The following is a 43,196-nucleotide window of genomic DNA, read 5'->3' as shown; positions in this document are numbered from 1 at the left end:
TAAATATCAGCCTGAATCAACGACCGCGACGGACACGTACACACCTCACCCTGATTCAGGGCGAACATCGTGAACCCCTCCAACGCCTTATCCTGATACGCGTCGTTGCTCGCCAACACATCGCTGAAGAAAATGTTCGGCGACTTCCCGCCCAGCTCCAGGGTCACCGGGATCAGGTTCTGGCTGGCGTACTGCATGATCAACCGACCCGTGGTCGTCTCCCCGGTGAACGCGATCTTCGCGATCCGATTCGACGACGCCAACGGCTTACCCGCCTCCACCCCGAACCCGTTGACGATGTTGACCACACCGGCGGGCAACAAATCCCCGATGAGCGAGAACAAATACAAGATCGACGCCGGAGTCTGCTCAGCCGGCTTCAACACCACCGCATTACCCGCCGCCAACGCCGGCGCCAACTTCCACACCGCCATCAAAATCGGGAAATTCCACGGAATGATCTGCCCCACCACACCCAACGGCTCATGAAAGTGATACGCCACAGTGTCCTCATCGATCTGCGACAACGACCCCTCCTGCGCGCGCAGCACCCCGGCGAAATACCGGAAATGATCCACCGCCAACGGAATATCGGCATTCAACGTCTCCCGGACCGGCTTACCGTTATCCCAAGACTCCGCCACCGCGATCGACTCCAGATTCTCCTCGATCCGATCAGCGACCTTGTTCAAGATGACCGCCCGCTCCGCCGGGCTGGTCTTACCCCACCCCGGCGCCGCCGCATGCGCGGCATCCAGATTCTCCTCGATCCGATCAGCGACCTTGTTCAAGATGACCGCCCGCTCCGCCGGGCTGGTCTTACCCCACCCCGGCGCCGCCGCATGCGCGGCATCCAACGCCAACTCCACATCAGCCTCATCCGAACGCGGGATCTCACAAAACACCTGCCCCGTCACCGGCGTCGGATTCTCGAAATACCGGCCAGCCACCGGGGCCACCCACTGCCCACCGATGAAATTGCCATAACGGGACTCAAAAGACATCAAAGCGCCTTCAGTACCCGGGCGCGCATAAACGGTCATGGGAATCTCTCCTCCATGGGACAGCGAAGTGTGTCGATCGTCACTAAATGTACGAAGGGCAGGGTTGCACCACCGTTGCACGGGGTGCCGGATACGGGCGGTTCAGCCCAGTTCGAAGTCGAGCCCGGCGAGGTGTCCGCCGGCCTGCGCGCGTCCCACGGGACCGATCGAGGCACTGTTGCGCAGCGCCTCCCAGCCTTCCCGATCGTCGCGTCCCTCCGGAAGGTCCAGCCAGCGCCGCAGCGGGGACATATCGCCGCGCGAACACTCGGCAAGCACCGCACCGCGCATACTCGCCGACAGCTGCATGCGGAGCCGCGCGATCGACGGTGACACCGACTGAGGCAGCAGAGGACCGTGGTAGGCGGCCAGCGCGGACTCGACATCGCCGAGGTCAAGGGCGTCGAACACCTCACCGATATCGGTGGTGATCGGGACCAGCAGGCGATACGGACGGGACTCCAGGTACTCGGCGCCGATGACCTTGCGCAGCCGCGACATCTCGGCCCGCACCGTCACCACGTCCAGGTCCTTGTCGTCGAGAAGGACGGCCAGGTGGTCTGCGGACAGTCCCTCGGGGTGCCTGCTGAGCAGCACCAGGATGTCGGCATGTCGCCCGGTCAGCATCGTTGCGCGCAGGTGGCCGTAGACGTCGGTGGTCACCCAACGCGGGCGGTCTGCGCCCAACACCACCAGGTGCGGCTTGCGCGTCGCCGGTTCCGGGACGCTCCCGGTCAGCCGCAGCAGGGCCAGATGGTTCTCCACAGCCAGCGCGGTGGCCCTGACCAGCGCCAACGTTTGGGCCGACGCGGCCTGGGCACCCCCGGTGAGGTCGATGGCACCGAGCAGTGCCCCCGTATCGGGGTCGTGCAGGGGGGTGGCGGTACAGCTCCACGGCTGCACGACGCGGGAGAAGTGCTCCGAACCCCTGATCTGCAGCTCGCGGTCCAGCGCCAGCGCGGTCCCGGGCGCATTGGTGCCTGCGCTGCGCTCACTCCAATCCGCACCGGGCACGAAGTTCATCTGTTCGGCTCTGCGGCGCGCCCTCGGATCGCCCTCGACCCACAGCAGGGTGCCGTCGGCCGAGGTGACGGCCACGACAACGCCCGCATCCACGGCATCGTCGACGAGTAGCCGGCGGATCACCGGGAGTGCGGGTGCCAGTGGGTGGGAATCACGCAGTTTTGCGATGCCGGAGCCCACCGCGGCGGGCCGGGCCCGATCGAAATCCGGATCCACGCCCTTGGCGAGGCTGCGCTGCCAGCTCTTGGCGACCACCGGCCGCACCGTCGTCGGTTCCAGCTCAGCGACGTCGACCTCGCCTGCGACGAAGAGTTCGTGCACAGCACGAAGCTCCCGAGCACTCGGCCCCTTGGTCGTCCTCACAGATGATCACGCTCCCGATCACGGCCCGACGCCTCACTGCCTCGGCCGCATCCCACACCATAGCCCTTATCTCCGGCCCCGGGGAGGATCCCGACGAGGAGCCGAACAGACCGCCGGACAGAACCTGCCGCATCCGGCCACTCGTGAGTGGCATGTCCGACAGGACATTTGAGTGAGTTTGTCACTTCTGCACGCACCGAGCTGGTCTGACTGCGCGGTCCCGCCGGTCCTCCCCCCGGCGGGACCGCGCAGGTTCATGGCAACGCCGAGGAGTCAGTAACCCCAGGCATTGGCGGCTTGCCGGTCGGTTGTGGCGATCTCGTCAGCGCCGTCGCGGACCGCATTTCCCAGCCGGAACAGGATGTCCTGCAAGGCCGATGCCGACTGGTCCCAGCGCATCTGTTCAATCCGGTAGGCCTCGGCGGCGTGGCGGGTCCAGGTCTGCTGCAGTGGCGTGATCTGTGCCCGCAACTCTTCCAGCGCCGCACTCAGCCGCGCCGAGGTGGTGTGAATCTCCTGACGGACCGTGTACTCGATCTCGTCGAAGTTGTAGGACAGCGTGGCATCCATCGTGACTCCTTACAGGTGGGTGGTAATGGCGGCGATCTGCTGGGAATGGTTGTCGCCGGCCTCGCGCAGGGTGCGCTCGTTGAGCCGGATGGTTTCGGAGATCCGCGCCAAGGCGTTGTGCAATGCCGTCGATTCGGCGTTCCACCGCTCGACGACCTCACGGAAACGCACCGCCGCAGCACCGCCCCACACCGACGGCGGGACGGAACTCATCCGCCCGATGAACGATCCGAGCATTGCCCGGATCTCCTCGTTATGCGTGTCGATCTGTCCCGCCACCACGTGCATGAGATCGAAATCGGTGTTCAGCGAAGTCATCTGAGTCCTCTCGTCGGGTACTACTGAGGTTGGACGCAGCGGGCGGCGTTTCGGTTCCCTTGATCCGGATCTTGCTCACCGCACGCTGTGGGCGGATGCGATGGTCTGGTCACAGATCTCCCGAGCATCCCGGTCGATGGTGCTCTGGCATCCGACGGCGATCCGCACTCCGCCCTCGAGGAAGACCGACCATTCGATCTTCCTGCCTGCCCTGGCCTCGGTGTAACTGATCACGGGCCGGCCGGCGCGCTGTCGGGTGGCCTCGAAATCGGTGAACACCGTGGGGTCTTCCCTGTGCAGCGCGGAGGCGAGAGTCGTTGCCGTCGTGGCCATATCGACTTCGGCCGGTGACTGCACGATGAGCAGCGCACGCTCGCCGCCGGATTCGGTGACCTGGACGCGACGCGACCCCGTTCCGGCGGTGATCCTTTCGACCACCCAGTCTGCGGGAACCCTTGCGGCGACCCGGCCTTCCGTGATCAACACCGTTGCGCGGTCCGATGGTTCGCGTGGTGGGCGATGCAGTGCCACCGCCACGGCGGTGGCCGCAGCCAGCAGACACACGACGACCACCCATGGCCACCGGTGGCGCGGCGGGTCGGCGGGCGACGCGCACATGTCGCCGGCAGTCTGGAGCAACTGATGGTCGCCGACGATGGCGACCTCGCCGCCACGCCGCAGGCCGGCGGCCATCTCGGTGGCGACGGCCCGCGCGCCCGCGACGCCGCCCGGCGCATCGATGAGCACCGACGCGGGCTCGTCGAGGCCGGCCGCCACTGCTGCGGCCACCCCCGTGCGTCTCGGGACGACGAGCACCGTGGTGTCCGCTGTCGCAGCGAGGACGAACTCGTCGGTGATCTCCACGAGGATGTCGGCGCCAGGATGTCGGCGCCGATGTACGTGCGCCCGGGTCACCACGACGGCTTCGGCGCATGCCGCGGTGGCCGCCGCGCGGATACGATCCAGCCGCGCCGACGGCCACCACCCGGGGCAGACGAGCACCAGTCCGTCGACGACCCGGCCGTCGCCCCCCACCACGGTGCCGATGATCTCCCTCAGCACCGAATCCACCGATACCGGCAGATCGTCGACGATCGTGTCCCGGTCGTCGAGGAAATCCAGTCCCGCCCTGACTAATTCGCCGCGCACGGGGCACGGGCCGCGCACCGACGCCGGGCCGAAGAGCACCGCGACCGCCGTCACTGCGGCTCGGTCCACGCGAGCTGAACCCGTTCGGCCGCAGATCCCCGGAGGATGAGGGTGGCCCGGCCCGGCGGCAGCGGCACCGGGCGCACCGAGCCGAGCAATGCCCCCTCCTCCGGCCCCGCACTCATCATCAGGCCGGCGCCACCCAATTCGCGCAGCCGGGCCAGAAGCGGGTCGAACATGGCCCGGGCGGCTCCGCCGGAGCGCCGCGCAACGATGATGTGCAGGCCCACGTCCTTGGCGTGGGGTAGATATTCCAGCAGCGGGCTCAGCGGGTTTCCGCCGTCCGACGGGACCATGTCGTAATCGTCGATCACGACGTATATTTCCGGCCCGGACCACCATGAGCGGTCACGCAACTGTTGCTGCGATACGTCGAGTCCCGGTAGCCGGGAGCGCAGGTGCTCCAGCATGGGCGGCAGTTGGACCGCTACGGCCTCGGCCGATATCGCGTACCCGGCCAGATGTTCCGATTCCACCACGCCGAGCAGGCTGCGCCGGTAGTCCACGATGAGCAACCGGACGGCCTCGGCACCACTGGAACGCGTCAGCCCACGGCACAGGGTGCGCAACGCCGCCGTCTTTCCGCATTCGCTCTCACCGAGCACGATGAGGTGACCGTGCTTGCGGAAGTCGATCGTCACCGGCTGCATCCGGCTCTCCCCTAGGCCGACGGCAACCGTGGTCGAAGCAGAACCTTCGGGTGTCGAGCCGCCGGACCAGCGGACCATGGCAGGCAGCACCTCGATCCGGGGGATCGCGTGCGCGGCGTGCCGGGTACGCAAAACCTGCACCGCCGCAGGCGTATCCAGACCGAACAGGGTCGGGCATGCGATCAACAGGGACAGCCCGTCGCGGTTGAGGCCGGTGCCGGGTCCGCGGTGGGCGAGCAGCCGAGCCCGCTTGCGGTCCATCTCCGACTCGGCGGGATCACCGAGTCGGAGTTCGACGCGGGTACCCAGGTGATCCTTGAGCGCGGGCCGCAGGTCCGCCCAGCGGGACGCGGCGACGACGACGTGGATCCGATGTGCGAGACCCTGCACCGCCAGCGCCGTGATCGCTTCCTCCAAGCCGTCGCATTCCTGCCGCATGGCCGCCCACCCGTCGACGATCAGGAAGATGTCGCCGTGCTCATCGCGCACCCCCGCTTCCCGGCTCCGCAGCACGTCGTGGACATGCGCGACGGCCCGGCGGGCCAGCTCGGCATCTCCGAGTCCGGCGCAGACACCCGTGTGGGGCAATGCGTCCAGCGAGGACAGCGCGCCACCACCGAAATCCAGCAGGTAGCAGCGCACCTCGCCCGGATCATGGGTCGCCGCCAGCGCCAGGATGAGGGAGCACAGCACCGTGGATTTTCCCGATCGGGTGGCACCGATCACCGCGGCGTGCCCGGCAGCGCCGGCGAAGTCCACCATCAGGGGCTCGTGACGTTGCCCGAAAGCGTTGTCCACCAGACCGATCGGTACCCGAAGCCGGCCGGACCCGTGCGCGGCGAGGAGATCGCCGAGCGCCGGCGGTTCGTCCAGCGGCGGGAGCCAGACCCGGTGTGCGGGGACGCCGCGGCCGGTCAGTCGGTCCAGTACGGCATCGAGCATCGTGGGCGCCGCCGATACCTCGGTGTGCATGTCTCTCCCGGCGGGTGCGGCGGTGAACAGGCATGGCGCACCCGAGACGTTCGGGGCCGGCCCGCCCACCGGCCCCGAGACGAACGCGGTGCGGAAGCGGACCGTCTCCCCTGACGGCGTCCTCAGATAAGCGGAGCCGGGTGCGGCCGGTAGATGATAGGCGTCCGGAATTCCCAGTACGGCCCGGGACTCGCTGGTGGAGAACGTCTTCAGGCACACGCGATAGGACAGGTGGGTGTCGAGCCCGCGCATCCTGCCCTCGTCGAAGCGCTGACTCGCCAGCAGCAGATGCATCCCCAGAGAGCGGCCGACCCGTCCGATCGCCACGAAGAGCTCGGCGAAATCCGGTTGCCGGCTGAGCAGTTCGGAGAATTCGTCGACGATGATGAACAACACCGGTAGTGTGGGCAGGTCAGCGCCGGCCGCCCGCGCCTGCCGGTAGTCGTGCACACCGGCCAGGTTTCCTGCCGCCCGAAGTAGTTCCTGTCTGCGGTTCATCTCACCGGTGAGCGCATCCCGCATGCGGTCCACCAGGTGTGCTTCGTCGGCGAGGTTGGTGATGACAGCGGCGACGTGCGCGGCGCGGTCCAGTCCGAGGAACGTCGCACCACCTTTGAAATCGATCAGCGCGAGATTCAGTTCCTCGGGTGGGTGCGTCGCGATCAGCCCGAGGATCAAGGTCCGCAGGAACTCCGACTTCCCGGAGCCCGTCGCACCGATACACAGTCCATGTGGCCCCATACCGCCGTGCGCGGCCTCCTTGATGTCCAGGACGACGGGACCTGCGGCACTGTCGGTGTCTTCGGTGAACCCGATCGGCACCCGGAGCCGCAGCCCGTCCGTGCGTGGACGCCACGCCACGTCCGGATCGAGGGCTCCGGAGGCCCCGATGCCGATCAGTTCGGGCCAACCCGTCACCGCCCCGGCCGATCGGTCGGGCATATGCGGTGCCAGGCGGCGGGCGCAGATCAGCGCCTCGGCCAGACTGATTCCATCCGCGCGGCATCCGGGCGGAAGGCCCGCGGCCCCGGCGTCGGAGATGTCGACCACCGTGACACCGGCACCGACCTCTGTTGCCGGAACATCCACGCCGTCCACCACGATCACCACCTGGACGGCACGCAGCGCCCGGCAGGCTTCCCGTGCTGCATCGAGATCGGGGAACGTGAGCCGGCGTGGACCCGCAGCGTCGACCACCTCGTGGTCGCGGTGGTGCGGCAGCCATTTCAGCCAGTCCCAGTGCCCGTCGCCGACCGGTACCACGGCCGCGATCCTGACATCGCGCGGACTGTGCAGCATGGCCAGTTGACAGACCATGGCGCGCAGCAGGTTCCGCGCCGAAGCAGGGTCCATACCGATCGACACCCGGGGACAATCCGCCAACCGCAGCGTGACCGGCACGTCGTCGAGCAACGTGCAATGGTCCAGGACGTCGTTCAGCGCACCGACGGTCACCGGGTCGGTCTCCTCGTCCGTGCCGGCCGGCGGAGCTATCAAGGGTGTCGACAGCGCCACTGCGCCGAGCCCCACCCTGATCACCCCGAAGTCCGGGGCGCCGGGGCGCCGTTCCCACATGCGCGCCCCACCGGCCATCGTCCACAACGCGGCCGGATCCGGGTGGGTCCAGTGCAGCATCTGATGTTGCCTGCACGCCGTCTCCGTGGCCTCGTCGACCACGGTGTCGAGATACCGGAGATAGCCGCGGCGCCCCGCGTCGACCTCTCCGGTACGGCCGCGGAAGGTGTGCGCCAAGGTACCCATCGCCGACGCCAGCATCATGACGGGAAAGAGCAGGAAGACCGGATTGCGGGCAGCCGACTGCCCCGAGGTCAGGTACACCGCGACCATACCGCCGACGGCCACCAGCATCACCAGCGGAAGCAGGCGCGCCAACGGGTTGACCGGAGGGACGGCAGGCAGGTCCGGTGGGCGCCGCAGCTCCACCGGCCCCGAAGCCGGCGGCGGTGGCTTCACAAGTTCCACACCGGGTTCGACGCATCAGGGTGCCGGTCGGTTCCACCCGATATTGGTGCGTCACCACCGATCTCCGGGTGACTACCGTGGAAGCAGCGTGAGGGGGTTCACTGCGGTGGAGGATTCGCTGTGCCGGGTGTCGGTCGCATGGTCGGGCGAGATGACCGATCTGGTCCTGCCGAGATGTGTACCGCTGGCGGCATTGTTGCCCGAGGTCGTCGATCTCGTGGCCGGTTCCCGTGTACGCACCGAGACCGCCCGCACCTGGCGGCTCCACCGGGTGCCCGACGGGCCGCTCGATGAGTCGATGACCCTGCAGGAGTGCGGTATTCAGGACGGCGACATCCTGACCATGTCAGGTGTCTCCGCGCCGGCGTTCCGGCCCTCCACACGCGGCGATTTCCGCACCGTGATCTCGGCCGGCGCGCCTCGACACGAGGCTCGGGCACCCGAGGCGTGGGCGTGGTGCGTCACGATCGCCGTCGCCACCCTGATGTACACGCTGACGGGGAACGGTCATCCAGCAGCGGCGGCGGCCGTCGCCGCGTTCATCGTCGGCCTGTCCGCCGTGGTCGCCCGTCGCGCACCCGGTGCACGCACCGCAGCGTGCACGGTCGCGGTCGTGTTCAGCGCAGCCGCAGGCCATCTCGCCACCGGAGCGGCGCTGCACGCCCCCGGAGTGCTGTTGGGATCGGCCGCCGCTGCGTTGACCTCGGTCGTACTCGGACGGCTGAGCGCCTGCGGTACCACACTTCTCACCGCGTACGCCACGTACGCGTCCCTGCTCGCGATGGCGACCGCCCTCGCCGTGATCACCCCGGTCGGGGTCATCGTCATTGCCGCCATCCTGGTGCTCACCGCGCTGGCCGGCGTGGGTACCGCGGCCCGGTTGACCATCGCGCTGACGGGTTTGGCGCCGGTGATCCCCGGTCATGGCGATTCGCGCATCACCGATCGACGTGCCGGGTACGCCGGTGAGGTGCTGGCCGGCATCGTGTCAGGTGGCGCCGCCGCAGCCGCGACGGGTTCTGTCCTGATGGCGGTGGGCTGCGCCCGGGCCGGGACGGTACCGACGGCGGGGCCGTTACTGGTCGCCGTGGTGGCCGGCGCACTGTTTCTGCGGTCGCGACTGTACGCCGACAGTTCGTGCCGGATCGCTCTGGTCACAGGTGGATTGATCAGTGCCACAGCGGCTTCCGCGATACTGCTGATGGCGGTTCCGGCTCAGGCCGGTTGGATCGCGGTGACGACGGTAGGGGTGACCGGCGGGTTGTACGCGCAGCGCCACACCTTCGGCCCGGTGTGGCTCCGCGGCGTCGATGTGCTGGAACACGCCCTGTTGGTTGCCGCTGTCCCGTTGGCCGGATGGGCCGCCGGAGTCTTCGGTATCGCGCGGCACCTGGATCTGCCGTGGTGACGCGCGTGACGCGGCCGATTGCCGCGGCAGCGCTTGTCATCGCATCGCTGAGCTCGGCCCCGCCGGCGAACGCGGTCGGTCCGCCGACGGTGGACGGTACGTTGCTGCCTGCCCCGGGCCCGGCAGCAGCCCCCTACCGAACGGAGCAATTCAAGGCATGCGCCACGACCAGCGGGGCCGCCGCGTCCCGTCGAGTCCCGGCCCGGCCCGATCTGCGAGCGGCGTGGGCAGTGACCCGGGGAGCCGGTCAGACGGTGGCCGTCATCGACACCGGGGTTGCGCGCCATCGGCTCCTGCCCCGCCTGATACCCGGCGGCGACTTCGTCTCCACCGGTGACGGGACGCAGGACTGCGACGGGCACGGAACCATCGTCGCCGGCCTCATCGGTTCGGCACCCGACGAGGAGTCCGGGTTCAGCGGGGTCGCGCCCGAAGCGACGATTCTCGGTATCCGGCAGTCCAGCAGCCGATTCCGTGAGGTCGGCGGAGCTGAGGGCGTCGGCGATGTCGACACCCTGGCGGCATCGGTACGTCTGGCGGCGGACCTCGGCGCGACGGTCATCAACATCTCCACGGTGGCCTGTGTCGCGGCTGGTGAGGCCCTCGACGATCGGGCACTCGGGGCCGCCCTGGCCTACGCGGTGGAGGTGAAGAACGCGGTGGTGGTGGCGGCCGCGGGCAACGTGGGCGGACATGGCAGCTGCCCGAAGCAGAATCCGACATCCGGGAGCGTCCCGGACTGGGAGCGCGTGGAGGTCGTGGCAAGCCCGTGCTGGTACGACGAGTACGTGCTGACCGTCGGGTCGGCACGCACCGACGGTATGCCGTCGGAGTTCACGCTGGGCGGCCCATGGGTGGATGTGGCCGTGCCCGCCGAAGCGGTGGTGTCACTGAGCCCGTCCGGCGAAGGCCTGGTGGACCAGGCTCCCGATGACGCTGCACCGCAGACTATTTCCGGAACCAGCTATGCCGCACCGCTCGTCGCGGGGATTGCGGCGCTGCTGCGGTCGGCCATGCCGCACCTGACCGCACGCCAGGTGATGAAGCGGATCGAGGACACCGCGCTCACCCCGGGATCCGGATGGAATCCGCTTGTCGGGCAGGGAATCGTCGATGTGGTGGGCGCACTCGACGGTGCCGCACCCGATATCTCGCGTTCCTCCCCCGCCGTACGCGCAGTACCACCGGCGCTCGAGCACACTTCCTCGGGCACCGGCCGGCGGGCGCTCGCGGGCGCAGCAGTGTGTATGACCGCCGCCGCGGCGTTGATCTCGTCGGCGCGTCTACGCCGGCGGCGTGATCCCGTCACGTTGAACGGACGCGGCGGCACTGCTGAGCGCGGGTCCCCGCGGTAGCGCCGCGAGGATCGGCCACGGCCCGCTGCCAGGTGTGCCGGGCAATCCCAGACTCTGCGCGGTCTCCGGGCTCTCGAGTCCGTACGCCACACCCGCCTGGTCGATGAGGAACAGCGGTCCGGTCGCCGCGCCCGCCCCCGCTGCGCCCGTCGCGTGCACGTACGCGCCGTCCGGGATCGCGACGGCATCGATGTGCGGGCCGTACCCGTCGGCTTGGGCCAAGGCGATCGTCGGAAATTGCATCGGCGGGGACTTGTCGACCGTCACGGTGACATCCGGCGCGGCACCCGTGCCCGAGGGCACCCAGCGCACACACACCTGCGCCGTGAGGTCACGTCCGGCCGGCGTCGCGCCGCTGCGCGGGAGATACCGCAGCGGCAATGCCTCGACCACGGGGATCTCGGCGATCCGATCCGCGGGAACGTCTCGAACCGGCTCGCCTTGTACGACGGCGAATCGGATGAGATCGGCTGCCACCGGCCCGATCCGCTGTATCCCGGATGTGAGTACGACGTAATGGTCGGGTGCGGCGTCGGTGCGGCGCACCTGAAGTACCGAGCCCACCCGGCTGCCGGGCAGGCGCGACGGACCGGGTTCGCCGAGCCCCTCGATGACGGGTACGCCGATGGCGGCGACCTCGGGTACCAGATTCAGCATCGCTCGCGAGATGATCAGTGGCTCAACATGGTCGAGACGCAAGGCCCTCGTCACGGGCCGGTCCCGCAGGTCGACGAGGGCTCGCCGGCCGTCGAAGAGCAGGTAGACGGTGGCCGCGCCCTCACCGGCGGGGCGGACGAGCAGCGGCGGCGCGCTCTCGGCGCCGTGGGCCGCGCCGACGAACACCGTGGTCGCATCGCCACCGTCGCACACCGTCCACGCCACTGCCGCCGAAGGCACGGTAGGCAACGCCGCCGGCGCCCCCGGGATACCCATCAGGGGACCGCGTTTTGCCACCGAGATACTCGCGGCGCTGACAAGTGCCGGCGTCGCGGGCGTGCGAGCGATCAACCGGGCCGACGCCAGATTCATTGCCGGATGGAGCGTGTCGCCCACCCGCACATAGATCGCCCCCGACTCGCGAGCCATGACGATCGGCGCATCGCCGATGGTGCCGCGCGGTCTGATCACTGCCAACCCGACGCACACGCCCATGACCACGACGGTCAGCACCGCACCGGCGGCGAGAGCCAGCGAGTGCGCCCGGATCGGGTCGCCGAGCATGCGGGTGTCGCGGCACGCCAGCGCGTATTCCATACGCCGCGAAAGGAAGCGGTGGCCGCTGGCCTGTAGTTTGGTGGTCGCGTTCCGGTCCATATGTCCCCGGTTTCGAGCCTAAGGGCATTCCGGCGACGGGAAGCACACCAGTTTCGTTGCGTTGTCAACGAACTGTGGTGTGGCGCAGCAACCGATTGCCGGACTGTTCAGCAAATCTCCCGCACGACGGGAACGCGTCAGCGCGAACCCCGGCCGCACGAACCCTCGTCATGATCAACTCTCGAACCGCAGGAAAACGCTAAGCTGTCGCATCGCGACCGCGCAGGCGAATACCGTCGACAGCGCTGGGGAGGAGCCGGCACGAGAATGGAACCGGTTCGGCGGTGACAACCCCGGTGCTTGATTTCGACGGACGGGTGGTCGACCGGCGGCAAGAGATGATCGACCTGCTCACCGCCGTCGAATCCGCCGGGCGAGCCGCCGGCGCATGCATCCTGATCAGCGGTGTTCCCGGAGTCGGTAAGTCGACCCTGGTCCAGGCCTTCGGCGCCGAGATATCCGAGCGCAGCTGCGTCTTCGCCTACGGACGGTGCCGCGATGGGGCGCCCGCCCCGTATGCCGCCCTGGGCGAGGCCCTCAGTGCACTCGTGCGCACCATGGAATCCACCCCCGCCGCGGAACGCCAGCACTGGCGATCCGCTCTGACCAGTGGGACTCAGCCGATCGCGGTGGTGCTCGAGGAACTCGTTCCCGAGTTGGCCCACCTCGATGCGCCGGCTGAGGACGTGACGGTGGTGCATGCGGCCGACGCCCGTCGACGGCTGCACCGAGCCGTCATCCAACTGCTCTCCGAAACCGCCGCGTTCCGGCCGGTCGTCCTCGCGATCGACGACCTGCAGTGGGCGGACCGTGATTCGCTCATGTTCCTGTCCGAGCTGCTGACGGTGTCGTTGCGCAACGTGCTGGTGGTCGGCGCCCATCGCGCCGGCGAGTTCGACCCGGCCGGCGCGGGTCTGACGACACCGACGATCCAGCGTATCGACCTCGAACCGCTCTCCCGGCTCGACGTCGAAGAGTTGCTCGCCGGAGTAAGCGGCCACAGCGTCGAACTCGGTGACGTCGCCGCCGAGTTTCATCACCGGACCGATGGCAACCCGCTTCAGGTCCGCCAACTGCTGTACCGCGCGCAGCAAGCCGGAGCGCTCATTCCCGCCGGCCCGGACGGTCAGCCCAGATGGGATCTTCGCGTTCTGAGTTCCATCGAGATCTCGGCGTCGGCGGCGGAATTCCTCGGCCGCTACCTCGACCAGCTCCGCCCGGCCGACCGTGCGGTGCTGAGGTCGCTGACCTGCATCGGTAGCGAGTTCGACCTCGACGACGCCACCGCGGCCGCGGGTGCACCCGCGGATGTGGTGGCCCACGCCCTCTGGTCGGCGCTCGAACTGCGGTTGATCGAAGCGCTGGACAACCACGGACGACGGATCGCCAACTCCATCAGCCACCAGGCTCGCTACCGTTTCAGCCACGACAGGGTGACCGAGTCGGCGCGTGAGGGTCTCTCGGCCGAGACGCAGCGGCACGTCCATCTGCGCATCGGCCGGCGGTTGGTGGCACTCGGCGACGACCGGCTTTTCGAAGCGGCACGCCACGTCAGCCTGGGCGGCGGGGCGACCGTCGAGACCGCGGAGCGTCTGCACTTCGTCGAGGTGCTGCATCGCGCCGCACGAAAGGCCCGGGCGCAGGCCTCCTTCCCGCTGTGCCTGGACTATTGCCGCAATGCACTCAGCCTCCTGGGTGAGCAACGCTGGTCGTCGGATTTCGACCTGACCCTGGAACTGCAGCTCGACGCGGCTGAGGCGGCCTTACTCATCGGTGACGTGCCGGCACTGCACGCGTTACTGGACGAGGCGGAAGAGGTGCTGCGTGGTCCCGCCGATCGGGCCCGGCTGGCCTACCTGCGCCTCAAAGGCCGCATCGCGCAGAACCGGCTCCAGGACGCATTGGCCATCGGGCTGCGCGCGCTCGAGGAGCTCGGCGAGCCGCTGCCGCCCGACGCCGGCACGCCCCGGATCCTCAATGCGCTGGGCCGGATGAAACTCACGGCGCGCCGGTGGGGTACCGAGCAATTGCTGGAACTACCGGCGTGCGAAGACCGACGGGTCATCGAAGCGCAGCGCATCCTCGCCGAGCTGCGCAGCATGTCCTACATCGCGCGCCCCAATCTGTTCCCGTTGATCATCCGCAAACAACTCACCCTCAGCCTGGCGCACGGTCACACACCGTCGTCTCCACTGGTACTGGTGAGCTACGGGGTGCTGCTCGTGATCTCGGGCGACCGCGCCGGTGCCCAGCGCTTCGGTGAAGTCGCTCTTGCGCTGACCGAACGGGCCGGCTTCCGGGAGGCGCGGCCGGAGACGCTGTTCCTCTATCTGAACTTCATCCGGCACTGGCGCCACCCGGTGCGCGACGGTCTGGTGCAGATCCGCGAGGCGATCACGACGGCCCTCAACCAGGGTGATCAGGAATACGCCGGATTCCTGATCACCGTGCTGCTCTCACAGTCGTTCTGGGCGGGCAGTCCACTGTCCGAGATCGACGCGCTGGCCCGGTCTCTCATCCCACAGATCCGTTCCCAACCCGTACCCAGCACCCTGAGCCAAGCCCTCCATCAACTCTGCCTCAACCTGCTGGGACGCAGCGAGGATCCCATGCTCGTCGCCGGCGAGAGCGGCTATGACGAGCGCGAAATCGTGCCCGCGGCGCGCCGCGAAGGTGACGAGGTGACATTGAGTGTCGCGGCCGACGTCACCCAGGGCCTCCATTTCTGGAGTGGCGATTACGCCGGCGCGGTCAGCGTGACCGATGAGGTGATGCAGCATCTGGCCGGGACCACGGGCACCACCGGACTTCAGCTCGTCCACATGGTGAGCGCCCTGAGCCACATTCATGCCGCACCGAACGACCGTGCCACGAAGAAGGCCGTGCGCGACTCGCTGTCGCTGCACCGGAAATGGGCGGCCGGGGCGCCCGCCAACTACGCCGCGCCGTGCGCGCTCGTCGAAGGGTCATGGGCACGGGCCCGTCGTCGCTACCTCGAGGCAGAGCAGTTCCTGGACAAGGCGATCGAACTCGCCGAAGAACATCAGCTGCCGCTGATCGCCGCGCTCGCGCACGAGGAGGCGGCCACCCTGTATGCCGACACCGGCCGGACCCGGCTCCACGAGCACATGCTGCGGACCGCCTACCAACGATGGCTGGCATTGGGGTTCGTGTTGCGCACCGACCGGCTGGCCCGCCGGCACCCCTGGCTGCTCAGCCGTGAACTCGTGCAGCCCGGCTCGGCCGGAATCGATCCCGTGGGCGCGCACCACCTGGTGCGCACGCTCGCGGCCGCGAGAACTCCGGACAGCCTGGCCAAGCTGGCCCTCGGCGCCGCCGCGGACATGACCGGCGCGGAACGGGTGCTGTGTCTCACCGGTCAACCGGACCAGCTGACCGTCCGCGCGGTCCACCAGGCCGGTGTCACCACCACCATCGAAGGGCCTTGGACCGCGGTGCCCTACGACAGTTCCGTGGTGGCGCGCGTGGTGGAAACCGGCGCTCCGGTGACCCTGGTCTCGGATACGTCGGTCTTCGCCGCTCCGATCCGGTTGCAGGACAGGATCATCGGGGTGCTCTATGCCGAGCGGACCGTCCCGGGGCGGCGTTTCTCAGCCCAGGATGAAGAGGCGATGACCTTCCTCTGCGCGCAGGCGGCGGCACCACTGTGGAACTTTCAGCTCGAAGCTCAACTGCGTGCGGCCGACGAACATCGCCTGTCCCTCATGGACGTTCAGTCCAAGTTCGTCCCCAACGAGCTGTTGCGCATGCTCGATATCGACGATGTCCGCCGGGTACGCAGCGGCTACCGCGTCGAACGGCAGATGACGGTGCTCGTCACCGACATCAGGGGGTACACCACACTGCTGGAAGACATGGACGTATTGGAGGCCAACAACCTGGCCACCGGCTTCCTGCGCGCTGTGGAACTGCCGATCGTGGCCTGTAACGGCATGATCCAGGACATGCGCGGCGACGAGGTCCTCGCCGTGTTCGAGGGTGCGCCCGACAATGCCGTCCGGGCTGGGCTCGGCATGCTGCGTTCACTGCGCGAGCACAACGTCGAGCGCCTGGCACACGGCTCCGAAGAGCTGCGGGTGGGGATCGGGATCAACTCCGGGGTCGTGGGGCTGGGCTTGGTGGGCGGCGTCAACCGCATGGTGCTGAGCACTGTCGGCGATGCGGTCAACCTGGCGGCGCGTATCGAGGGCACCAACAAGCGCTACGACTCGGCCATCCTCATCTCCGACGCCACCTACGCGCAGCTCGCCGATCCGTTCCAGTTCTTGATCCGCAGGATGGAGCGGGTGATGGTGGTGAATCGCCGCCAGCCGGTGACCCTCTACGAGGTCTACAACGAGGATCCGGAAGTCCTTCGCTTTGCCAAGATCTCGGCGCAGCCGGCGTTCGACGAGGCCTTCACCCTGTTCGACGACGGCGACGTGGTGGCCGCACGGGCAGCCTTCGAGCGGTGCCGGCAGTTGTTGCCCGACGACCCCGTCGCCACCCTGCACATCGCGCACTGCGATGCGGTCATGCGAGGAGAACTGTCCCCAGGTCAAGAGGTCGCGCTGCACCAAAAGTACGCCGATTGACGGACACCGACTCGCGTACGGGGGACGTGTGGGTCTGCGATGATTTGAGCCGAACCTGAGGGGGTCGGCATGTACCTGAGTGCAGAGCGCGTCGCCATCGTCAATCGGACGATTCAGGAGACGTTCGAGCAGACCTGCATCGCGTGGCAGGCCATTCCACATTGGGATACCGGTGATCCGGGTCAGACCGAGGTATCCAACGAGAATTATGGCGTGGTGCAAATCCAGGGCGCCCCGCAAGACGTGTCGGCTTCGGTCGCCGAGCTGATCGCGCCGACCCCGGATTCGCTGCTCACGAAGATCAATGCCGCGACCGTCGCCCTTGCGGCATCCGTCGACGATGTCGTGTTTCCGGCGTTGCGCACAGCAGCACTCGGCCCCAACACCTTCAACTTGACCGCGAGTACCACCGACGCCATCCTCAGCGCCGTCATCGACTGCCGTGGGGCGGTGGAGAAGGGCGGCTACCGTTCCCCTTCGTGCGGAATCACCAATACCGATGGGATCAAAGGGCTCTACCAGTTGGTGAACAGCTATACCTCGCCGAGTGACACCATCCTCTACGCCGGCAATATCAACTCCGTTCACCGCGTGGACAAACTGGAGACAGCGGTCGGCACGCCCCCAGCCAGCGCGATCGTTCTCGGCCGCCGCCAGCGGATTGCCCACGGGCAGGCATCGGGGGCCTCGCCGGGTGAGGAACCGGTGGACCTCGCCATCAGCGTCCCGCCCAGCTTCGAGATCGTCGGCGAGTCCGCGGCCAACCTGATCAAGCTGAGGGTGCGCGTACGGTACGCGGTCCGGGTGAAGGTGCCCGCAGGAATAGCCCTCATCACCGGCCCCTAATGACGCCGTCCTCACCCGGGACGCTTTCCCGCCCGGTGGCACCTGATCAACTGGAGCAGTACCTCGCCCACTGCAAGGAGATCTGCGACGCCGAGATCGACCGGCTCTACGGATCGGGTCGGCAGGGGTCCGGCAGCCTGCACGAGCTGATCCTGGACTACCCGCTGCGCGGTGGGAAAGCGCTGCGACCCGCACTGAGCATCGCGATCTGTCTGGGTCTGGGCGGACACCTCGAGGCCGTGCTACCCACCGCCGCCACGTTGGAGCTCTACCACAACGCCTTCCTCATCCACGACGATATCGAGGATGAATCCTGGTGGCGCCGTGGAAAACCCACGCTGCACATCGACCACGGCATCCCGATCGCCGTCAACGTCGGCGACGCGATGCTCTCACTCACCCTGCAGCCGTTGCTGGACAACGTCGAACGCGTGGGACTCGGTCCGGCACTGCGCATCCTGCGCGCCGTCGCCCACATGACCCGGCAGACCGTCGACGGCCAGGCGATCGAACTCGAGTGGGTCAAATCCAACGCCTGGCAACTCGACGACGCGGACTACCTGAAAATGGTCGAGCTCAAGACAAGTTGGTACTCGTTCATCACTCCGCTACAGGCCGGCGCGCTCGCCGCCGGCGCCGACCTCCGCCAACTCCCCGCGCTGGAGGCCCTGGGCCGACACATCGGGGCGGCCTTCCAGATCACCGATGACCTGTTGAATCTGCGGGCCGATCCGGAGGACTACGGCAAAGAGATCGGCGGCGACCTGTGGGAGGGCAAGCGAACACTGATGCTGCTGCACGCTCTTCGATGCGCGACGCCGGAGGAGCGCGACCAGGCCGTCGAGATCCTGGGCAGACGCCGACCCGGCGCAGACGGTGAACTCGGCCTCACCGACCTGCTGGAACGGCTCACCGCACGCGGCGACCTGTCCCACAGCGGGCACACTGATATCGTCACTTTCCTTGCCGGACAGCATCATTCGTCATCGAAGAACCTCGACGACATCCGCTGGCTGTTCGACCTGATGCAGCGCATGGGGTCGCTCAACCATGCCCGAGATATCGCCGCGCGGCATGCCCGGGAAGCTGCCGACGTCCTCGCGGATCTCGATTGGCTGCCCCCGAGCCAGCACCGCGACATGCTCACCAGCCTGGTCGACTACGTGCACGGGCGAACCCGATGAACCCCGAGATGCTGATCGGCATGCTGGCCGAGCTGGAACGCATCAGGGAAGCCACCCTTGATCTCGTCGAGCGCAATGCGCCACAGTTGCTTCCCGCCCCCGCCGATGATGCCGACGGCACCGAACGCGCTGCATTCGACCTGCTACTCGGGGCCCGCCGCGCGGTGCTCGGCAATCCCGTGGCCGCCCGCGGCGTGCACGACATGCTGATCGCGGAAGGCGCGCGCTACGCGCAGACATCCGCCGGGGCCCAGTTGCGTGATGCGCTGGCGGGATCGCCTGCCGTCGAGAATCTCCGCCGCATCTGGGAAACGTTGAGCCTCAACGTGCTCGACGGCCCCGCCGAACCCCACGCGGCCCCGATCGCATGGTCGGAGTTGTTGGCCGACGCCCTCGTCGGCCACGGACTGAACGACTCCATACTGGCCCGGCTACGCCCGGAGGGTTTCGCATGACGATCACCGACCCGCAGCCGGCCCTGGCCGAGCAGAGCAGCTTCATCGGCTACCTAGTGGGCTTGGCCGGACTGGGGCAGCTGGTGCGGTCGTTGGCCGCACCGGGCGGCGCCGGTCCGCACCCTGAGGATGACTTCGTGCACCTGTTACTCGGGCTGGCCAGTATCGGCACTGCCATCGAGGGGCTCGTCGGGTCGGAACCCGACCCACCGCCGACGAGCGGAGCAACTTCTCTTCCGAGCGCCGGGCGGTGGTTGCGATGACAGCGTCATTGGCGGCGAGCGACTTCATGCGGACACCGATGCTCGGTACCGCCGAGCCGGAGGGATTCAAAGAGTGGCACCACTTCGTGGTGCACGCCCGAGGCCTCCGTCTTCTCATCAACTTCAGCCTGAACAGCGAGACGGCCCCGGACGGACGATTCCGGCTGGCACCCCGGGTCATCGTCATCGTGCACGATTCCGAATGGCGTGGCGAGGTGGCGCGATTCGACGCATCGGCGGTGGACATCTCCGCGTGTCTCGGCGATCTGACCATCGGCGGCAATCGCATGCAGGTGCTACCCGACGGTTACCTGGTGACGGTCGACCTTCCGGCCCAGGGCATTCAGGGTGAACTGCAGTTCGTCTCGGTGAGCCGGCCGTTCGTCGTGAACAACCAACCGATCGGGTCGGGCCGGATGAACTGGCTGTTCGTGCCACGACTGCACGCCACCGGCTGGTTGAACATCGGCGGCCACGAGCACCGGTTCGACAACGACGTGTCCTACCACGACCACAACTGGGGCCGGTTCTGGTGGGGAGACGACTTCGGCTGGGAGTGGGGCACGGTTCTTCCGCACGACTCAGGTGACCCGTGGTCATTGGTCTATCTGCGCATGACCGACAAACGGCGGCTGCGTTACCTGTCCCAGGCGCTGTACGTGTGGCACCGAGATGAACCGGCAGCCATCTTCCGGCACGCGTCCGTGCAGGTGCGGACATCCGGGCTCCTCGGCCGGCCCGCCGACTGCACCCTGCCGCCTCCGATGCGATTGCTCCTGGACGGTGAAGTCCCCGGGGTGCCGGCGAGAATCGAGGTCACCGCGGCCCGCTGCGCCGACTCGGTGCGCGCCGAATTCCTCCCGCAGTCCTACGCGCGGCTGGCGCAGCCCAGTGAACTGTCACTGGACGGGACGACCGTCCTGTGCGAGTCCAGCGGGACCGCCCGGATGACAGGCACGATCAACGGCGAGACCATCGACTTCTTCGGCACCGGAGTATTCGAGTTCCTCTATGGCTGAAAAGGTTTCGACGCTGCTACGGACGTCGGTCGCCCACCTCGCCGATGAGGTGCCCGACAGCTATCGCCTGGTTCTTCGCACGCTCGGCCCGCTGGTGGTCGACCTCGACGTGGACGGTGAGCGCTTCGCGCTGCGCGGTGGACGCCGCCTTGAGGTGTCCACCGGGCACGTCGGGAGCGCGGGTGCGCGCGTCGTCACCACCCGGACCGGGATCCTCGACATTCTCGACGCCGCGATCAGCCTCGACCACGCCGTGGAAAGCGGAGTGCTGCGGGTCTGCGGCTCCCTCGAGGACGTCCTGCGCGCACACGACACCATGCGCGCCTACGTCCACGCCGCGGTGCGCGCTCCCTCGCAGCCGGCGCTATTGTCCGCACTCCGGGCGGACGCGTCATGAACACGCCGATCATCCCTCCGGCCGCCTGCCGGCGGCGCCCCACCGTGGCGGTCCTGGGTGCGGGTATCGCGGGGCTCAGCGCGGCACATGAACTGGCCGAGCGTGGTTTCGACGTCACCGTCTACGAGCCACGAATCGACGAGCGAGCCGAACCGGGAAGCGGCCATCCGACTGTCAAGATCGGTGGCCTGGCGGCGTCGCAGTACGCGAAGGCAGGAGCCCACGACGGCACTCATGCCGAACTTCAGCCCTTTCCCGGAAGGCGGGGCCAACCGACGGTTCCCGGTCGGGCCGTCGCCGGGGAGCACGGATTCCGTTTCTTCCCGGCCTATTACCTGCACACATGGGACCTCTTCAACCGCATCCCGATCTATCAGCGCACGGCATCGGCGACCGGCATTCAGCGCTGGACGACGACGTCGCGCACCGTGTTGGACAACGTCCGGCGGGTGGTGACTCAGGGCACGACCGTGAACGGCAAACCGTCGTTGGTGTTCCCGCGCGAAGCGCCCCGCAGCCTCGCCGAATTCATCAGCATCACCGGACAACTCACCGGCTTGGGTTTCACCGCGACCGATGTGCAGACCTTCGTCGGCAGGCTGTTGCGCTACCTGGTCACCAGTCCGCTGCGACGCGCGACCGAACTGGAGAACCTCTCTGCCTACGACTACTTCGTCGGCCGGCAGCCCGACGGCACCCGACGATTCTTCTACACCCCGCGTTTCGACGCCCTCCTGCTCGAGATGCCCAGAGTGCTGGCCGCATTCGATTCGCGCTGGGGTGACGCCCGCACCAACCTCACGACCTACCTACAGCTACAACTGCAGATGGACAGGCGGGACAACAAGGCAGACGGGGTGCTCAACGGGCCGACCACCGAGTCGTGGTTCGACCATTGGTATCGCCATCTGATCCAGATCGGCGTGCGCTTCGTGCGTGCCTCGGCCGAATGCATCGATCCACCGGTGGTGGATACGCGGCAACCGCCGCATCTGCGCCCCCGGGTCCGGATCACGTTCGCCGACGGCACCCGCGTCGCCCCGGACTACACCGTCGTCGCCGTCGATGCCCCGTCCGCCGAGAGGATCACGATGGCGCTGCGCGCGGCCGGTACCGGAGGCACGGTGGCCGATCTCGACGGGTTCGCGACATCTGCCCCGCCGCCGGACGGTCCCTTGCAGCCCAGCGCCACCCGCTCGGGGACACGGCGCGATCCCTACGCGATGGACATGATGGGCCGGCTGCCGTGGGATCGCTTTCAGACACTGTCGGGCGTGCAGTACTACTTCGACACCGAGTTCCAATTGCTGCGGGGACACATGTACTACTCGGGTACCGAATGGGCGCTGTCGTCGATCAACCAGCACGGCATGTGGGAGAAGCGACCCAACCTGGCCGAGGACGGTTACGTGGCGGTGCTTTCGGTCGACATCGGCGATTTCAACACGCCGTCAAGGCATCTGGTGGATGCGGCCGGCCGGGGCAAGGCGGCCCGCGACTGCACGCCCGACGAACTCGCAGCCGAGGTTTGGCGCCAGATCGTGGCCGCTCTGACAAGTGACGCCGGCTGTTCCCCGGAGGAGATCATGCCGTGGCCGGCGTGGTACACGCTGGACCGAGGACTGATCACCGCCCCGGACACCGGACTCATCGTCCGCAACGAGACGCCGTATCTGGTGCCGATCATCGGAGACTGGCCCAACCGTCCCGGCGGCGACCCGTGGAATCCGCATGGGACGTCGTGGACCTACCGGCCCACCCAGGCTCGGTGGCTCGAAGACCTGCACCTGCGCAATGTGTGGCAGGCCCGCCATGGCGGCTATCAGGTGCATGACAATTCGGTGGTGTTCGCGGGCACCTGGACCAAGACGTTCACCAGGATGACGTCGATGGAGGCGGCCTGCGAGTCGGGACGGCATGCCGTCAACGCGATCCTGGATCACTACGTATGGGTGGGATCGGGCGGTACCGACCTGCGGGAGAACACCACGCTCGACTGGCGATTCCCCTACGGCTTTCTGGACCAGGGTTTGTCGAGTCCCATCCGGATGCCCACCCCCGCGGGTGACTACTGCTACGTCTTCGACATCGAGAACCGTGAGCCGGCCGACGCCCGCCCGCTGCGGGTTCTCGATTCCGATTTCGCCGTCGAGTCGCTGCCCCATCCGTTGGACATGCCGACGACACCGTACGAGGGAAGCCAGCTACCGTCTGTCCAGATTACGGAGGCCCACACATGACGGCACCACAGTTCGATCCGAATCTTCTTGCCTACCTGCAGGCTTGGCGGCAATACCTGGAACAGATGGCGGGTGCGACGACGGGCTTCGGCGTACCCCCTACCCCGCAGTGGCCGGTGGCCGCACCGCCGGCGCTGCCGCTGCCCCCGGCGATGCCGCCGATGCCGCCTTCGTTTGCCGGTCCGCCGTCCCACCTGCCCGCTCCGGCAACGGATTACACCCAGCAGCTGCTGGCCGTCCTGCAGGCGTGGCGGCAGTACCTGGAGCAGTCGGCCGCGCTGGCCACAGTGTCCGCAGATGCCTCACCGAGTGCGGCCCAGGAGCAGTACACCAAACCCCGTCCCGATATCGAGCCGGTGCCGCCGCCGAACGGCGGGGGCAGCATGCTGTCTGCGGCGGACCTCGCGAGCTCATCGCTTCGCACCGGTTCGGCGTACGCGAGTGAGTCCGGTTCGGGCGGATACGGTGCCCGCGGTCCGGTCCCGCCACGATCCCTGTACCGCAGCGCCGCCACTGCAGATGCCGGCAATCCCGCTGCCACCACCACGTGGTGGAACCACGGCCGGCCGCCGGCGGGGACCACGTCGACAGACGCCTCGACGACGACACCACGGCCGAATGACTCGGCTCCGATGCCCGGCGGATCTCAGCGGGGTGACGGAGCGAAGATCCCGCCGGATGTCGAGTTGGTCGCTCCGTCGGTCCACGGCTCGTCGATGGCACCGCTGAGGCGGCCGGTTCAGCCGTCCTTGTTGCGTTCCCTGGACCGATAAGCCGCCACGTGCTGCCGGTTCCCGCAATTACCGGTATCGCAGAACATCCGGGACCGGTTGCGTGACACGTCGAACAGCACCGCCTCGCAGTCGGGCGCCGCGCAGATCTTGAGCCGGCGCAGTTCGCCACCTCGGATGAGGTCGGCCAGTGCCATCGCCATCTCGGCACCCATCCGCTGCCACAGCGGGTCATGGATGGACGCCAGGTGCAGATGCCATTCGGGCATCTCCTCATGCCGGGTCAGCCAGGGCGAGGCCTCGGTGTCCGCGAGCAACGCGTTCACCTGACCGACCACGCGCTCCTCGTCATCAGCGACGGTCCAGATCCGTCCGATGCGTTCACGCAGTCGGTGCACCGAATCGAGCTCCGCACCGTCCCGGTCCCGGCGACCGGTCCAGCCGAAGCCATCCAGGTAGGCGTCCAGCGCAGCGGTGTCACCGAGTTGCTCGCCGTCGACCCGATTGCTGTTGACCAGCACACAGGCAGCCCGCAGTGTGAGCTCTGTGTCATGAGTAAAAATCATTTGACGCATGACTCCCATCCACGCTAGCGTCATGACCAATCCACATTTTACTCATTACAGCTCGGGGGTTTCCGATGAGCGCGACGGACACGCGTGCCGATACCGGCCATTTCCGGCTCGGCATGTTGTTCGCCGTGGCATCCGCCTTCACCTTCGGGATGTCCGGCCCCCTGGCCAAGGCGCTGATGGAAGCCGGCTGGTCTCCCACCGCCGCGGTCACCGCGCGACTGGCCGGCGGCGCGCTCGCCATGGCCGCATTCGCCGGCTTCATCAAGCCGGACTGGATCCACGAAGCACTCGCGCACCGCAAGACCGTCATCGCCTACGGCCTGATCCCCATCGCGGGTGCACAACTCTGCTACTACAACGCCGTCGCCCATCTGTCCGTCGGCGTGGCGCTGCTGCTCGAGTACACCGCGCCGATACTCGTCGTCGGCTGGCTGTGGGCGACCACCAAACGGGCACCCGGCAGGCTGACGCTCGCCGGTGTGGCGCTGGCCATCGCCGGGATCATGTTGGTGCTCGATGTGTTTGCCGGGGCGCGCATCAACTCGGTCGGCGTCAGCTGGGGCCTGGCCGCCGCGGTGTGTGCCGCCTGCTATTTCATGATGTCCGATGCCGCCACCGCCGACGGTGACGGACTGCATCCCATCACCCTGGCCGCCGGCGGCTTGGTGGTCGGCGCCGTCACCGTGGCCGCGATCGGCGCCTCCGGTGTGATGCCGCTGACATTCAGCACCCACCACACCGTCGTCGCCGGGCTCACGCTGCCCTGGTACATCCCGGTGATCGCGCTGGCGCTCATCCCGACTGCGATCGCCTACACGCTGGGCATTTTCGGGGTGGCCCGGTTGCGCCCCCGCTTCGCATCCCTCGTCGGCCTGGCCGAAGTGCTCTTCGCGGTCCTGATCGCGTGGGCATTCCTCGGTGAGGCCATCACGGCCACCCAGGCGCTCGGGGGTGCGGTCGTACTGCTCGGACTGACCCTGGCCCGCGTCGGCGACCGGGCCGACACCGTGCTGGAGGCGGGCTGGCCCGATGTCCCGCCGGCGCAGCCACACGCGGAACCGGCGATTGGCAGCAACTAGCCTGCAAGTGTGAAGATGCTGTCCGTGAAGTTGCTCAGGATGTCAGCCCGGACCGCAGCCGTCGGTTCCGCCATCGTGTCGGCCCTCGCTTTCCTGGCCGGACCGGCACCGCTGGCGACTGCGGAGCCGTGCTCGGATGTCGAGCTCATCTTCGGCCGCGGGACGAGCGAGGATCCGGGAATCGGTCGCGTCGGCCAGGCCCTCGCCGACGCCCTCACACCCCAGCTCGGCGGCCGCACCCTGAGCACCTACGGGATCAACTATCCCGCCACTTACGATTTCCTGGCCGCTGCCGATGGCGCGTACGACGCGACGGCCAGGATCAACGCCCTGGCGGCACAGTGCCCGTCGACGAAGGTCGTGCTGGGCGGCTATTCACAGGGTGCGGCGATCGTCGACATGCTGATCGGCATCCCACCCGTGGGCGACAAGATCGGCGAGTTCGGATCGGCACCGCCGCTGCCGGGCAGCCTGGCGAGCAAGGTCGCCGCCGTCGCGGTGTTCGGGAACCCGGGCGCGAAGTTCAGCCATCCGGCCAACACCGCGCCGTCCCCCTACGGCGGCCGGGCCATCGACCTGTGCGCCGATGGTGATCCGATCTGCTCGCGCGGTCGAAACCCGTTCGCGCACACCCGCTACGAAAGCTCGGAATTCATCCCCCAGGCCGCAGGTTTCGTCGCCGCGCTTGTTTAGCTGTGCTCGGCGTTAGAATGTGGCGTGACTTTTGATCTTGTTCGCCGCATCGGACTGGCCACCTCCGCCGCACTGGTGACCGCCGCCGCGGCGATCATCTCCCCCGCATCGGTGGGCAGCCTGGCTTCGGCACACGCCGACGGGTGTCCCGATATCGAGGTGGTGTTCGCTCGCGGCACGAACGAAGATCCCGGTCTCGGCCGGATCGGCAACGCGTTCGTCGGTGCCCTGCGCAGCAAGGTCGGCGGGCGTTCGGTGGGGACGTACGCGGTGGGTTACCCGGCCAGCTACGACTTTCTGGCAGCCGCCAACGGCGCAAACGACGCCAGCGGCCACGTCCAGTGGATGATGGAAAACTGCCCCAACACCCGACTGGTGCTGGGTGGCTATTCCCAGGGCGCCGCGGTGATCGACGTCATCAGTGCCGTGCCGTTCCCCGCGGTCGGGTTCAACGCTCCCCTTCCGCCCAACGCACCGGATCATGTGGCAGCCATCGCCGTGTTCGGCAATCCCTCGGCCAAGATTGGCCTGCCGATGACGTCCAGCCCGGTCTGGGGCGCCCGGTCCATCGACCTGTGCAACGGCGGCGACCCGATCTGTGGCCCCGGTGAAGACGTCGAGGCGCACCGTGCCTACACCGGCGGCCCCACCAACCAGGCTGCGGGCTTCGTCGCCGGCCTACTCTAAACACCCGCCGACGTCACACTATTTGGCTCAGCGCGACGGGAATCAGTCGCGTGCACGTGCTGTTGATCTTGTTGAACAGATCGTTATTGCTGACAAGATTGATGGGGGTTCATTCGACCATGAACGCGCACAAGATTTCCCTGAGTGACGTCCGGGTCCGGGTTGCCGCCGCCGTGGGTGGCCTGGCATGCCTTGGCGCACTGGCCACCGGAGCGCTGCTGCAACAGTCGAACGTGGCCGTTGCCGACGGCGAGATGCAGTTGGGTACCACCGTGACCCCGACCGCCCCGGCAAACGCCCCGGCCATCGCCAAGGCTGAGCCCGCGATCAAGGGACCGGCCCCGCTGCCCACCGAGGAGCAGGGTCTGCCCGGCTGACCTGTCAGCACCTGAACACGGGCAGGACCAGCCATTACCGGAGTGCAGCTAGTATTTGCTGGGTGCACACCTTACTGAAGTCTGTACGGCGCTGCGCCGCCGCCACCATGGCGGCGGCGAGTGCCGTCGGCGGGCTGATGCTGATTTCCGCAACAGCGCCGTCGACGACACTGGCCACCGCAAACGCGGATGCGTGCCCGCCGGTGGAGGTCATCTTCGCGCGGGGTCGCAACGAGGCGCCCGGCCCCGGCCGGCTCGGGCAGGCGTTCATCGACGCCTTACGGGCCCGAGTGCCCAAAGACATCGCCGTGTACGGCGTGAACTACCCGGCCGACACCCAGATCGCCGCGGGCGCCAACGACACCAGCCGGCGTATCCAGTACATGGCCGACGCCTGCCCCGACACTCGCCTGGTCGTCGGCGGCTACTCGCTGGGTGCCGTATCGGCGACGGTGGCACTGTCGGCCACCGAGAATGGATTCGGTTTCAAGAACCCGCTGCCGCCCGGCGCCGACGGTCATATCGCGGCGGTCGTACTCTTCGGGAATTTCAGTCACCGAGCGGGCGCGGGCAATATCGCTCCGGTATACCGGGACAGGACATTTGACGCGTGCAACGGCACCGATCCGATCTGCAGTGACGGATTCCCTCAGACGCTCGGCGAAATGCAGCGCGACTGGCCCAACCATTTGCAGGACGGTTATATCGGTTCTGGCCTGGTGGATCAGGCTGCCGATTTCGCCGCGGCGCGGGTGCAGTAACTCATCTCCGACAGGTCACGGCTCCAATCCATTTCGGGAACATCAAGATTCGATAAACGCCTACGTCAATTCACGTGGCTAGACTCGAGCCGGTGATCTTGATGTCGAGAGGTCGACTTCGGTGGTATGCCGCGATTCTGGCCGTGGTCGGTGGGGCACTGACAGTGACGGCACCTGTCGGCGTTCTCCCGTCCGCGTCCGCCGCCGGCTGCCCGGACGCTGAACTGATCTTCGCCCGCGGCCGGATGGAACCGCCCGGTGCGGGGCAGATCGGCAATGCACTGGCGACCGCGCTGCGGCAGAAGACCAAGAAGAACATCACGCTGTACTCGGTGAACTACCCGGCCGACACTCAGATCGATCTGGGCGCCAACGATATGAGCCGGCGTATTCAGGCGACCATGACCAACTGCCCCAAGACACCAATTGTGCTGGGCGGCTACTCACTCGGCGCCGCGGCCACCGATGTGGTGCTGGCCATGCCGTTTCCAGTGCTCGGATTCAAACTGCCACTACCGAAGACAGCGGATCCGCATATCGCCGCGGTCGCGTTGTTCGGCAATGGGATCCAATGGGTCGCACCGATCACACAGTTCAATCCCGCTTTCCAGAGCCGCACCATCGAGCTGTGCCATGGCAATGACCCGATCTGCAATCCGACGGATATGGAGAACTGGCAGGCCTATTGGCCCGAGCACCTCGCGCCCGGCTATATCAAAGCCGGCATGGTGAACCAGGCAGCCGATTTCGTCGCCAAGAAGCTGAGATAAGCACCGCGACTACGGTTCTTGGCGGCTGATCGGCTGTTCCTCCTCCTCCGCGCATCCGGTCGGCTCGGCGGCCCCGGGCCGGGTTCGCAGATCCCGGGTGATGAGGATGCGCGCCTCCAGCTGATCGTCGGGCGGGTAGTCGACGCCGACAAGTGACAATCCGCGCGCAGGAGCCACGGCGAACGCGCTGGAACGTGCCGAAGCGTCCAACAGGCCCGCGCACCAGGCAGCGTCCCGGCGGCCCTCCCCGACCGCGAGCAGCGCCCCTACCAACGACCGAACCATCGACCAGCAGAACGCATCCGCGGTGACGTACGCGGTGACGGCGTCGCCCTCGGCGTGCCAGTCGAATCGCTGGAGGTCGCGAATGGTGGTGGCGCCGTCACGGTGCCGGCAGAAGGCGGCGAAATCGTGCAAACCCACCAACACGCGGGACGCCTCGGCCATGGCCGGGACATCGAGCTTGCGCGGCCACGGGGTGATGAACCGGGCGTGTTGCGGGATCACGCCGAATACGGCGGTGCTGAGCCGGTATTCGTAATGCCGTCGCAACGCGGAGAACCGGGCGTCGAATCCCGTTGGAGCCCGGACGATGTCGAGTACCCGCACATCCTCGGGCAGGAACCGGCACAGCCGGCGCACCAGCGGCTGGAACTCGGGGTCCTGCGGCCGCGGGGTACGTGGATAGGCGTGACCGAGGGCTTCAGCGGGGACGTCCACATGCGCCATCTGACCGGTGGCGTGCACTCCGCTGTCGGTGCGGCCCGCGGCGTACAACACCAGCGGGGTGCGGAACACCGTCGCCAACGCGTCCTCGAGCACACCGGCGACGGTGCGGTGCCCGGCCTGAGTGGCCCAGCCGGAGAAGTCCGTTCCGTCGTAAGCGATCTGGAGACGCAGCCGCACCTGGGCGAGCGAAGCGACGGGAGAACGATCCTGGGCGAGCGAAGCGACGGGAGGACGATCCTGGGCGAGCGAAGCGACGGGAGAACGAACAAGCCCGCCATCGGATTCGATGGCGGGCTCGTTCGGCACTTCGTTACTTGGTTTCATCCTCGGAGCCGGCGGTGTCCTCAGCCGGTGCCGCGTCCTCGACGACGTCGTCGGCAGCCTCAGCGGTCTGGGCATCGGCGATCGCCTCATCGGCGACCTCAGCCTCGACCACGGGAGCCTCCTCGACCACGGGGGCCTCGGCGGCCGCCGCCTTCTGAGCGGCGTCGGCACGACGAGCACGGTTGGCCTCAGAGGTCACCGTCTTCTCCCGCACCAGTTCGATGACCGCCATGGGCGCGTTGTCGCCCTTACGGTTCTCGACCTTGATGATGCGGGTGTAGCCGCCCTCGCGGTCCGCGAAGAAGGGTCCGATCTCGGCGAACAGGGTGTGCACCACATCCTTGTCGCGGATCTTCTTGAGCACCTCACGCCGGTTGTGCAGCGAGCCCTTCTTGGCGTGGGTGATCAGCTTCTCGGCGTACGGACGCAATGCCCGTGCCTTCGGCTCGGTGGTCTTGATGCGGCCGTGCTCGAACAGCGACGTGGCCAGGTTGGCCAGGATCGCTGCCTGGTGCGAGGACGACCCGCCGAGACGAGCACCCTTGGTGGGCTTGGGCATGGCGACTATCTCCTAAATGGGGCCGGCCCCCGTATCAGGTAGGACCGGGACGGAATTGCTTAGAGTTGTTCGGTTTCGGCGAAGTCCTGGTCGGTATCCAGGTCGTAGCCGGCGTCACCGGTCCAGGTGCCGGTGGCCACGTCGTAGCCGGCGACCTCGGACGGATCGAAGGTGGCCGGGCTGTCCTTGAGCGAGAGACCCAGCTGATGCAGCTTGATCTTGACCTCGTCGATGGACTTCTGGCCGAAGTTACGGATGTCGAGCAGATCGCTCTCGGTACGAGACACCAGCTCGCCGACGGTGTGCACACCCTCACGCTTGAGGCAGTTGTACGAGCGCACCGTCAGGTCGAGGTCGTCGATCGGCAGCGCGAAGCTGGCGATGTGATCGGCCTCGGCCGGCGACGGGCCGATCTCGATACCCTCGGCCTCGACGTTCAGCTCGCGAGCCAGACCGAACAGCTCGACCAGGGTCTTACCGGCCGAGGCCAGCGCGTCCCGCGGGGTGATCGAGTTCTTGGTCTCGACGTCGAGGATGAGCTTGTCGAAGTCGGTGCGCTGCTCGACACGGGTGGCCTCGACCTTGTAGGTCACCTTGAGCACGGGTGAGTAGATCGAATCCACCGGGATCCGGCCGATCTCGGCACCGGAAGCCTTGTTCTGCACGGCCGGCACGTAGCCACGTCCCCGCTCGACGACGAGCTCGACCTCGAGCTTGCCCTTCTCGTTGAGGGTGGCGATGTGCATTTCGGGGTTGTGCACCGTCACACCGGCCGGCGGCACGATATCGCCGGCGGTGACCGCACCCGGGCCCTGCTTGCGCAGGTACATGGTGACCGGCTCGTCCTCCTCAGAGGAGACGACCAGGCCCTTGAGGTTCAGGATGATGTCGGTGACGTCTTCCTTCACCCCGGGAACGGTGGTGAACTCGTGCAGCACACCGTCGATGCGGATGCTGGTGACCGCCGCGCCCGGGATGGACGACAGCAGCGTGCGCCGCAGCGAGTTCCCGAGGGTGTAACCGAAGCCGGGCTCCAGGGGTTCGATGGTGAACCGGGACCGGTTTTCGGCCAGCACGTCCTCGGACAGTGTGGGTCGCTGAGAAATCAGCATGGTGTTTCTATCTCCTTCTCGGCACCCGCTATTTGATGCCGTTATGGGGTATCCACCGCCGGTTGGACGGCAGATGCTCTTGCGGCCTACGGCCGCGAAAGCCGATTACTTCGAGTAGAACTCGACGATGAGCTGTTCGGTGAGCGGCACCTGGATCTGCGCCCGCTCGGGCAGCTGGTGCACCAGCACGCGCTGCCGTTCGCCGACGACCTGCAGCCAACCCGGGATCGGACGCTCGCCGGCGGTGGCCCGCGAGAGCTCGAACGGCAGGGTGTTCAGCGACTTGTCACGAACGTCGATGATGTCGTACTGCGACACCCGGTAGCTCGGGATGTTGACCTTCACACCGTTGACAGTGAAGTGGCCGTGGCTGACCAGCTGGCGAGCCATCCGGCGGGTGCGGGCGAGCCCGGCCCGGTAGATGACGTTGTCCAGACGGCTTTCCAGGATCTGCAGCAGGTTCTCGCCGGTCTTGCCAGACTTGCGGTTGGCCTCTTCGTAGTACTTGCGGAACTGCTTCTCCATGACGCCGTAGGTGAAGCGAGCCTTCTGCTTCTCCTGCAGCTGGGTGCGGTATTCGCTCTCCTTGATCCGCGCGCGGCCGTGCTGGCCGGGCGGGTAGGGGCGCTTCTCGAACGACTGATCGCCGCCGACGAGGTCGACGCCGAGGCGACGCGACTTGCGGGTCGCGGGGCCGGTATAACGAGCCATTGTCTAAATCCTCTTCCCTAGACCCGGCGCCGCTTGGGCGGACGGCAGCCGTTGTGCGGCTGCGGTGTGACGTCAGAGATCGCGCCGACCTCCAGGCCTGCGGCCTGCAGCGAACGGATCGCGGTTTCGCGGCCCGAACCCGGGCCCTTCACGAACACGTCGACCTTCTTCACGCCGTGCTCCTGCGCCTTGCGGGCGGCGTTCTCGGCGGCCAGCTGCGCGGCGAACGGCGTCGACTTGCGCGAACCCTTGAAGCCGACGTGGCCCGAGGATGCCCAGGCGATGACGTTGCCCTGCGGATCGGTGATCGAGACGATCGTGTTGTTGAACGTGCTCTTGATGTGCGCGGCGCCGTGCGGGATGTTCTTCTTTTCCCGGCGGCGGGTCTTGGCGGCACCCTTCTTGGGCGCGCCCTTCTTGGCTTGTGCCATCTCGGATTACCTGGCCTTCTTCTTGCCGGCGATGGTGCGCTTGGGACCCTTGCGGGTACGCGCATTGGTCTTGGTCCGCTGACCACGCACCGGCAGGCCGCGACGGTGGCGCAGGCCCTGGTAGCAGCCGATCTCGATCTTGCGGCGGATGTCTGCCTGAACCTCGCGGCGCAGGTCACCCTCCACCTTCAGGTTGGCTTCGATGAATTCGCGGAGCGTGCTGACCTGATCGTCGGTCAGGTCCTTGCTGCGCTGGTTCCGGTCGATACCGGTGGCGTCCAGGATCTCCTGGGAGCGGGTACGGCCGATGCCGTAGATATAGGTCAGCGCGATCTCCATGCGCTTGTCGCGCGGGAGGTCAACGCCCATGAGACGTGCCATCAGGCAGTGTTTCCTTCTAGGTTGCGGAGGTCTGTTCCCAGTCCGTTCCCCTCACGGGGTCCGGCCTCCGTGCCGGACGTGTATGAGTGGCCCATCTCTTCAGATGCCAGCCACTCAGTGGTACTGGGAGGTCTGCATTCAGTTGTGGGTGGAACTGCTCGACAGGCTGTTGACTAGCCCTGCCGCTGCTTGTGCCGCGGATCAGAGCAGATCACCATGACCCGCCCATGCCGGCGGATCACCCTGCACTTGTCGCAGATCGGCTTGACGCTCGGGTTCACCTTCACGGCTTCGCGATCCTTCTTGGTTGTGCGGTGACGCGCGCTGACGCGTCACACATCTACTGGTAGTTGCGTTTCGAGGGCGAGTTACTTGTATCGGTACACAATGCGGCCCCGAGACAGGTCGTATGGAGAGAGCTCCACCACGACGCGGTCCTCGGGCAGGATGCGGATGTAGTGCTGCCGCATCTTGCCGCTGATGTGGGCCAGGACCTTGTGTCCGTTCTCCAACTCAATGCGGAACATCGCATTGGGCAGGGGTTCGACCACGCGACCCTCGACCTCGATGGCACCGTCTTTCTTGGCCATACTGTCTAGTCGATCCTTGCTTTAGTTTCGTATCGTGCGCCCGCTGTTGCAGTCGGTGCACCCATCGTTCCGACTACAAAACGTGAGCTCGATCGGTAGAACGCTGGAGTTCCAAAGACAGGGCACGAGAAGAGTCGGCGCGGAAGCCGCACCGTTGGTCCACAATACCCTCTGCTGGGGCATGCACCAAAATTGCTGCCCGCGCACCCCGCCGGCGGTCATGTGCGGAGGTCAGCGCCAAAATTACTGGACGGCGGGCGCATAATTGAGAACGATATGACTGGACCCGCGCCCCAGCCCCGCAAGCCCGTAATTCTCAGCGTCGACGACGACCCTGCCGTGTCCCGTGCCGTGGCCCGCGATCTGCGCCGCCACTACGGCGAGCGGTACCGCATCGTCCGTGCCGAATCCGGCCCGGACGCCCTGGAAACGCTGCACGAACTCAAGCTACGCGGCGACGCCGTCGCGGTGTTCGTCGCCGATTACCGGATGCCGCAGATGAGCGGTATCGAGTTCCTCGAATCCGCGATGGACCTCTACCCGATGGCCCGGCGGGTCCTGCTGACCGCCTACGCCGACACCACCGCCGCGATCGACGCCATCAACGTCGTCGACCTGGACCATTACCTGCTCAAGCCGTGGGATCCACCCGAGGAGAAGCTGTACCCGGTGATCGACGGGCTCCTGGAGGCCTGGCACGCCGTCGGCGACCGCGCCATCCCGTACACCAAGGTGATCGGCCACCAGTGGAATCCGCGGTCCTGGGAGGTGCGTCAGTTCCTGGCCCGCAACGCGTACCCGTTCAAAGCCTTCACGGCCGAGGAGCCCAAGGGCAAACAGCTGCTCGACGCCGCCGGCTTGGACGGCAGGCAGCTTCCGGTGGTCATCACCGAGGAGGGCACCCCGCTCGTCGAGCCGACCGACTCCGAACTGGCCGATCTGCTGGGCTTGTCCACCAACCCGTCACTGGAGATGTACGACCTCGCCGTCATCGGCGGCGGACCCGCCGGCCTGGCGGCCGCGGTCTACGGCGCCTCCGAGGGGCTCAACACCGTGCTCATCGAACGAGCGACCACCGGCGGCCAGGCCGGTCGTAGTTCCCGCATCGAGAACTACCTCGGATTCGAGAACGGTGTCTCCGGAATCGAGCTCACCACCACGGCGCGGCGCCAGGCCGAACGGTTCGGCGCCGAGGTGATCACCACCCGCAAGGCGGTCAAGCTGCAGGCCGGCGAGGTCGGCACCGCCCGCACGATCTCGTTCGAGGACCACAGCACCATCGGCGCCCGCGCCGTCATCCTCGCCACCGGCGTGGAGTACCGCGAACTCTCGGTGACCGGCTGTTCGGCCTCCGACGACGCCAATCTCATCGGTAAGGGCGTCTACTACGGCGCCTCGGTGTCGGATGCCTCCGAGTGCGCCGGTGAGGACGTGTACATCGTCGGCGGCGCCAACTCGGCCGGCCAAGCCGCGATGTTCATGTCCAAGCAGGCCAAGTCGGTGACACTGCTGGTGCGTGGGCCGTCGCTGGAAGCGTCGATGTCCTATTACCTGATCCAGCAGATCGAGCAGACCCCCAACATCAGCGTCCGGACCTGCACCGAGGTGGTCGGCACCACCAGCCGGGACGACCATCTGGTGGGGCTGACGCTGGAGGACCGGCGCACCGGCGAACGCGACGAGGTGCCCTCCACCCGGCTGTGCTGCTTCATCGGCGCAACGCCGCGCACCGAGTGGCTCGACGGCGTGGTGGCCCGTGACGACCACGGCTTCATCTTGACCGGACCCGATCTCCGCGACGTCGTCGGCTGGACCTTGGACCGTCCGCCACACCACTTGGAAACAAGTGTGCCCGGTGTGTTTGTTGCAGGAGACGTACGTGCCGAATCCGCCAAGCGGGTGGCGGCCGCCGTCGGCGAAGGGTCGATGGCGGTGATGCTCGTGCACCGTTACCTGGCAGAGGCATGAGGGCCGGCACCGTCGGCGTGGCATAGAGGAGCAGATGACCATGGGTGAGACCTGTGTGCGCGACGAACTGCGGACACTGTTCCTGTTCGAGCACCTGTCCGACGAACAGTTGGACACGTTGTGCCAGGCCGGCACCATCGAGACCTTCCCGGCGGGCCCGATCGTCACCGAAGGCGAACAGGCCAGCTGTTTCTACGTGCTGATCGACGGTGAGCTGATCATGTCGAAACGCTCCGGCGGTGTCGACATCCAGACCAACCGCACCTCGCAGCGCGGTGTGTACTTCGGCGCCTGGTCGGCCTACATTCCCGGCGAGGAGCACGTCTATCAGGCTTCGGTCCGTCTGGTCGAGCCGTCTCGGGTCTTCGTGCTGGACGCGAACGCGTTCGCGGCCTTCATGCGGGCCCAGTTCCCGATGGCCGTGCATCTGCTCGAGGGCCACCTCGTCGGCGGCCGCCGGCAGAGCCAGATCATCGGCCAGCGCGAGAAGCTGCTGGCATTGGGCACCATCACCGCCGGCCTGACCCATCAGCTGAACAACCCGGCCGCCGCGACCGCCCGCGCGGTGGCCGACCTGCGCGAAGGTGTCGGCAAGATGCGGCACAAGCTGGCCATGCTGGCCGACGGCAAGTTCTCCCCCGAGGCGCTGCGGATGCTGGTGACCATCCAGGACGAGGTGGCCGAGCAGGTCGCCAAGAACAAGGGCCTGGAGCTCACCGCGCTGGAGACCTCCGATCGCGAGGATCAGATCGGTGAATGGCTGGAGGACCGCGATATCGTCGGCGCCTGGGACTACGCCCCCACCTTCGTCGAGGCGGGCCTGGACATCGACTGGCTGGAGCGGATCTCGGCGTTCTGTGAGGACGCGGATGTCACCGCCTCGCTGCAAGGCGCCCTGGGGTGGTTGAAGTACACCATCGACACCGAACTGCGGATGAACGAGATCGCCGAGGCCAGCCGGCGCATCTCGGCGCTGCTCGCCGGCGCCAAGCAGTACTCGCAGATGGACCGTGGCTCCTACCAGCGCGCCGATGTGCATGAGCTGCTGCGCAGCACCATCATGATGTTCGGCGACAAGATCGGCCATCAGGGCAAACCGATCACCCTGGTCAAGGACCTGGACAAGTCGCTACCCGAATTGCAGTGCTACCCGGGCGACCTCAACCAGGTCTGGACCAACATCATCGACAACGCCTTGCAGGCCATGGACGGACACGGCACGCTGACGCTGCGCACCGCCCGGGAAAGCGATCAGATGATCCGCGTCGAGATCTGCGACGACGGCCCCGGCATTCCCGAGGACATCATCGGTCGCATCTTCACCCCGTTCTTCACCACCAAACCGTTCGGCGAAGGCACCGGGCTGGGCCTGGATCTCGCCTGGCGGATCGTCGTGGAGAAGCATGCCGGCGATATGCGGGTGGTATCCGAACCGGGCAACACCCGGTTCATCGTGTGCCTGCCGCTGGTGGCGCCCCGACCCGCCGAGGCCGATCCCGCCGAATAGTTTCCGTCATGCGGATCGCATCGGAATATCGTCGCAAGCCCGACGGGTTGACTTGATCCATGACCCAGACCACACCCTCTTCGCGCGAGCGTTCATCCACACCAGACCTCGGCTCATTCGGCGTCTTCGGTCACTACACCCAGTGGCAGCAGTTCTCCCCCGCTCAACTGCAAGAGATCGAAGCACTCGGATACGGCGCCATCTGGGCCGGCGGATCGCCGCCCGCGGAGTTGGACTGGGTCGAGCCGCTGCTGGCGAGCACCACCACCCTTCAGGTGGCCACCGGCATCGTGAACATCTGGACGGCCGAGGCGGCCCCGACGGCACAGTCGTTCCATCGCATCGACGAGGCCTACCCCGGACGCTTCCTGCTGGGCATCGGCGTCGGTCACCGCGAGGCGATCACCGAGTACAAGAAGCCTCTCGACGCCCTCAACGACTACCTGGACAAGCTCGACGAACACGGAGTCCCCAAAGACCGCCGCGTGGTGGCCGCGCTCGGCCCGAAAGTCCTGCAGCTCTCGGCTGAGCGGTCCGCGGGCGCGCATCCGTACCTGACCACCCCGGAGCACACCGCGCAAGCGCGCGCACTCCTGGGCACCGAAGCGTTCATCGCCCCCGAGCACAAGGCGGTGCTGACCACCGACGCGGAGCAGGCCCGCGCCGTCGGCCGCAAGGCCCTGGAGATCTACCTCAATCTGGACAACTACCTCAACAGCTGGAAGCGGTTGGGGTTCACCGATTCCGACGTCGCCAAGCCGGGCAGCGATCGTCTCGTGGACGCGGTGGTCGCCCATGGAACCGTCGACGCGGTCGCCGCGCGCCTGCGTGAGCACCTCGATGCCGGCGCCGACCATGTCCCGGTCCAGGTGCTGACCACACCGGACAAATTGGTGGCCGCACTGACCGAACTCGCCGGGCCACTGGGCCTGCGGTAATCGAAGGGATAGCCATGAGCATCAACCTGGGCCGCTACGGAGTGTGGACGTTCGGCAAGGTCTCCCCCGAACAGGCTGCCGCCATCGAGCAACTCGGCTACGGCGCGGTGTGGATCGGCGGTTCCCCTGCCGGGGATCTGCCCTTCGCCGAGGAGATTCTGGACGCCACGGATACGTTGCAGCTGGCCACCGGCATCATCAACGTGTGGACCTCGCCCGCCGAGCAGGCCGCCGCGACCTATCACCGGCTGGAGAAGACCTACCCGGGCCGTTTCCTCCTGGGCATCGGAATCGGGCATCCCGAACACACCCAGGAGTATCGCAAGCCCTACGACGTACTGGTCGAATACCTCGACGCACTCGACGCCGCCGAGGTGCCGGCCGACCGTCGTGTGGTGGCCGCTCTCGGCCCCAAGGTGCTACGGCTGGCCAGGGATCGCAGCGCGGGGGCGCACCCGTATCTGACGACGCCCGAGCACACCGCCGAGGCACGGAAGGTGCTGGGCGACGGCGTCTTTCTCGCTCCGGAACACAAGGTGGTGCTGACCGACGGTTCGGCGCAGGCAACCGAGGCCGCCCGAAAGGTCGGCCGCGACACCGTCGACTTCTACCTGAATCTGAGTAACTACCTGAACAACTGGCGCCGGCTGGGCTTCAGCGAAGAGGACATCGCCAAGCCGGGCAGCGACACGTTGATCGATGCGGTGGTGGCGCACGGGACGGCCGACGCGATCGCCGCCCGGTTGAACGAGCACATCGACGCCGGCGCCGACCATGTCGCCATCCAGGTGCTCGGCGGATGGGACAAGCTAGTCCCCACGCTCACCGCGCTGGCCGGGCCACTCGGGCTCGGAAAGTAGTGCGACACAGTGGGGTCCGTCACCGGTAGGTGACGGAACCCACTGCGACCTCTGTGATCACTGCGATCTAGCGGCCTCCGCTGCCGGCCTCGGCGCCGCGCCGCTGATGGTCACCGGACCCTTTGCCGGCGTCGGCGCGGTCGCGGTGCGCACCCGGTCGACCGGGATGCCGATCCGAGGAGTCATCGCTGCGGCTGCGGGTGGGCGCACCTCGGGAGTCGTCCCGCGTGGACGCGCGCGGGGTGTCCCGGGGTGCGGGCTTGGGGGCGGCCGCCGCTCCGGTCGTCGAATCATCCGAATCGGGCGTGGCCGAAGGCGCCGGCCCGGCCTCGTTCTCACGGCCTGCGGTCTGAGCAACCTCGTCCCGATCCACCACCGCCGCCGGCCTCTTCGCTGCCGCCGGATTTCCCTCGGCTACGGCAGCGAGCCGCCGCTGCTCACCAGGCGACGTGTTGCCGGTGGTGACCGTATCCGCCGGCGCCACGGATTCAACACTCGCCAATTGCCGGTTGAGCGTCGAGAGTTGTTTTGCCACAGCCGGATCCGCCGCTTCCGTGCTGGCATCCGCCAACTGCGCGGTCAGGGTCTGCAGTCGCCCGGCCACAGTGGGATCGGCGGCGGCGACCGCGGCGAGCTGTTGGGCCGGTGTGGCCGCCGGATCCGTGAGCGTCACCATCCGAGACGAATCGAGCGGCGATGTCAGGGCTGTCAGAGCGACCCCGGGATCTGCGGCCGCACTAGCGGTCAACGATTTGATCACGGCCACAGCCGCTTTCGGTGTCCAGTCCGTCCGATACACCCCGAAGTTGTCCTCGTCGTTGGTACTTCCGGTGTTGGTGTCGCGCAGGGTGTAGATGAACGCGGGCCCCGCATAGGGCAGTGTGCGCCAGTCGGTCACCATGTCCTGGATGTAGTCGGCCTGCTGCTGCTCACCGACCACGTTGGTCGGCAGTCCATACTCGGAAGACCAGATCTGCTTGCTTGCATCGCCGTTGGCCACCATCAGGTTCCTGATGTCGGTGAGCTGGTTGATCGGCGAATTGGCCAGGTCCGCGCCTTCGGAGAACTTCGTCGTGTACTGGTAGGGGTGAAACGACAGCGCGTCGAAGCTGCCCTCGGCTCCGGCCGCGTACATACCCTCGACGAAGTCCACCGGGTTCATCGTCGTGTCGCCGATGGTCACCCCGGATCCGACCACACCACCGATCACGGTGGCATTCGGGTCAGCGGCCTTGATCTTCGGATAGGCCGCCTTCAACAACTCGGTGTAACTGGCCGGATCCGGCTTGGGACTGTAGAAGAACGCCGCGTTCGGTTCATTCCACACCTCGTAGGCCGAGATCTTGCCGGCGTACCGGCTGGCCAACACCCCGGTGAAGTTCCCGAATGTCTGGGGGTTGGCCGGTGGCGTGTAGTACGGCGCCGACCCCGGTGTCGCCGCCCAGGGCGGTGTGGTGGTGACCGCGGCGAGCACACCCATATTCCGGTCGGCCGCCGCGTTGATCAGACTGTCGAGCGCGCTCCAGTTGTACACCCCGGGGGCCAGCTCGATGCCACCCCAGAAGACGCCGACACGAACGGTGTTGACCCCGAGGGCCTGCATCGCGTCGAGCGCCTGAGCCTGTTGAGCCGGTGTCTCCCACACCAATTGGGAATCCGCGATACCCAGCGTGTCCGACGAGGTGTCGATCTCGGCCGCGAGTACAACACCCGTCGGCGTGGCGCCCGGACCCGTGTACGCGATCACCGCCGAGGCGCTGATGATCGCGATCGAGCCGACCACGAACTTATTGGTTCTGCAAATGTTGCGCCTCACGATAAATCCCTTTCGCCATGGTGATCTGCCTCACTACGGCCATACCCCCATGCGCCATGCGCCATTCACCGAATTTGCGCACCGCAGTAACTCGTGAAATTGTCAGCATCGTCATGAAAGCAGCTCAGAACGGCAAATCGGCAAATCGACGATCTTGATAATAATTAGCTGACTGGACTGGCGGGAAATATATAAAGGATGGCTATTCGACCGCGTCAAACTGCGGGATTACCGATATCTCAGCATCTCATAATTGCCGCCCGGCAAACGCGGATAACCACGCGTGCAGGGATAGCAAAAGTACAGGTGTTCACGCTCTCGCACTGCCGACCGCTCGAAAATTGCCCCGAATTCGCTGCCGCTGGGGGCAGCCGGCGAGCCTCAGCGGGCCCGCACCGAATGCCGAGGCTCGCAACGGACGTCGAAGTTGACCGAGTTCGCGATGAAGCACAGGTGATGCGCGCGTTCGTGCAACCCGGGGAGCGCCTCGGCATCCGCCGCGTCGGCGATCTCCACCTGCGGACGCAGAATCACCTCGGCGAAATGCCCGCCGCCGTCCGGCGTCTCGACCATCGTGCCCGACGGGTGATCGGTGTAGCCGGTGACCACGATCCGCTGTTGTGCGCACAACGCCAGCACCCACAGCATGTGGCACTGCGACAAGCTGGCCACCAGCATTTCCTCGGGGTTCCACCGATCCGCCGTCCCCCGGAAGGCGGGGTCGGCGGTACCGGGGATCGTCGGCTTTCCCGGTGCGCTGAGCTCGTGCGAGCGCGCGTAATCGCGATATCCGCTGGTGCCCGTGCCGGTGTTACCGGTCCACGTCACGTCCAGCGCGTACTCGTGCGTCCCGGCCATCCGCCGATTATCTCCGGCACCGCTCCCACACTCGAGGCAATTTCCGTCGGCGATCAGGCTCGAGTGCACCCTTGCCAACCAGGCCGCGCCATTACTAGGATATGCAAGTATCTCGGGTCACGGCCCGGGTTCTTCTGAGTACAACTTTCTGGGCACCAACTTTCTGGGCACAACCTTTCGGGACGGACGCCATGACCACACAGATTCAGCACTTCATCAACGGCGAGCGCAGCAACCTCGCATCCACCCGCACCGCCGATGTGCTCAACCCGAGCACCGGCGAGGTCCAAGCCCAGGTGTTGCTGGCCTCGGTGGCCGATGTCGAGACCGCCGTCGCCAACGCGGTGCAGGCCCAGAAGGTCTGGGCCGGGTTCAACCCGCAGCGCCGCGCCCGGGTGTTCATGAAGTTCGTCGACCTGGTCAACCAGCACGCAGATGAATTGGCCCGCCTGCTGTCCATCGAGCACGGTAAGACCGTCCCCGACGCGCTGGGCGACATCCAGCGCGGTATCGAGGTGATCGAGTTCGCGATCGGCATTCCGCACCTGCTCAAGGGTGAGTTCACCGAAGGCGCCGGTACCGGTATCGACGTGTACTCGATCCGCCAGCCGCTCGGCGTCGTCGCCGGCATCACCCCGTTCAACTTCCCGGCGATGATCCCGCTGTGGAAGGCAGGGCCCGCGCTGGCGTGTGGAAATGCCTTCATCCTCAAGCCATCCGAGCGCGATCCGTCGGTGCCGCTGCGGCTGGCCGAACTGTTCATCGACGCGGGTCTGCCCCCGGGCGTGTTCCAGGTGGTACAGGGCGACAAGGAGGCGGTCGACGCCATCCTCACCCACCCGGACATCCAGGCCGTCGGTTTTGTCGGCAGCTCCGATATCGCGCAGTACATCTACTCCACCGCGGCGGCGCACGGGAAGCGCTCGCAGTGCTTCGGCGGCGCCAAGAACCACATGATCGTGATGCCCGACGCCGACCTGGACCAGGCCGTGGACGCGTTGATCGGCGCGGGCTACGGCAGCGCCGGTGAGCGGTGCATGGCGATCAGCGTCGCGGTGCCGGTCGGCGAAGAGACCGCAAACCGCCTGCGCGCCAGACTTGTTGAGCGGGTCAATCAGCTGCGCGTTGGACACAGCCTGGACCCCAAGGCCGATTACGGGCCGCTGGTCACCGGTGCGGCGCTGGAGCGGGTCCGTGACTACATCGGCCAAGGCGTGGAGGCCGGTGCCGAACTGGTGATAGACGGCCGCGAGCGTGCCACCGACGAACTCACCTTCGATGATCAGGACCTGTCGAAAGGCTTCTTCATCGGCCCGACACTGTTCGACCACGTCACCACCGACATGTCGATCTACACCGATGAGATCTTCGGCCCCGTGCTGTGCATCGTGCGCGCCGAGGATTACGAGGCCGCACTGGAACTGCCCACCAAGCACGAGTACGGCAACGGCGTGGCCATCTTCACCCGCGACGGCGATGCCGCCCGCGACTTCGTGTCCCGGGTTCAGGTCGGCATGGTGGGCGTGAACGTG

The 43,196-nt window shown here is 67.0% G+C and carries 38 protein-coding genes and 1 pseudogene (1 of these 39 only partly in view); 21 read left to right on the top strand and 18 right to left on the bottom strand.

Annotation, left to right across the window (positions count from 1 at the left end; genetic code table 11):
* The 6 genes from H7J86_RS28655 to eccCb all read right to left on the bottom strand — a co-directional run.
* A partial coding sequence (locus H7J86_RS28655) for an aldehyde dehydrogenase family protein (RefSeq protein ID WP_267295060.1) occupies nt 1–1,043 on the bottom strand: 1,043 nt, incomplete at its 3' end.
* A gap of 102 nt (nt 1,044–1,145) precedes the next feature.
* The gene (locus tag H7J86_RS28650; RefSeq protein ID WP_170847331.1) at nt 1,146–2,387 is read right to left on the bottom strand and encodes a helix-turn-helix domain-containing protein; all 1,242 of its coding nucleotides are present in this window, start codon (nt 2,385–2,387) and stop codon (nt 1,146–1,148) included.
* A 315-nt stretch (nt 2,388–2,702) separates the two neighbouring features.
* A complete protein-coding gene (locus tag H7J86_RS28645; protein WP_090359725.1) occupies nt 2,703–2,999 on the bottom strand; it encodes a WXG100 family type VII secretion target in 297 nt (98 codons plus the stop codon).
* 9 nt (nt 3,000–3,008) lie between these two features.
* Nucleotides 3,009–3,317, bottom strand: coding sequence for a WXG100 family type VII secretion target (locus tag H7J86_RS28640; protein ID WP_267295058.1), 309 nt, complete (start codon nt 3,315–3,317; stop codon nt 3,009–3,011).
* A gap of 75 nt (nt 3,318–3,392) precedes the next feature.
* Nucleotides 3,393–4,535, bottom strand: coding sequence for a type VII secretion-associated protein (locus H7J86_RS33465; protein ID WP_267295056.1), 1,143 nt, complete (start codon nt 4,533–4,535; stop codon nt 3,393–3,395).
* A complete protein-coding gene (gene eccCb / locus H7J86_RS28630) occupies nt 4,517–8,131 on the bottom strand; it encodes a type VII secretion protein EccCb (protein ID WP_308204880.1) in 3,615 nt (1,204 codons plus the stop codon). Before eccCb ends, H7J86_RS33465 begins: the two co-directional genes overlap by 19 nt.
* Nucleotides 8,132–8,219: 88 nt before the next feature.
* On the opposite strand from eccCb, the gene eccD reads away from it, so the two are divergent.
* On the top strand, nt 8,220–9,539 hold the full coding sequence (gene eccD / locus H7J86_RS28625; protein ID WP_267295054.1) for a type VII secretion integral membrane protein EccD: 1,320 nt from the start codon (nt 8,220–8,222) through the stop codon (nt 9,537–9,539).
* Entirely contained in the window at nt 9,536–10,894 is a 1,359-nt protein-coding gene (gene mycP / locus H7J86_RS28620) for a type VII secretion-associated serine protease mycosin (protein ID WP_308204879.1), read from the top strand. The genes eccD and mycP overlap by 4 nt, the downstream gene beginning before the upstream one ends.
* On the opposite strand, the gene eccB is transcribed toward mycP, so the two are convergent.
* On the bottom strand, nt 10,823–12,208 hold the full coding sequence (gene eccB, locus H7J86_RS28615) for a type VII secretion protein EccB (protein ID WP_267295050.1): 1,386 nt from the start codon (nt 12,206–12,208) through the stop codon (nt 10,823–10,825). The two genes, mycP and eccB, sit on opposite strands and share 72 nt — an antisense overlap.
* A 296-nt stretch (nt 12,209–12,504) precedes the next feature.
* Here eccB and H7J86_RS28610 point away from each other — a divergent pair, with 296 nt between their 5' ends.
* The 8 genes and pseudogenes from H7J86_RS28610 (at nt 12,505) to H7J86_RS28575 (ending at nt 23,980) form a co-directional block, all read left to right on the top strand.
* Complete coding sequence (locus tag H7J86_RS28610) at nt 12,505–16,803, top strand: AAA family ATPase (RefSeq protein ID WP_267295068.1); 4,299 nt, start codon at nt 12,505–12,507, stop codon at nt 16,801–16,803.
* Nucleotides 16,804–16,872: 69 nt separating this feature from the next.
* The gene (locus H7J86_RS28605) at nt 16,873–17,649 is read left to right on the top strand and encodes a hypothetical protein (protein WP_267295048.1); all 777 of its coding nucleotides are present in this window, start codon (nt 16,873–16,875) and stop codon (nt 17,647–17,649) included.
* A gap of 35 nt (nt 17,650–17,684) precedes the next feature.
* Nucleotides 17,685–18,833 (top strand): polyprenyl synthetase family protein, encoded by a 1,149-nt coding sequence (locus H7J86_RS28600; RefSeq protein ID WP_267295046.1) that lies wholly within the window; start codon nt 17,685–17,687, stop codon nt 18,831–18,833.
* Complete coding sequence (locus H7J86_RS28595; protein WP_267295044.1) at nt 18,830–19,288, top strand: hypothetical protein; 459 nt, start codon at nt 18,830–18,832, stop codon at nt 19,286–19,288. Before H7J86_RS28600 ends, H7J86_RS28595 begins: the two co-directional genes overlap by 4 nt.
* The gene (locus H7J86_RS28590) at nt 19,285–19,551 is read left to right on the top strand and encodes a hypothetical protein (RefSeq protein ID WP_267295042.1); all 267 of its coding nucleotides are present in this window, start codon (nt 19,285–19,287) and stop codon (nt 19,549–19,551) included. The genes H7J86_RS28595 and H7J86_RS28590 overlap by 4 nt, the downstream gene beginning before the upstream one ends.
* Nucleotides 19,548–20,570 carry a hypothetical protein gene (locus tag H7J86_RS28585; protein ID WP_187098343.1) on the top strand — a complete coding sequence of 341 codons (1,023 nt, stop codon included), beginning with the start codon at nt 19,548–19,550 and terminating at the stop codon, nt 20,568–20,570. The genes H7J86_RS28590 and H7J86_RS28585 overlap by 4 nt, the downstream gene beginning before the upstream one ends.
* Nucleotides 20,563–20,967, top strand: a complete 405-nt coding sequence (locus H7J86_RS28580; RefSeq protein WP_267295040.1) for an SCP-2 sterol transfer family protein — start codon at nt 20,563–20,565, stop codon at nt 20,965–20,967. Before H7J86_RS28585 ends, H7J86_RS28580 begins: the two co-directional genes overlap by 8 nt.
* A pseudogene (locus H7J86_RS28575) lies at nt 20,964–23,980 on the top strand (FAD-dependent oxidoreductase). The gene H7J86_RS28580 and the pseudogene H7J86_RS28575 overlap by 4 nt, the downstream one beginning before the upstream one ends.
* Here the strand turns inward: H7J86_RS28575 and H7J86_RS28565 are convergent.
* On the bottom strand, nt 23,947–24,504 hold the full coding sequence (locus H7J86_RS28565) for a CGNR zinc finger domain-containing protein (RefSeq protein ID WP_090359746.1): 558 nt from the start codon (nt 24,502–24,504) through the stop codon (nt 23,947–23,949). The pseudogene H7J86_RS28575 and the gene H7J86_RS28565 sit on opposite strands and share 34 nt — an antisense overlap.
* Nucleotides 24,505–24,578: 74 nt before the next feature.
* On the opposite strand from H7J86_RS28565, the gene H7J86_RS28560 reads away from it, so the two are divergent.
* The 6 genes from H7J86_RS28560 to H7J86_RS28535 all read left to right on the top strand — a co-directional run bounded on the left by H7J86_RS28560 (nt 24,579) and on the right by H7J86_RS28535 (nt 28,880).
* Nucleotides 24,579–25,592 (top strand): EamA family transporter, encoded by a 1,014-nt coding sequence (locus H7J86_RS28560; protein WP_187098341.1) that lies wholly within the window; start codon nt 24,579–24,581, stop codon nt 25,590–25,592.
* 15 nt (nt 25,593–25,607) lie between these two features.
* Entirely contained in the window at nt 25,608–26,285 is a 678-nt protein-coding gene (locus H7J86_RS28555) for a cutinase family protein (protein ID WP_090360465.1), read from the top strand.
* Between the two features lie 24 nt (nt 26,286–26,309).
* A complete protein-coding gene (locus H7J86_RS28550) occupies nt 26,310–26,972 on the top strand; it encodes a cutinase family protein (protein WP_090359751.1) in 663 nt (220 codons plus the stop codon).
* Nucleotides 26,973–27,091: 119 nt separating this feature from the next.
* Complete coding sequence (locus H7J86_RS28545) at nt 27,092–27,349, top strand: hypothetical protein (RefSeq protein ID WP_090359754.1); 258 nt, start codon at nt 27,092–27,094, stop codon at nt 27,347–27,349.
* 107 nt (nt 27,350–27,456) lie between these two features.
* Nucleotides 27,457–28,110, top strand: coding sequence for a cutinase family protein (locus H7J86_RS28540; protein WP_090359756.1), 654 nt, complete (start codon nt 27,457–27,459; stop codon nt 28,108–28,110).
* Nucleotides 28,111–28,211: 101 nt separating this feature from the next.
* Nucleotides 28,212–28,880, top strand: a complete 669-nt coding sequence (locus H7J86_RS28535; protein ID WP_090360468.1) for a cutinase family protein — start codon at nt 28,212–28,214, stop codon at nt 28,878–28,880.
* A 9-nt stretch (nt 28,881–28,889) separates the two neighbouring features.
* Here the strand turns inward: H7J86_RS28535 and truA are convergent, their stop codons facing one another.
* The 8 genes from truA to infA form a co-directional block, all read right to left on the bottom strand.
* The gene (gene truA, locus H7J86_RS28530) at nt 28,890–29,786 is read right to left on the bottom strand and encodes a tRNA pseudouridine(38-40) synthase TruA (RefSeq protein ID WP_372517346.1); all 897 of its coding nucleotides are present in this window, start codon (nt 29,784–29,786) and stop codon (nt 28,890–28,892) included.
* 133 nt (nt 29,787–29,919) lie between these two features.
* Nucleotides 29,920–30,492: a 50S ribosomal protein L17 gene (gene rplQ / locus H7J86_RS28525; RefSeq protein ID WP_187098338.1), complete on the bottom strand. Its 573-nt coding sequence runs from the start codon at nt 30,490–30,492 to the stop codon at nt 29,920–29,922.
* A gap of 59 nt (nt 30,493–30,551) precedes the next feature.
* Complete coding sequence (locus H7J86_RS28520; protein ID WP_090359763.1) at nt 30,552–31,604, bottom strand: DNA-directed RNA polymerase subunit alpha; 1,053 nt, start codon at nt 31,602–31,604, stop codon at nt 30,552–30,554.
* A 105-nt stretch (nt 31,605–31,709) separates the two neighbouring features.
* Nucleotides 31,710–32,315, bottom strand: coding sequence for a 30S ribosomal protein S4 (gene rpsD, locus H7J86_RS28515; RefSeq protein WP_090359766.1), 606 nt, complete (start codon nt 32,313–32,315; stop codon nt 31,710–31,712).
* A gap of 17 nt (nt 32,316–32,332) precedes the next feature.
* Nucleotides 32,333–32,746, bottom strand: a complete 414-nt coding sequence (gene rpsK / locus H7J86_RS28510; protein WP_078020665.1) for a 30S ribosomal protein S11 — start codon at nt 32,744–32,746, stop codon at nt 32,333–32,335.
* A gap of 6 nt (nt 32,747–32,752) precedes the next feature.
* Nucleotides 32,753–33,127, bottom strand: a complete 375-nt coding sequence (rpsM, locus tag H7J86_RS28505; RefSeq protein ID WP_090359768.1) for a 30S ribosomal protein S13 — start codon at nt 33,125–33,127, stop codon at nt 32,753–32,755.
* Between the two features lie 173 nt (nt 33,128–33,300).
* On the bottom strand, nt 33,301–33,414 hold the full coding sequence (gene rpmJ, locus H7J86_RS28500; protein ID WP_003879483.1) for a 50S ribosomal protein L36: 114 nt from the start codon (nt 33,412–33,414) through the stop codon (nt 33,301–33,303).
* An 81-nt stretch (nt 33,415–33,495) separates the two neighbouring features.
* Nucleotides 33,496–33,717 (bottom strand): translation initiation factor IF-1, encoded by a 222-nt coding sequence (gene infA, locus H7J86_RS28495; protein WP_003418601.1) that lies wholly within the window; start codon nt 33,715–33,717, stop codon nt 33,496–33,498.
* 276 nt (nt 33,718–33,993) lie between these two features.
* Here infA and H7J86_RS28490 point away from each other — a divergent pair, with 276 nt between their 5' ends.
* The 4 genes from H7J86_RS28490 to H7J86_RS28475 are packed head-to-tail and all read left to right on the top strand — an operon-like array spanning nt 33,994 to nt 38,990.
* Nucleotides 33,994–35,685: an NAD(P)/FAD-dependent oxidoreductase gene (locus H7J86_RS28490; RefSeq protein ID WP_090359771.1), complete on the top strand. Its 1,692-nt coding sequence runs from the start codon at nt 33,994–33,996 to the stop codon at nt 35,683–35,685.
* A gap of 40 nt (nt 35,686–35,725) precedes the next feature.
* The gene (locus tag H7J86_RS28485) at nt 35,726–37,192 is read left to right on the top strand and encodes an ATP-binding protein (RefSeq protein ID WP_090360470.1); all 1,467 of its coding nucleotides are present in this window, start codon (nt 35,726–35,728) and stop codon (nt 37,190–37,192) included.
* A 59-nt stretch (nt 37,193–37,251) separates the two neighbouring features.
* Nucleotides 37,252–38,130 (top strand): LLM class F420-dependent oxidoreductase, encoded by an 879-nt coding sequence (locus tag H7J86_RS28480; RefSeq protein WP_267295032.1) that lies wholly within the window; start codon nt 37,252–37,254, stop codon nt 38,128–38,130.
* Nucleotides 38,131–38,144: 14 nt separating this feature from the next.
* The gene (locus tag H7J86_RS28475) at nt 38,145–38,990 is read left to right on the top strand and encodes an LLM class F420-dependent oxidoreductase (RefSeq protein WP_267295030.1); all 846 of its coding nucleotides are present in this window, start codon (nt 38,145–38,147) and stop codon (nt 38,988–38,990) included.
* 67 nt (nt 38,991–39,057) lie between these two features.
* On the opposite strand, the gene H7J86_RS28470 is transcribed toward H7J86_RS28475, so the two are convergent.
* Both H7J86_RS28470 and H7J86_RS28465 read right to left on the bottom strand, forming a co-directional pair.
* Nucleotides 39,058–40,806 (bottom strand): cellulase family glycosylhydrolase, encoded by a 1,749-nt coding sequence (locus H7J86_RS28470; RefSeq protein ID WP_267295028.1) that lies wholly within the window; start codon nt 40,804–40,806, stop codon nt 39,058–39,060.
* 381 nt (nt 40,807–41,187) lie between these two features.
* On the bottom strand, nt 41,188–41,664 hold the full coding sequence (locus tag H7J86_RS28465; protein ID WP_267295026.1) for an OsmC family protein: 477 nt from the start codon (nt 41,662–41,664) through the stop codon (nt 41,188–41,190).
* A gap of 191 nt (nt 41,665–41,855) precedes the next feature.
* On the opposite strand from H7J86_RS28465, the gene H7J86_RS28460 reads away from it, so the two are divergent.
* Nucleotides 41,856–43,196, top strand: partial view of a CoA-acylating methylmalonate-semialdehyde dehydrogenase gene (locus H7J86_RS28460; protein WP_090359784.1) — the 5' portion only. It continues 180 nt past the right edge of the window; the window shows 1,341 of its 1,521 coding nt (coding positions 1–1,341); the start codon lies at nt 41,856–41,858; the stop codon falls past the right edge of the window.

It is taken from the genome of Mycobacterium hackensackense, from assembly GCF_025822555.1.
Lineage (GTDB): Bacteria > Actinomycetota > Actinomycetes > Mycobacteriales > Mycobacteriaceae > Mycobacterium > Mycobacterium fluoranthenivorans.
The sequence above is the reverse complement of the archived record's forward strand: the minus strand, read 5'-3'. Positions and strand labels throughout refer to the sequence as shown.

What these genes read in the sequence shown, in the direction of transcription:
- H7J86_RS28645 (WP_090359725.1), bottom strand. Translation starts at nt 2,999, where the DNA reads ATGGATGCCACGCTGTCCTACAACTTCGACGAGATCGAGTACACGGTC.
- H7J86_RS28640 (WP_267295058.1), bottom strand. Translation starts at nt 3,317, where the DNA reads ATGACTTCGCTGAACACCGATTTCGATCTCATGCACGTGGTGGCGGGA.
- eccB (WP_267295050.1), bottom strand. Translation starts at nt 12,208, where the DNA reads ATGGACCGGAACGCGACCACCAAACTACAGGCCAGCGGCCACCGCTTC.
- H7J86_RS28605 (WP_267295048.1), top strand. Translation starts at nt 16,873, where the DNA reads ATGTACCTGAGTGCAGAGCGCGTCGCCATCGTCAATCGGACGATTCAG.
- H7J86_RS28595 (WP_267295044.1), top strand. Translation starts at nt 18,830, where the DNA reads ATGAACCCCGAGATGCTGATCGGCATGCTGGCCGAGCTGGAACGCATC.
- H7J86_RS28590 (WP_267295042.1), top strand. Translation starts at nt 19,285, where the DNA reads ATGACGATCACCGACCCGCAGCCGGCCCTGGCCGAGCAGAGCAGCTTC.
- H7J86_RS28585 (WP_187098343.1), top strand. Translation starts at nt 19,548, where the DNA reads ATGACAGCGTCATTGGCGGCGAGCGACTTCATGCGGACACCGATGCTC.
- H7J86_RS28580 (WP_267295040.1), top strand. Translation starts at nt 20,563, where the DNA reads ATGGCTGAAAAGGTTTCGACGCTGCTACGGACGTCGGTCGCCCACCTC.
- H7J86_RS28565 (WP_090359746.1), bottom strand. Translation starts at nt 24,504, where the DNA reads ATGATTTTTACTCATGACACAGAGCTCACACTGCGGGCTGCCTGTGTG.
- H7J86_RS28560 (WP_187098341.1), top strand. Translation starts at nt 24,579, where the DNA reads ATGAGCGCGACGGACACGCGTGCCGATACCGGCCATTTCCGGCTCGGC.
- H7J86_RS28555 (WP_090360465.1), top strand. Translation starts at nt 25,608, where the DNA reads ATGCTGTCCGTGAAGTTGCTCAGGATGTCAGCCCGGACCGCAGCCGTC.
- H7J86_RS28545 (WP_090359754.1), top strand. Translation starts at nt 27,092, where the DNA reads ATGAACGCGCACAAGATTTCCCTGAGTGACGTCCGGGTCCGGGTTGCC.
- H7J86_RS28540 (WP_090359756.1), top strand. Translation starts at nt 27,457, where the DNA reads ATGGCGGCGGCGAGTGCCGTCGGCGGGCTGATGCTGATTTCCGCAACA.
- H7J86_RS28535 (WP_090360468.1), top strand. Translation starts at nt 28,212, where the DNA reads ATGTCGAGAGGTCGACTTCGGTGGTATGCCGCGATTCTGGCCGTGGTC.
- rplQ (WP_187098338.1), bottom strand. Translation starts at nt 30,492, where the DNA reads ATGCCCAAGCCCACCAAGGGTGCTCGTCTCGGCGGGTCGTCCTCGCAC.
- H7J86_RS28520 (WP_090359763.1), bottom strand. Translation starts at nt 31,604, where the DNA reads ATGCTGATTTCTCAGCGACCCACACTGTCCGAGGACGTGCTGGCCGAA.
- rpsD (WP_090359766.1), bottom strand. Translation starts at nt 32,315, where the DNA reads ATGGCTCGTTATACCGGCCCCGCGACCCGCAAGTCGCGTCGCCTCGGC.
- rpsK (WP_078020665.1), bottom strand. Translation starts at nt 32,746, where the DNA reads ATGGCACAAGCCAAGAAGGGCGCGCCCAAGAAGGGTGCCGCCAAGACC.
- rpsM (WP_090359768.1), bottom strand. Translation starts at nt 33,127, where the DNA reads ATGGCACGTCTCATGGGCGTTGACCTCCCGCGCGACAAGCGCATGGAG.
- infA (WP_003418601.1), bottom strand. Translation starts at nt 33,717, where the DNA reads ATGGCCAAGAAAGACGGTGCCATCGAGGTCGAGGGTCGCGTGGTCGAA.
- H7J86_RS28490 (WP_090359771.1), top strand. Translation starts at nt 33,994, where the DNA reads ATGACTGGACCCGCGCCCCAGCCCCGCAAGCCCGTAATTCTCAGCGTC.
- H7J86_RS28485 (WP_090360470.1), top strand. Translation starts at nt 35,726, where the DNA reads ATGGGTGAGACCTGTGTGCGCGACGAACTGCGGACACTGTTCCTGTTC.
- H7J86_RS28480 (WP_267295032.1), top strand. Translation starts at nt 37,252, where the DNA reads ATGACCCAGACCACACCCTCTTCGCGCGAGCGTTCATCCACACCAGAC.
- H7J86_RS28475 (WP_267295030.1), top strand. Translation starts at nt 38,145, where the DNA reads ATGAGCATCAACCTGGGCCGCTACGGAGTGTGGACGTTCGGCAAGGTC.
- H7J86_RS28465 (WP_267295026.1), bottom strand. Translation starts at nt 41,664, where the DNA reads ATGGCCGGGACGCACGAGTACGCGCTGGACGTGACGTGGACCGGTAAC.